This window comes from Streptomyces sp. NPDC058637 (assembly GCF_042717325.1).
Lineage (GTDB): Bacteria > Actinomycetota > Actinomycetes > Streptomycetales > Streptomycetaceae > Streptomyces.
Window position 1 is genome coordinate 1 of the sequence record NZ_JBHXRD010000030.1, and the last position, 55111, is coordinate 55111.

The following is a 55111-nucleotide window of genomic DNA, read 5'->3' on the forward strand; positions in this document are numbered from 1 at the left end:
TACTGCAGGGGGGACCCTGTGGGAGAGTAGGACGCCGCCGAACAATTATTCCGGGAAAGCCCCGTGCCCTTGTGGCACGGGGCTTTTCTGCGTTCTGAGCGTCTAGGGTCGGACCATGCGCTACGAACTGGTCATCTTCGACAACGATGGTGTGCTCGTCGACAGTGAGCCGATCTCCAACACCGTCCTCGCCGGCTACCTCACCGAGCTCGGCCACCCCACCTCGTACGAGGAGTCCCTCCGCGACTACATGGGGGCCGCCGTCCACCGCATCCACGACCTCGTCGAGGAGCGGACCGGCCAGAAACTCCCCGTGGACTTCGACGAGGAGCTCCACCGGCGGACCCTCACCGCGTTCCAGCGGGAGCGACTGGCCGCGGTGGAAGGCGTGGACGAGCTGCTGGGCGGGCTCGTCGCCGACGGGATCGCGTACTGCGTGGCCTCGTCCGGAAGCCACCAGAAGATCGCGGCCGGGCACCGGAACACCGGGCTCGACCAGTGGTTCGAGGAGGAGTGGATCTTCAGCTCCGAGGACGTCGGGCGGGGGAAGCCGGCACCGGACCTGTTCCTCCACGCCGCCGAACGGATGGGCGTCGCCCCCGAACGGTGTGTCGTCATCGAGGACAGCCCGCTCGGCGTCGAAGCGGCCCGCGCCGCCGGGATGGACGTGTACGGATTCACCTCGATGATGCCGGCGGACCGGCTCACCGGCGTCACCGGGCACTTCTCCGACATGTCGCAGCTCCCCAAACTGCTGGCCTGATCGATCTACCCAGGGGTAGCTCCTGGCTCTACGCTCGCGGCCATGACGGATGCGCGGTTGCGGTACGGCAGAGCCTCACTGGCCCTCAGCTTCCTGGTGCAAGGGGTGACCTTCGCCCTGCTCGTGACGCGCATCCCCGCCATTCAGGACCGGTACGGGATATCCGACGGGCTGCTGCCCGCCTTCCTGGCCGCCGTGCCTGTCCTGGCGGGGGTCGCCAGTGTGGCCACCGAGAAGGTGGTCGCACGGGTACGGCCCGCGACCGTGCTCCGGTGGGCGCAGCCCGTCGTGCTGCTGGCGCTGCTCGGCGTGGGCGCGGGCAACGAGGTGTGGCAGGTCGCCCTCGCGCTCGGCGCCTTCGGCCTGGGCGTCGGCGCGCTGGACGCCTCCATGAACATGATGGGCGTCAGCCTGCAGCGGGCGTACGGCCGCAGCATCATGCTCGGGTTCCACGCCGCGTTCAGCCTGGGCGGTATCGCCGGGGCGTCACTGGCCTGGGCGGGAGCGCACTGGGACCTGTCGCTGTTCGTGTCCTATCTGCCGGTCGTGGCCCTCCTGCTGCCCGTGGCTCTCCTCGGGAGCCGGTGGTACGCGGACGGGAGGGCCGGGGCAGCGGTCACGACGAAGACCGGTGGGGAGGGCGCGGTGCCGGGCACCGGCGCGTCCGTGCCGTTCAAGCTGCTGATGCCGCTCTGCCTGGTGATGGCGTTCGCCTATATCGGGGACTCGACGGTCTCGAACTGGAGTGCGAAGTACCTGCAGGACGTGCTGGGCGGTTCGGAGCAGCTGGCGACCGTTCCGTACAACGTCTACATGGTGACGACCCTGCTGGGGCGGGCCGTCGGGGACCTCGGGGTGCGGCGGTTCGGGGCGGTGGCCGTAGTGCGGGGCGGGAGCGTGCTGGCCGCGGCGGGCTTCGGGGTGGTGGCCATGGCGCCCGGGGCCTGGTGGGGGATGCTCGGGTTCACCCTGCTGGGGCTGGGGCTCTGCGTGATCGTGCCGCAGACGTTCGCCGCCGCCGGCCGGATGTTCCCCGGGGCGAGCGATGTGGCCGTGGCCCGGCTGAACGTCTTCAACTACGTGGGGTTCCTCGTCGGGTCGCCGCTCGTGGGGGCGCTCGGGGACGCCTGGAGCTACCGGGGCGCGATGCTCGTCCCCATGATGCTGGTTCTCGCGACGCTGGTGTACGCCCGGTCGTTCGACCCGGAGCCCGCCCGATACGGTGTCGGGCATGAGCGGGCGCGCGCGGCTGATGTGGGATGACGCAGTAACGGGATACGACTTCGGAGCCAGTCATCCCATGGACCCGGTCAGGCTTGCCCTGACGATGGGGCTGGTGCGGGCCTTCGGGCTCGACGGGGCGGTGGACGTACGGTCGGCGAAGGCCGCGGGGCAGTCCACGCTGCGGCTGGTGCACCGGGAGGACTACGTGGCCGCCGTACGGGCCGCGTCGGCGGATCCCCGGGCCGCCGACCAGGCGTACGGCATCGGGACCGTCGACGACCCCGCGTTCCCCGGCATGCACGAGGCGTCCGCGCTCATCGCGGGGCTGTCCGTGGGGGCCGCCGAGGCCGTGTGGCGCGGGGAGACCGCGCACGCCGTGAATTTCACTGGCGGGCTGCACCACGCGATGCCCGGAGGTGCCGCCGGCTTCTGCGTCTACAACGACCCGGCGCTCGCCATCGCCCGGCTGCTGGAACTGGGGGCCGAGCGCGTCGCGTACGTCGATGTGGACGTGCACCACGGGGACGGGGTGCAGACGGCGTTCTGGGAGGACCCACGGGTGCTGACCGTGTCGGTGCACGAGCATCCGCGCACCCTGTTCCCGCAGACCGGATGGCCCGAGGAGACCGGTTCCGGTGCGGGCGAGGGCAGTGCGGTGAACGTGGCACTGCCGGCCGGTACGGGTGACGCGGGTTGGCTGCGGGCGTTCCACGCCGTGGTCCCGGAGCTCCTGGCCGACTTCCGGCCGCAGGTGCTGGTCACGCAGCACGGGGCCGATACGCACTTCGAGGACCCGCTGGCCCATCTCGCCGTGTCCCTGGACGCGCAGCGGGCGGTCATGGCGTCGTGTCACGAGCTCGCCCACGAGTACGTGGAGGGCGGGCGCTGGGTGGCGCTGGGCGGCGGCGGTTACGCGGTGGTCGACGTGGTGCCGCGCTCCTGGACCCATCTGGTGGGGATCGCGGCCCACGCGCCGGTGGACCCGGAGTCGGTCGTCCCGTCGTCGTGGCGGGACGAGGTCTACGCCCGGACACGGCAGTTGGGGCCGGCCCGGATGACGGACGGTCGTACGCCGTCGTGGAAGTCGTGGGAGGACGGGTACGACCCGGCGGACCGGCTGGACCAGGCGGTGGTGGCGGCCAGGCGTGCGGCGTTCCCGTTGCGCGGGCTGCTGGCCTGAGCGAGGGTTACGCCAACGGTGGGGCGGTATGCGGGTTCCGGTCCCAGGACGGTCCCGGTGCGGGAGCATCGGGAGGGTGTTGAGCACCGGAGCGCTGCGCGCTCATCTGCTGGCGGCCCGGCTGGCCGGACCCGTGGCCACGGCGCGGGAGACCAGCCTGCGGAGTTACCGGCTCTTCGCCGCGAGAGACCCGCGCGTGCTGCTGGGCCTCGATCCCGAACAGAGCTGGGGCGAGCGTGATCTGCTGCGCCTGATGGCCGACAAATGCGGGGTCTCGGCCGATCCTGATTACGTGTCAGGTCAGGATGCGATCGATCCTGAGCGAACCCTGGCAGGTCTGTGCGCCTTCGCGGAACGGCTCGCGGGTGCCGCCGAGAGAAGGGCTCCGGTTCTGTTCGGGACCGGTCATCCGCATCGGCTGCTCGGGTTCTACGCCGGGCTGGCAGACGCCATGTCGGCGGCCGGGTGCGCGGTGCTCACCCCCGCGCGGGGCCGCTGTGTCGACATAACGACCCGGTTCGGCGTACGCACGTACCACCTCGACTACGTACAACGGGTCGCGCTGGTGCGCGAACCGGGCGTGCGGGGTTCCGGGAGTGAGCCCGGCGCGCACTGCCATTCGCCGCTGCCGGTCCGGGCTGTTCTGGAGGAGGCGGCGGAGGCCGGAGGGGTGCTGCCGGAGCTGGTGATCGGGGACCACGGATGGGTCTGCGGTGCAGGTCAGCTGGGCATCGAGGCCATCGGTCTGGCCGACACGGACGATCCCGCGCTGTTCGTGGGCGAGGCCGAGGGGCTGGTGTCCGTCGCCGTTCCGCTTGATGACGCCGTGCGGTCAGATCACTACCGGCCGCTCACTCGCTATGTACTCAATCGGGCGTGTCTGTCACAGTAGGCGGCCGATCGTCTCACCTCTTCCCCACTCGCATCACCCGCCCCTAATCTGGGGAGTGAGCGCACAACGACGAAGAGTCACCGGAGGGGAAGCCGGTGCGCGTCTCGTGCGGAAGGTACAGGTGGGTCATGGCTGCTGGCAGCGAGAGGCCTCTCAACGAGGTCAAGTTTCTGACCGTGGCGGAAGTCGCCTCGGTCATGAGGGTGTCGAAGATGACCGTGTACCGATTGGTGCACAGTGGTCATCTGCCGGCGATCCGGGTGGGAAGGTCCTTCCGGGTCCCGGAGCAAGCGGTTCACGAGTATCTCCGCGAGTCCTTCGTGGGGGTGGAGTCGGCCTGACGTTGCCCTCGGATTACGCCCCTCACCCAGTGGCGGGTAGGCTAGGCCGACGTAGGTCGTGTGGGCCCAGACGCCCCGCACCAGTGAAGAAGAAGTGAGCGAGGGTAGTCGTGGGCTCTGTCATTAAGAAGCGGCGCAAGCGGATGGCCAAGAAGAAGCACCGCAAGCTGCTCAAGCGCACGCGCGTTCAGCGTCGCAACAAGAAGTAGGCGAACGCGGTTCGTGCATCCGAAGCCCTCCCGCCAGACCTGGCGGGAGGGCTTCGGTGTGTCCGGCTTCGCCCTTTCCGGCCATCGGTTCGGTAAAGCACGCCATGGGGTCGTCACAGGGCGACGTCCAGGGACTACGGTGACGGCCAGGGGAAGACCCCGCTCGACGAACGACGGAAGGCGCTGATCTTGGGGAAGATCGTGCTCGTCACAGGCGCGGCCCGGCAGCTCGGCGGTCGCTTCGTGCGCCGCGTCCAGCGCGACCCCGGTGTCGACCGGGTCATCGCCGTCGACGCGGTCGCGCCCACCCATCAGCTGGGGGACGCCGTCTTCGTGCCGACGGACATCCGGCAGCCCGCGATCGCCAGGGTCCTCGCCGAGCACTCCGTCGACACGGTCGTCCATCTGGACGTCTCCGGCAAGGCGCTCGGCGCCGGCGGCCGGACGACGGTCAAGGAGACCAACGTCATCGGCACGCTGCAACTGCTCGGGGCCTGCCAGAAGTCCCCGACCGTCCAGCGGCTCGTGATCAAGTCCAGTACGAGCGTGTACGGCTCCGCGCCCCGCGACCCCGCGGTCTTCACCGAGACGACCCCGCCCAAGTCCCTGCCCAGCGGCGGCTTCGCCAAGGACGCGGTGGAGGTCGAGGGGTACGTACGCGGCTTCGCGCGCCGCAGGCCGGACGTGGCCGTGTGCGTGCTGCGGTTCGCGAACATCCTGGGCCCGGAGCCCGATTCGCCGCTCGCCGAATACCTGTCCCTGCCGGTCCTGCCGACGGTCTTCGGCTACGACCCCAGGCTGCAGTTCGTCCACGAGGACGACGTCGTCGACGTCCTGGAGATCGCCGCCGGGGAACCGCGGCGCGGCACGCTGAACAGCGGCACCTTCAACATCGCGGGAGACGGCGTCCTGCTGCTCTCGCAGTGCTCGCGGAGACTGGGCCGGCCGACCGTCCCGGTGCCGCTGCCCGCCGTCACCTGGGTGGGCTCGGCCCTCCGTACGATCGGCATGACCGACTTCTCCCCGGAGCAGGTCCGGCTCCTCACCCACGGCAGGGTCGTCTCGACCGTGCAGATGCGCGAGACGCTGGGCTTCCGGCCGCGGTTCACCACGGCCGAGACCTTCGAGGAGTTCGTGAAGGCGAGAGGGCCGGGCCTGCTGCCGCCGGAGACCGTGAGCCGGGCGATCGGCCGCGTGGCGGAACTGCCGCTCGCCGGGGGACCCGGCCGGGGCCGGACCGGTGCGACACATTCGACTGACGGCGCCAGGTAGAGGAGCGCGACCGACGATGGCGGACGCCAAGGTGATCCCGTTCGACGACGACCGTCCGCGCTCCGGCGCGGCGCGGCGCAGAGGCTTGCTGCCGGGCGGCGGCCGGGGCCAGGGGCCCGCAGCGGCCGGTACGGCGCCCGTGAGCGCCCTCCCGGGCGGGCAGGTGCCCCTGGAGGCGGCCCAGGGGGCCACGCAGCCCCAGGAGCCGCAGGAGGACTCCGGGGGCGGCGGCTGGGAGCGGCGGATCGCGGGCGGGCTGGCGTTCCTGCGGCGGCGGGTCACGGGCGACTACGAGGTCGACGAGTTCGGCTACGACAAGGAGCTGACCGACCAGGTCCTCATGACGCTGCTGCGCCCGCTCGCGGACACGTACTTCCGGGTCGAGGTGAAGGGCATCGAGAACATCCCGTCCGACGGCGGGGCGCTCATCGTCGCCAACCACTCCGGGACCCTCCCGCTGGACGGACTGATGCTCCAGGTCGCGGTGCACGACAACCACCCGGCCGAGCGCCACCTGCGGCTGCTCGCGGCCGATCTGGTCTTCATGCTCCCGGTGGTCAACGAGCTGGCCAGGAAGGCCGGACACACACTGGCGTGCGCCGAGGACGCCGAGCGGCTGCTGGAGCGCGGCGAGGTCGTCGGGGTGATGCCGGAGGGCTTCAAGGGCATCGGCAAGCCGTTCGGCGAGCGGTACAAGCTGCAGCGCTTCGGACGGGGCGGGTTCGTGTCGACGGCGCTGCGGGCCGGGGTGCCGATCGTGCCGTGCTCGATCGTGGGCGCCGAGGAGATCTACCCGATGATCGGCAACTCGAAGACATTGGCGCGGGTCCTGGGCATCCCGTACTTCCCGATCACGCCGACGTTCCCGTGGCTGGGCCCGCTGGGCGCGGTGCCGCTCCCGACGAAGTGGACCATCCAGTTCGGGGAGCCGATCCCGACGGACGGGTACCCGCCGGAGGCGGCGGAGGACCCGATGCTGATGTTCAACCTGACGGACCAGGTGCGGGAGCAGATCCAGCACACGCTGTACAAGCTGCTGGTGCAGCGGCGGTCGGTCTTCTTCTGAACCCTCCGATGAACCTTCCGATGACCCTCCGCGCCTGATCAGGCACGTGAGGGGCGCACGTGTGGAGGGTGCCGCCCGAACGCGACGGCCCCCCCACACGTGCTTCGGCTACGGCTCCACGTCCTCGCTGTCGATACCGAGGCCGGGAAGCAGCCCGGGAAGCAGCGGAGGCAGGGTCACGTCCGGCGCCGGGGACGCGCCCGGGGCACCGCCGCCCGGGGCGGACGGCGTGGTGCCGTCCGTCGGGAGGTCGTCCAGCAGACCGTCCGTACCGCCGCCGAGGAGGCCGTCGGCCGTGCTGCTGGAGGAAGACGGCTTCGGCGCGGTGCTGCCGTCCGCGCCGGAGCCCGGAGCCTGCGACGCCGAGGGCGCCGCCTCGTCCGTGCCGGAAGGGCCGTTGCCCTCGTGGGCGGAACCGGACCGCTTCGCGCCCCCGCCGGTGCCCGGGGTGCGGGGGAACAGGGACTGCAGCGGGGCGACTTCCTGGTCCATGGCGTCGAAGACGGAACTGACCTTGTCACCGATGTCGGTCAGCTGGACGGGCAGCCGGTCACGCAGGCTGCTCCAGCTCGCGCGGTGCGAGCGCGAGAAGGAGTCCAGGGTCTGGATCGGCGCCAGGGAGCCGTCCCGCTGATAGGCGGCGTGGAGCAGGCGGTGGCCCTCGGTGGCGTCGTGTGTCATGCCGTTGAGCGCGCGCCTGACCTCGCCGAGCGACTCGTGGTCGAGCTCGCCGGCGCGGTCCCGCTCCATCAGGCGACGGGCTTCGCTGAGCCGGGTCGACGCCTGGTCGAGGTAGACCTCGCCCCGGTCGGCGTCGCCGTTGGCCATGCCGAGGCTGATGTCCTCCATGCCGCGCTTGAGCCCGTACAGGGAATCACCCGGCAGGGCGTCGGAACTGGCAGCGGCCACTCCGCCGAAGGCTCCCGCGGCCACACCGACCGTGAGTCCGCCCGCGGTGAGGCCCTTCGCCCAGCGGGAGCGTGGGCGCAATTTCCGGAGCGGGGAAGCCCTGTGGGCCCCCTTGCTCCGTTGTTCGGGCACCGTAGGGCCCGTGGACACACCGCCTTCGGCGAACATGGTCTCCATGGCCGCGACGAGCTGCGCTCGTTGCACCACTTTGACCTCGGGATCCAATTGCGGCTTCGGTAGCTCACCGAGGCCGTTCGCCAAGGCCGACAGCGTTCCGTGGTCGGCCTGTTCGGCCTGTTCCTCGGGCTGTACGGCCGCCGCACCCTGGGGCGACTGCTCCTCCAGGGCCTGGGCGAAGGCGTTCGCCCGCCGGTGTGCCGAAACGTTTGCGATCACTGGCGGCACCTCCTCTCGTCATGACGGTCGACTCCCCTGAGGGTCCGGAAGGTTGCCCACCGGACGCGTTTCCACACGATCGAGCGAGTGTGAATGCGGTCAGGTGGGGCGACAGGGGGCCTGCATCCGGCACAACGAGTGGCGCGGCAGTTGGGTTACGGACGACCGATGATCCGACAGTGTGTCACGAACACGTCACGACCGGTGACGTCGGTGGGCGGTGCGGGTGGTGGCGGGCGTCAGCGGGCGTCGTCGGGCAGGAGCCGGGCGAGCGTCCGGACGGCGCGGTACTGCAAGGTCTTGATCGCGCCCTCGTTCTTGCCCATGACGCGGGCGGTCTCGGCTACCGAGAGGCCCTGCAGGAATCTCAGGGTGACGCACTCCTGCTGTTGTGGATTGAGCCGGCGCACGGCCTGGAGGAGCGCGGCGTTGGAGAGGGACTCCAGGACGGAGTCCTCGGGACTGCGCGCGACCTCGTTGGCGTCCAGCATCTCGCCGGTGGTCACTTCCAGCCGGAAGCGGCTGGACTTGAAGTGGTCGGCGACCAGATTCCGGGCGATGGTGACCAGCCAGGCGCCGAAGTCGCGGCCCTGCCAGGTGAAGGTGGAGATGCGGCGGAGCGCACGGAGGAAGGTCTCGCTGGTGAGGTCCTCCGCTGTCGCCTTCCCTCCCACGCGGTAGTAGATGTACCGGTACACGGTGTCGCTGTACTGGTCGTACAGGCGGCCGAAGGCCTCGGCCTCACCGGCTTGTGCGCGCTCGACGAGATCCATCATGCGCGCGCTGTCGCTGTCGGCTGTCGGCCGGCGAACGGCTGACGTGGTCGTGGCGCTGCGGCTGCTGCGTCTTCCGACCGCCGCGCTGCGTTCGGCCAGCGCATAACAAGGGCCGGCAGGTACAGGGGTGGCAAATGCGGGTACGGCGTACGCGGTGGGGACGAAGCCGCGCAAGTGGTCGAGGACCGTTGCGCGCAGCGTAGCCAGGCCCGAGGTGTCAACCCCGACGTGTGGGTACACGGGACTCCCAGAGGCAGAGCTTCCATCACGTGCAGTTCGAAAACCGTCACTCGTGGTAGCGGGTAACGGGTTCCTGATGCGTCTGAGGAGAATAACGCTTCGTACAGGCCGTGCTACACCCAGTTGCTCAAATCGCCGATTACGTCGCTTTCATAACCTCTAAGTGACGGTTCCAGTGGCACATCGTGACCGCTTATTGATCGAATTACTTCGGGATCTGTCTGCGGAGGCGACGGGTTGTGCTCGTCGGTACGTAACGCGACTGGCCGGAGCGCTGGGTGGCGGGGCGGCCGGGGCCGTCCCGATCGGCGGTACGTCCCCGGGCGTGGCCCGGGAGGTGTCCGGCTGCTCCGGGGCGGGGCGGGGCGTCCGGGCCGTAGCGGGTGGACGCGCGCGGGGCGGCGCGGCACACGGCTGCCCGGCGCGCCGGAACGGGCCGTTCGGGGGTGCCGCGGGGTCAGCGGCGGCGGCGGTGGAGGGCGACCGCAGCGGCGGTGCCGCCGGCCAGGGCGCCGACGCCCGCCGCGGCCGGGATGCCGACCTTGGCCGCCTTGCGGCCGGTGCGGTAGTCGCGCAGCCGCCAGTCCAGGGCGCGGGCGTGCTTGCGCAGCTTGGTGTCCGGGTTGACCGCGTACGGGTGGCCGACCAGCGACAGCATCGGGATGTCGTTGTGCGAGTCGCTGTACGCCGCGCAGCGCTCCAGGTCGAGGCCCTCCGCCGCCGCCAGCGCGCGTACCGCCTCGGCCTTCGCCGGGCCGTGCAGGGGTTCGCCGACCAGGCGGCCGGTGTAGACGCCGTCGACGGATTCGGCGACCGTGCCCAGCGCGCCGGTCAGCCCCAGGCGGCGGGCGATGATCGTGGCGGTCTCCACCGGTGCGGCGGTGACCAGCCAGACCTTCTGGCCCGCGTCGAGGTGGGCCTGCGCCAGGGCGCGGGTGCCGGGCCAGATGCGGTCGGCCATGTACTCGTCGTAGATCTCCTCGCCGATGGACATCAGCTCGGCGACACGGTGGCCCTTGACGATGGACAGCGCGCTGTCGCGGGCGTCCTGCATGTGTTCGGGATCCTCGACACCGGCCAGCCGGAACCACGCCTGCTGCCAGGCGAACCGGGTCAGCTCGCGGCGCTGGAAGAACTTCCGCTTGTACAGGCCCCGGCCGAAGTGGAAGATCGCGGCGCCCTGCATCACGGTGTTGTCGAGGTCGAAGAAGGCGGCGGCCCGGTCGTCCCCCGCCACGGGGAACGCGGGCTCACCCGCGCTCTCGGCGGCGGTGAGCAGCTCGACGGCGTCGGCGGGAAGAGAGGACTCGTCGGCGGGAAGCGCCGACTTCCGCGCGGCCTCGGCGGCGGCCTCGCCTGCCAGCACGCTCCGTGCTGTCGCGGGGCGCCTGCGGGGTGTGAGCCATCCAAGAGCGGCCATGCCGTAACCATAGCGATTCTGTTCGGCCGTTCCCGACCCGGCGGGATGCGTCGGTGTGAACTCTCCGGGGCCGGCGTGTTAATCGGGTGACGCCCTGAGGGGCGCAGAATGAGGGTATGAGTGCCTTGCTGCGTCGCGCGAAGAAGAAGCCCGCCGACCGGGTCGTGACCCTCGTGGGGAAGCCCGGCTGCCACCTGTGCGACGACGCCAGACTGGTGGTGCGCGCGGTCTGTGAGGAGACCGGCGCGTCCTGGGTGGAGAAGGACATCACGCGGGACGAGGAGCTGTACAAGGAGTACTGGGAGCAGATCCCGGTGGTCCTGATCGATGACGAACAGCACACGTTCTGGCGGGTGGACCCGGCGAGGCTGCGCACGGCCCTGGGTACGTGAGGGGGCTCACTCGGTGAAACCCGGTTAACATCGTGGGCGTTTTGAGTGGTCTCGGGGGCGTGGACATGAGGAGTGTGTACCGCTGTGCCCCTTTCGGGCCTGCAACGGGCCTATGCGGTCCCGGGTTCCGGGATCCCGCATGGAATATGCGTGACCCCGGTCACTTTGACCGGACAAAACGGACACTATCTTTGTGCACGCGTTCACAAAGACATAGCCTGCTGTCGACGGGGCGGTCCTTGGACATACGGCCGCCTGCAGCCCCGCTCATCCCGCAGGAGCACCGTGGCAACTGGCCGAACTCACCGACCGGCGACCCGTAGCCGAGGAATTCCCGAGGCCACCGTCGCCCGGCTTCCGCTGTATCTACGCGCACTGACGGCGCTCTCCGAGCGCTCGGTCCCCACGGTCTCCTCCGAGGAACTCGCCGCGGCGGCGGGGGTCAACTCCGCCAAGCTGCGCAAGGACTTCAGCTACCTGGGTTCCTACGGCACGCGTGGTGTCGGGTACGACGTCGAGTATCTCGTCTACCAGATCTCCCGCGAACTCGGCCTCACCCAGGACTGGCCGGTCGCCATCGTCGGCATCGGTAACCTCGGCGCCGCGCTCGCCAACTACGGCGGCTTCGCCTCCCGCGGTTTCCGGGTCGCGGCCCTGATCGACGCGGATCCCGCCATGGCGGGTACGCCCGTCGCCGGGATCGCCGTCCAGCACACCGACGACCTGGACCGGATCATCAGCGACAACGGTGTGTCCATCGGCGTCATCACCACCCCGCCCGGAGCGGCCCAGCAGGTCTGCGACCGACTCGTGGCCGCCGGTGTGACCTCCATCCTCAACTTCGCCCCGACGGTGCTCTCCGTGCCCGACGGTGTGGACGTGCGCAAGGTCGACCTCTCGATCGAGCTGCAGATCCTCGCCTTCCACGAGCAGCGCAAGGCCGGCGAGGAAGCCGCGGCCGACGGCACGGCGGTCGAGGACCCCGACGAGGACCAGGCGCCGCCCATGCGCGCCACCCCCGTGAACCGGAAGGGACCCGACGGGGACATGCCCGCCGTGATGCCGGCATGAGCCTCCTGGTCGTAGGACTGAGCCACCGCAGCGCCCCCGTCTCCGTGCTGGAGCGGGCGTCGCTGGCGCCCGAGGCCCAGACGAAGCTGCTGCAGGACACCCTCGCCGCGGAACCCGCGACCGAGGGCGCCGTGCTGGCCACCTGCAACCGCATCGAGCTGTACGCGGACGTGGACAAGTTCCACGCGGGTGTCGCCGAGCTCTCCACGCTGCTCGCGCAGCACAGCGGGGTCGGCCTGGACGAGCTCACCCCTTATCTCTACGTGCACTACGAGGACCGCGCGGTCCACCACCTCTTCTCGGTGGCCTGCGGACTGGACTCGATGGTTGTGGGCGAGGGCCAGATCCTCGGCCAGATCAAGGACGCGCTCGCGCTGGGGCAGGACCTGCACACCGCCGGACGCCTGCTGAACGACCTCTTCCAGCAGTCCCTGCGGGTCGGCAAGCGCGCCCACAGCGAGACCGGGATCGACCGGGCCGGGCAGTCGCTCGTCACCTTCGGTCTGGAGCAGCTCGCGGACGGCACCGAGGTCACCCGGTGGGCCGGGGGCAAGCGCGCGCTGGTGATCGGCGCGGGCTCGATGTCCTCGCTCGCCGCCGCCACCCTGGCCCGTGCCGGAGTCGCCGAGATCGTCGTCGCCAACCGGACCCGGGCCCGTGCCGACCGGCTCGCCGAGATCCTCGGCCAGGGCGGCCAGGTCACGGCCCGCGCGGTGGAGATGGCCGCCGTGGCGGACGAACTGACACGTGCAGACGTCGTCGTCTCCTGTACCGGCGCGACCGGGCTCGTCCTGACCGCTGAGGCGGTCGCCGAGGCGCTCGGCGTCGACTTCGACATCGCGGAGAAGCCGTCCACGGCTCCCGCCGCCGCGTCCGACCCGCTGGACCAGCACGCCGCGTGGGTGGAGAACGGTTCCGCCACCGCGGCCTCGCAGGCAGTGGTGCGCGTGCCCGCGCAGGCCCGCTCCGGTGGCCCCGCCCGGCTCCACCTGCTCGACCTCGCCATGCCCCGTGACATCGACGGAGCGGCCCACCGCATCGACGGTGTGCGCCTCGTCGACATCGAGTCGCTGGCCGAGGCGTCCGCGGACGCCCCGATGGCCGCCGATGTGGACCAGGTGCGCACCCTCGTCGCGGACGAGGTCGCCGCCTTCGGCGCCGCGCAGCGTGCCGCCCACATCACGCCGACCGTCGTCGCCCTGCGCACCATGGCCGCCGATGTGGTGGCCGGCGAGATCGCGCGGCTCGACGGACGCCTCCCCGACCTGGACGAGAAACAGCGCGCCGAGATCACGCAGACCGTGCGCCGCGTCGTCGACAAGCTCCTGCACGCGCCCACCGTGCGGGTCAAGCAGCTCGCCAGCGAGCCCGGCGGCGCCGGGTACGCGGACGCGCTGCGGGAACTCTTCGACCTCGACCCGCAGACGGTGGCCGCCGTCTCCCGGGCAGACCTGAACGACCCGAATAGAGGGCGGTCATGACCGACAACTCACCCCTGGGCGGGGAGACCACGAAGCCGCTCCGGCTCGGCACCCGGCGCAGCAAGCTGGCCATGGCGCAGTCCGGCATGGTCGCCGACGCGGTCCGCGAGGTGACCGGGCGCGCCGTCGAGCTCGTCGAGATCACCACGTACGGGGACGTATCCCGCGAGCAGCTCTCGCAGATCGGCGGGACCGGCGTGTTCGTCGCCGCGCTGCGCGAGGCGCTGCTGAGCGGCGAGGTGGACTTCGCGGTCCACTCGCTCAAGGACCTCCCGACCGCACAGCCCGAGGGCCTCGTCCTGGCCGCCGTACCGCAGCGCGAGGACCCGCGCGACGTACTGGTGGCCCGGGACGGGCTGACCTTCGAACAGCTTCCGTCCGGCGCCCGCATAGGCACCGGTTCGGCGCGCCGCATGGCGCAGCTCAACTCGTACGCCCGGTCGCACGGACTCGACACGGAGATCGTGCCGATCCGGGGCAACGTCGATACCCGTATCGGTTTCGTACGCAGCGGCGAGCTGGACGCGGTGGTACTCGCCGCCGCCGGGCTCAGCCGTCTCGGCCGGACCGGTGAAGTGACCGATTTCCTGTCGGTCGACACCGTCCTGCCCGCTCCCGGCCAGGGAGCACTGGCGATCGAGTGCGCTGCGACCAGCGCCGACCTCGCCGCAGCGCTCGCCGAGCTCGACGACCCGTACACCCGGGTCGCCGTGACCGCCGAGCGCGCCCTGCTCGCCGCCCTGGAGGCCGGCTGCTCCGCACCTGTGGGTGCGCTGGCCGACCTCCTGGCCGACGGTCAGACTGTCAACGAACTGCGCCTGCGCGGTGTCGTCGGTTCCACCGACGGTACTTCCCTGGTGCAGCTGTCCATCACCGGTCCCGTTCCCACGTCGCACGACGACGCGGTGGCCCTCGGACGCGAACTCGCGTCCGAGATGCTCGCCAAGGGTGCGGCCGGTCTTATGGGGGAGCGAGCACTTTGAGCCCCACCGGCCCCGTCGTATCCGACTTCCCTGTCCTGTCCTCAGGGCACGTCACCTTCCTCGGCGCCGGTCCCGGCGACCCGGGACTGCTGACTCTGCGCGCCGTCGAGGCGCTCGCGAGCGCGGACGTTCTTGTGGCCGAGCCCGACGTTCTCGACGTCGTCCGCTGCCATGCGCGGGCAGGGGTAAGCACGCCTGAGGTGACGGTTGTTGACATGTCGTCAACAGCCGCCGGAGTACCCGTTCTCAGGGACGCCGCCAATCTTGTCATGGAGGCGGTCAAGGGTGGCAGGCGGGTGGTCCGTGCCGTCACGGGGGACCCCGGCCTGGACGGCGACACGGGCGCGGAGATGCTCGCCTGCGCCGCCGCCGGTGTGCCCTTCGAGGTCATCCCCGGCATCGCGAACGCCGTCGGTGTACCGGCGTACGCCGGTGTGCCGCTGCGTGACGCCCAGGGCGCCGATGTGCGCTTCGTCGACGCGCGTACCGCCTCGGACCGCTGCTGGGCGGAGATCGGCGCGAGCGACGCGACGGCCGTCGTGTCCACGTCGCTCGACTCGGTGGCCGCGGCCGCCGGTGAGCTGGTCTCGGCGGGCCGCAAGCCCGACACCCCGCTGACGGTGACGATCGCGGGTACGACGACGCGCCAGCGCACCTGGACGGCGACGCTCGGGACGATCGCCCAGGTCCTGAAGCAGGCCAAGGTCCTCCCGTCGCCGGACGGGCACCGGTCCGTCATAGCCGTGGTCGGGGAGCGCAGCTCTGCCGCCCAGCGTGACCAGCTGTCGTGGTTCGAGTCCAAGCCGCTGTTCGGCTGGAAGGTGCTCGTGCCGCGTACGAAGGAGCAGTCGGCGTCGCTCTCCGACCAGCTGCGCTCCTACGGTGCGGTGCCGCACGAGGTCCCGACGATCGCCGTCGAGCCGCCGCGGACGCCCCAGCAGATGGAGCGGGCGGTCAAGGGTCTGGTCACGGGCCGGTACGAGTGGATCGCCTTCACCTCGGTGAACGCGGTCAAGGCCGTGCGGGAGAAGTTCGAGGAGTACGGGCTCGACGCCCGTGCCTTCGCCGGGATCAAGGTCGCGGCCGTCGGTGAGCAGACGGCCGCCGCGCTGATCGACTTCGGTGTGAAGCCGGACCTCGTGCCGTCCGGGGAGCAGTCCGCCGCCGGTCTGCTGGAGGACTGGCCGCCGTACGACCCGGTCTTCGACCCGATCGACCGGGTGTTCCTGCCGCGCGCGGACATCGCCACGGAGACCCTGGTGGCCGGGCTCATCGAGCTCGGCTGGGAGGTCGACGACGTCACCGCGTACCGCACGGTCCGTGCCTCGCCGCCGCCGGCCGACACCCGTGAGGCGATCAAGGGCGGCGGTTTCGACGCGGTGCTCTTCACCTCGTCCTCGACCGTCCGCAACCTGGTCGGTATCGCCGGCAAGCCGCACAACGTCACGGTGATCGCGTGTATCGGTCCCGCCACGGCGAAGACCGCCGAGGAGCACGGCCTGCGGGTCGACGTCCTGTCCCCCGAGCCGTCGGTGCACAAGCTGGCGCAGGCGCTGGCGGACTTCGGCGCGCAGCGCCGGGACGCGGCGAAGGAGGCCGGTGACCCGGTGACCCGGCCGAGTGAGCGGCGTCCGGGTGCGAGACGCCGCCGGTCGACGACCTGACGGTCGGTACGGATGTGTGGGGCCCGGTCGCTTCGTGGTGAAGCGGCCGGGCCCCGCTTCCTTTTTCCGGCCCGGGTGTCGGTAAATCGGTGATGTGTGCGGGTCTAGTCTCGAAGGATGACTGTGTACGGAAACTTCCCCGGCTCGCGGCCCCGGCGGCTGCGGACGACGCCCGTCATGCGGCGCATGGTCGCCGAGACCCGGCTCGACCCCGCGAATCTGGTCCTGCCCGCGTTCGTGCGTGAGGGCATCGACGCCCCGGTCGCCATCTCGTCGATGCCCGGCGTGCAGCAGCACACCCTGGACACCCTGCGGAAGGCCGCGGTCGACGCGGTCGCGGCCGGGGTCTCCGGGATCATGCTCTTCGGTGTCCCGCCGGACGAGAAGAAGGACGCCCGGGGCACGGCGGGCACCGACCCGGACGGCATCCTCCAGGCCGGCCTGCGGGCGGTACGGGAGGAGGTGGGCGACGACCTCGTGATCATGTCCGACCTGTGCCTGGACGAGTACACCGACCACGGCCACTGCGGGGTGCTGACCGAGGACGGCCGCGTCGACAACGACGCCACGCTGGAGCGGTACGCCGAGATGGCCCAGGTGCAGGCCGACGCGGGCGCCCATGTGGTGGGCCCCAGCGGCATGATGGACGGCCAGGTCGGGGTGATCCGCGACGCGCTGGACCAGACCGGGCACGAGGACGTGTCGATCCTCGCGTACACCGCGAAGTACTCCTCCGCGTTCTACGGTCCGTTCCGTGAGGCGGTGGGCTCCTCGCTCACGGGCGACCGCAAGACGTACCAGCAGGACCCGGCGAACATCCGCGAGTCGATGCGTGAACTGGCGCTCGACCTGGAGGAGGGCGCCGACATGGTCATGGTCAAGCCCGCCGGACCGTACCTGGACATCCTGGCCAAGGTCGCCGAGTCGGTGGACGTGCCGGTCGCGGCGTACCAGATCAGCGGTGAGTACGCGATGATCGAGGCCGCCGCGGAGAAGGGCTGGATCGACCGGGACGCGGCGATCCTGGAGAGCCTGACGGGCGTCCGGCGGGCCGGAGCGCAGATCATCCTGACGTACTGGGCGACGGAGGTCGCGCGGCGGCTGGGCCGCTGACGCCCTGCGCAGGGGTTCTGGAGCGGGTCACGACAGATCGTGGCCCGCTTTTCACCAATGAGGGACCCCGCTTCTCGCCGGCCTTCTACGTCGCTCTGGCTGCCGACCCCTCGGCGGTCGAGCAGATGGAGGACTCGGTCCTCGCGCGGATCGCCCACGAGCTGTACGAGCAGATCCGCAAGGGCGTCACCGTCGACCGGAAGCTGAAGGAGCGGGCCAGGGACCGGATCATGGCCCGGGTGCTTCGGCTCCTGGCGCAAGGACGGTTATCCGCCGGACAAGCAGCCGGAGGACCTTGCGGAGGCGGGCGAGGGCGTGAACCGGTGCTCGAAGCTCAGGCTTCGGGCGCCGGGGTTCGGGGGACGAGCTTCGGGCGGGGCGGGATCACTCTTCCGGGTGGTGCCGGGAGCCGTCGGGTCCGACGCTTGAGCTTCGGGACTCGGGCGACGAGACGCGGACTTCGGGATTCGAGCGCCTTCTTTACCCGGTAGGTGGAAGAGGGTTCGGGTAGACCTTTCCGACCTCCCGGCCCCGTCACGAGCAGCAAGTATGACTAATAGTGACCGACTTGCAGCGGAGTGTCGTGACTGCTTACGGTGCGGAAACCAGAACGACCCCGACGCGGTGCTGACAACACCAGGCCGGGGTCTCACCCCAAGATCGTTAGGAGACGATCTCGTGGCTGTCCAGCACCCTAGCCCTGCCCTGCGTGCCCCCGCATCCTCACGCCCGTGTCCGATGGCCAATCCCGGCTACGGCAAGCGATCCGCCCCGGACCAACAGGCCCGCTGCGGTGCCGACTTCATGCTGCTGCCTCTACGCGAGCGGAACATCGCCGGGTTCATCGACCAGCTGCCCGACGGTGCGGCCATGGACGTCAAGGGCCTGGCCAGGCAGTTGCCGCTCTACGGGCAGCAGGCGGTCGGCTCGGCCCTGAAAGCCCTGTCCGTCGCCGGGTACCTGCGACGTGTGCGGTGCCTGGTGACCGGTGAGGGTGGGCAAGTGCGCTGGGTCTTCCGCACGTTCTGGTCCCGAACCGCCCGCGACAACGAGTGGTGGGGCGCGCTCGTCGGTGCCGAGCGCGAACAGCCGAAGGTCGCCGAGCCCGTCACCGTCCGGCCGGTGGCTGACGTAGTACCGCAGCAGCGGACGCCGGAGCCGGTTCCGCCCGTGCTGGAGGGTGACTCGCCCGCGTACGCGGCCCTGGCGCGACTCGGCCGTGTCGATGCCCGTCTGGCGCTCTCCGCCGCCGACTGCGCGGTCCTGGAGCCGCTGGCCGCCGAGTGGTTCACCCGTGGTGTGGACGCCGACTACCTCGTGCAGGCACTCGTCGCCGGGCTCCCCGCCGGGGTCGACTCGCCGGTCGGGCTCGTCCGCCGCCGCCTCACGGACAAGATCCCGCCCCGGGTGTCCGCCGCCCCGGTGCCGCCCGCGCCCGGTGCGACCGTCCGGCGGGTGATGATGGAATGCACCAAGTGCGGTGTGCCCGGCCGCGCCGATGCGCTGCCCGATGGTCTCTGCCGCGCCTGTCGGCAGCCGGATCAGGGTGTGCCGGAGGCCCCCGCCGTACTGCCCGTGGAACGGGATGTGCGTACCTACGTCGCCGAGCTTCGCGATCTGCTCAAAGCCCCCTGAACACCTGCTCGCCCGGTCAGGTCAGCTCCGGGCTGCGAACGCGGCGAAGGCCGACCAGGTGGTGGGGGCGACGGTGAAGGCGGGGCCTTCGGGGTTCTTGGAGTCGCGGACGTGGACGGCGGAGGGGTGTGTGGCGACCTCGATGCAGGCGCCGCCCTCGTCGCTGCTGTAGCTCGACTTGCGCCAGTCGTAGGCGACTTCGAGGCACTCGCCGCCTTCGCTGCCGCTGTAGCTCGACTTGAACCACTCAAGTTGGGTGCTCATCGCTCTCCTAGCAGCCGGTCCAGCAGACTCTTCGTGTCCTCGGTGTCGAGAGCCTGCGTTCGCAGCATCGCATACTTCTGCGTGAGGATGCTGACCTCGTCAGGGTCGGCGATCAGCTGACTGCCGCGCTGGGTCTCCGTGTACGCGAGGTGCTGGTAGTCCGGTGTTTCGAGCAGGATGAATGGACCGTCGAGCGCGGCGTGCGACCGGCGGCTGAGTGGGATGACCTGCAGCGCGATGCCCGGCAGTTCAGCGCAACCACGGAGATGGCGCAGTGTCTCCTCATGTACCTCCGGCCCGCCGAGCCGGGCCACCACGACAGCTTCGGAAAGGATGAAGCTGACGGTGGGAGGCACATTGCGGCGGAGCAGCTCCTGCCGTTGCAGCCGGGCCGAGATCAAGCCGCTGATCTCGTCCTCGCTGAAGGCGGGCACCCTGCTCGTGAAGACGGCTCGGGCATAGCCCTCTGTTTGTAGCAGGCCAGGCAGGACCTGATTCGCGAAAAAGGACAGGACGAACGCCTCCCGCTCCAGGTCCATGTACTGCTCCGCCCACGCCGGGATCAGGTCCACCTCCGGCATGTTGTCCACCGCCGTCTCCAGCGCCCCCTTCGTGTCCAGCAGCGCGTCCAGGCGGCGGGCCAGGTCGGGGAGGAGGGCGCGGCGGCCCTGTTCGATGGAGGCGATCGTCTCCAGCTGTACGGCTGCCCGGTCCGCGAGCTGGGCCTGGGTCAGGTCCGCCGCGACGCGGAACAGGCCGACCAGTTTGCCGACGAGTTTCATGGCCGACGCGTTCCTGCGCTGCCGTTTCCTGGGGTGCATACGGTTGGGCCTCCCCGCCTGGGTGCGTACTTCACGCGTCGGCGGCCCGTACAAGAGATCTGTACGTGCTCACCTACTGCTGAACAATAGGCACAGAGAGTGACGCTCGTCTCATGAACGAGACGATGCAACTCCCGCTGCTCCGTGAGCGCTTCTGCCGGCGTGAACGCCGGTCGGTCGCTGCGGTGCGGGAGTTCGTGCGGGTGGCCGTGACCGACTGGGGGTTCGGGGTGCGGCTCGACGACGTGCTGGTGTGTGTGAGCGAGTTGGCGACCAACGCGCTGCTGCACGGGGTGCCGCCGGGGCGCGGGTATCTGGTCCGGCTGCGGCTGGAGGCGAAGGGGTGCGTGCTGTCCGTGGAGGTGCACGACAGTGGTGGCGGGGTGCCTGCGGTGCGGCGGCCCGACGGGGAGTCGGGTCGGGGACTGCTGCTCGTGGACGCGCTCGCCGACCGGTGGGGCGTGGGGGAGAGGGATCCCGGCAAGGTCGTGTGGTGCGCGTTCACACGGACTCAATCGGCCGGTCGTCGCGACCTGACGGTTCAGGACGCCAGGCCCTGGCGGTAGGCGTGGACGACCGCCAGGACGCGGTCGCGGAGTCCGGGCTCGGTGAGGATGCGGGGGACGAAGGTCTTGGCCGTCTCCCGGCTGATCACGAGGGTCGCGGCGAAATCCGTTGTTGGAGAGGCCGTCCGTGATGAGGCGCAGGACCTCCAGTTCGCGGGGGGTCAGCGGGATGTCCGGCGCCGTGTCCTTCGTGGGCCGGATCCGGGCGGCGAACCGGCCCACCAGCTGGCGTGTCACCTCGGGGTCTGGCAGGCCGGGGTGCCGCGGCACTCCGAACGCTACGGATCCCGCGCCCCGGAATCGTCACCTCACGGTGGACACCCGCGCGTAGCTCGCACGGGGGACACGTCCCCGATGGCGGATGTGAGGCAAGGGACAGGGAATTCGGGCACATCGCCCGCATTCCCGTCCTTTGCCTCACACTCAGCGGTGGCTCAGTACGCGAGGGCGTCGGCCATGTCCGTCTGCCAGTAGGTGACCTTGAGGGTGCTGTCCACGTAGACGGGCTTGCTGAGCGGGACGGTCGCCGACGGGCCGCTGGACCCGGAGCCCTCGCGGCCCTGGAAGCTGACGGTCAGGTCCTCGGCGGAGTAGCCGTCCGTGCCGCTGCCGTCGGCGGAGGAGGTCATGACGGCGGAGTAGGCGGACTGGCCGGGACTGAGGGTGACGACGGCCTGCGGCTTGCTCTCCTCGAAGGCCTGGGGGGCCGACTGCGCCTCGCCGAACTTCAGGAACGGGTAGGAGTAGGCGTTGCAGGCCTTGGAACCGGAGTTGGTCACCGTGAGCAGCATGTGGTTGACGGGCCGGGGCACGGCCGTGAGCGTCACCTTGGTGTTCCCGCCGTCGCACGCGAGGGTGACGGGGCCGTCGTCGCCGCCGTTGTCGGCGTCGGTGCCGGTCTCCTTCGGCTTCTGCGCGGCAGGCTCGGCGTCGGTCGAACCCGAGCCCGCGGCGGCGCCGTTGGTGCCCTTCCCCTGGTCCTCCGAGGGCGCCTTCGAGCTGTCCGCCGGCTGCTCGGGCGACGCCGCGGGTGCCGGGGTGGAGGTGCCGACAGCCGCCGAGCCGTCCTCCTGGCAGGCCGTCAGGGTGAGTGCGGTGAGCAGCGCGGCGGTGCCGAGGACGGAAGTGCGGGCGACGCGGCGGAAGTGACGGTTACGCATGAGGTGGTTCTCCCCGTTCGGAAAGGTGTTCAGAAGGTCTTCGGAAGGTGTTCGGAAGATCAGGCGTGCTCGGCGCCGCAGCACTGGCGCGCCGGATGGTGCTCGATGTACTGGACAATGAAGAGTGGTCAGAGGTGCCACAGGAGGGAGAGGAAGGTCGCGGTGGAAGCGATCAGTACTCCTGTGGCGACGGTGTCTGTGAGGCTCAGTCGGAAGCGGATACGCACTGCGTCTCCCGAGGTGGCGAAGGCTGCGTTCGGCGGTGTGTCCACATCTTGTGCGGCGCCGGATTCCGGTGGCAACGGCTGCTGGGGCACACGGGACGCCGGAACGCTTGTATGCCCCCTGACCTGGGGAAACAAGACCTCCCTGGAACGCCTTCCCGGGATGGATCAGAGGGAGGAACGGTCGGGGTGGGTACGGAGATCCAGGACTTCGCGGCAGAGCTCGGTGAGCTCAAGGAGCGTTCCGGGCTGAGTTACGGAGTGCTTGCCCGGAAGCTGCACATGAGTACGTCCACCGTCCACCGGTACTGCAACGGCGACGCCGTGCCGCACGACTACGCGCCCGTCGAGCGCTTCGCCCGGGTGTGCGGGGCGTCGGCGGACGAATTGGTCGGGCTGCACCGGAAGTGGATTCTGGCCGACGAGGCGAAGCGGCGGGGGGCGCGGAAGCCGGAGACGATCGTCGCCGCGGAGCCCGGGCGATCGGTTCCGGCGGGGGACGTGGCGCCGGAACCCCAGCAGGAGCCTCGACCGGAACCGGAACCGGAGTCGGAGTCGGAGTCGGAGTCGGTAGGCGGGGACATCACGCCGCTCGGGGGGGCCGGGCTTCCCGCCGGCGGGCCCGTCGCTGCGCGGCGGCCCTCCCGGCGGTTGCGCGTCCTGCTCGCCGCGGCGGCCGTCGTCGCGCTCACCGTGCCCGCCGCCCTGGCCGTCCGTGGCCTCACGGACGACGACGGGTCCGGCGGCGGACGTGCCGACGCGGCCGCGGGAACGACCGCGTCGAGCGTGAGCCCGAGCCCCCGCCCGAGCAGCGGCAGCCCGTCAGCGAAGCCGAGCCGGTCGGCCTCCCCGTCGGCCGGCGGCAGCGCCACCGCCGAGCCACCCGCCGCCGCGGGCGCACCGGCACGGCCGAACGGCGGGGCGGACGACCGGGGCACCCCGGTGAGTGCCGTCATCAGCTCGTACAACTGGGAGGCGCCGTGCGGGCAGTACTACCTGCTCGACGGCGAACCCGGCACCGTGCCGCCGCCGCCGACCGACCCGCAGGGAAGCCGCGGTTGGGCGAAGGCGCTCGGCGGTGTGGACGGGGGCGACATGATGCTCGAACTCACCCTCCAGGGGGAGTCACAGGAAGCGGTCGTGCTCAAGGGACTGCACGTGCGGGTCGTGTCGCGCGAACCGGCGCTCACCTGGGCCGCGTACTCGATGGGGGAGGGCTGCGGAAGCGGTATCACCCCGCAGTCCTTCGACATCGACCTGGACGACGGCCAGCCCCACACGCAGCCGGTCGCGGGGCAGGACGGCGGTTCCGTCGTCCCGGCGAAGGACTTCCCGTACCAGGTGAGCTCCACCGACGTGGAGGTGTTCAACCTCGACGCGCACGTGGAGGGACACGACGTGACCTGGTACCTGGAGCTGGAGTGGAGCAGCGGCGACCGCAGCGGGACCCTGCGCATCGACGACAACGGCGAGCCGTTCCGTACGAGCAGCATCTCCGGGAGGCCGCAGTACCTCTACTGGGCGGACAGGGCGGAGTGGGTGAAAGCCGAGTACTGACCGGACGGGACACGCGATCGTGCGGGCGGCGCGGTACGGCCGACGGGACGTACGGGCCCTGTTCCGGGTGTGGGCGGCCCGGCCGGGGGCATACGGCCCTTCACCTGCCGTCCGTCAGGTGAAGGGAGCACGCCATGAGCGAGTCCGTCCAGGCATCATTGGAGGCGCCCGCGGTCATCACGGAGCCGGTGCCCGATCTGCAGCTGCAGTTGCTGATCCAGCTGCTGGACAGAGAGCTGCGGTCGAGCCTGCCGATCACCCTCACCCTCACCGGCGGTGTGCTGCACGGGGACGTGATCGGTCACGAGGCGTGGAAGGCCGACTGGGCCAGGAGCCTGCGCCAGGTCGAGGGCGAGGGCGCCAACCTGATCGCGGAGTTCCCCGAGACGGTGGACCAGGGCATCCGGGAGCTGGTCGCGGGTGAGAGCGGGGGGCAGTTGCCGCGCTGGATCCACCTCAGGGACGTCACAGTCGTCCTCGGCGGTGCGGGCGCCCTGCACCTGCCGCTGTGGCGGGGCCGGCTGGCCGACGTGTCGGGATGGGCGCTGGGACGGCCGCAGTGAACCGGGGTGGTGCGTAGGTACGCGGAGGCCCGGCACCCCGTGAAGGGGTGCCGGGCCTTTCGTCCACCGCGACGCGGTCAGAGGCGCTCGGGCGTCCTGATGCCGAGGAGCGCCATGCCCTGGTGCAGGGTGCGGGCGGTGAGCTCGACGAGGAACAGCCGGTTCTCGACGACCTCCGCCGGGTTCTCGTCGCTGAGCACCTGGCACTGGTCGTAGAACGTGGTGAGGTGCGAGGCGAGCTGGTAGAGGTACGCGGCCAGTTTGTGCGGCTCGTACGCCGACGCCACCTCGGCCAGGACCTCGCCGAACTGGTCCAGGTGCAGGCCCAGCGCACGCTCGGCCGGAGCCAGCCCCAGCTCCGGGTGCGCGGCCGGCTTCGCGTCCCCGGCCTTGCGCAGGATGGAGCGGATACGGGCGTACGCGTACTGGAGGTACACCGACGTGTCGCCGTGCAGCGACACCATCTGGTCCAGGTCGAACTTGTAGTCCCGGACCGCCGAGGTCGACAGGTCCGCGTACTTCACGGCGCCCACGCCGACGTACCGGCCGTTCTCGACGATCTCGTCCTCGGACAGGCCCACCTTCGCGGCCTTCTCGCGGACGACCGCGGTGGCCCGCTCCACGGCCTCGTCCAGCAGGTCCTCCAGCCGGACCGTCACGCCCTCACGGGTCTTGAACGGCTTGCCGTCCTTGCCCAGGATCGTGCCGAACGCCAGCTGGTGCGCCTTGACGTCCTCGTTGAGCCAGCCCGCCCGGCGGGCCGTCTCGAAGACCATCTTGAAGTGCAGGGACTGCCGGACGTCGACCACGTAGACCAGCGAGTCGGCCTTGAGGTCCTGGACCCGGTCGCGGATCGCGGAGAGGTCCGTCGCCGCGTAGCCGTAGCCGCCGTTCGTCTTCTTGACGATCAGCGGGACCGGGTTGCCGTCCGGGCCCTTCACGTCGTCGAAGAACACGCACAGCGCACCCTCGGAGCGGACGGCCACACCCGTCTCCTCCAGGATCCGGCAGGTCTCCTCCAGCATGTCGTTGTAGCCCGACTCGCCGACGATGTCGGCGTCGCGGACCTCCACGTCGAGCTTGTCGAAGACCGAGTAGAAGTAGACCTTCGACTCGTCGACGAAGCCCTGCCAGAGCGCCAGCGTCTCCGGGTCACCGGCCTGGAGGGCCACCACCCGGTCCCGGGCACGGGCCTTGAACTCCTCGTCGGCGTCGAAGAGGACCCGCGAGGCCTTGTAGACGCGGTTCAGGGACGACATCGCGGCCTCGCCGTCGGCCGCCCCGCCCTCCTGATGGCCCAGGGCGCCCGGGTGCTCGATCAGGTACTGGATGAGCATGCCGAACTGCGTGCCCCAGTCGCCGATGTGGTGGCGCCGGATCACGTGCTCGCCGGTGAATTCCAGGATCTGCACCATGGCGTCGCCGATGACCGCCGACCGCAGGTGGCCGACGTGCATCTCCTTCGCCACGTTCGGCTGGGCGTAGTCGACGACCGTCGTGCCCGCGGCGGCGTTCACCGGGACGCCGAGCCGGTCGCCGTCCGCGGCGCGCGCGGCGAGGGTCTCGACGATCGCCCGGTCGGTGAGCGTCACGTTGAGGAAGCCGGGGCCGGAGACCTCGACGTCCTTGATCAGGCCACCCGTCGGAAGGGCGGCCGTGACCTGGGCCGCCAGCTCGCGCGGGTTGCCCTTGAGCTTCTTGGCGAGCGCGAGGATGCCGTTGGCCTGGAAGTCGGCCCGGTCACTTCGGCGCAGCAGCGGGTCCGCGGCGCCGGCATCCGGCAGAGCTGCCGTCAGGGCGTCCGCCAGCTGCTGCTGGAGCGTGGAAGCGAGGGAAGGGACCGAAGCCATGAGCCGGCTGCCGTTTCCGTAGGAGACAAGGGATCGCCCGAGTATCCCACGCGGCGCAAAGCCGTTTTCGCGCTGCGGTCGGTACCTGGGAGAATGGATCCCGCCCCTATGAGTCCTACACGAGAGAAGGACGTGCCGACCGTGGCTTCGAGTCAGAGCAGCACCGAGACCGACTGGGTCTCCCGCTTCGCGGACGATGTCATCGCCGAATCGGAGCGACGTGCGCCTGGCAAACCGGTCGTCGTCGCGTCCGGCCTTTCCCCGTCGGGCCCGATCCACCTGGGCAACCTCCGCGAGGTCATGACCCCGCACCTCGTCGCCGACGAGATCCGCCGCCGCGGGCACACCGTGCGCCACCTGATCTCCTGGGACGACTACGACCGCTACCGCAAGGTCCCCAACGGGGTCGCGGGCGTCGACGAGTCGTGGGCCGAGCACATCGGCAAGCCGCTGACCTCGGTGCCCGCCCCCGCCGGGTCGGCGTACCCGAACTGGGCGGAGCACTTCAAGGCCGCGATGACCCAGGCGCTGGACGAGCTCGGCGTGGAGTACGACGGGATCAGCCAGACCGAGCAGTACCTGGCGGGGACGTACCGCGCGCAGATCCTGCACGCGATGCGCCACCGCGCCGACATCGACGCCGTCCTGGACCGCTACCGCACCAAGAAGGACGGCGCCGCGGGCGTCAAGGGCGGCAAGAAGCCGCAGCAGAAGAAGGTCGAGGAGGCCGAGCTGGAGGCCGCCGAGGGCTCCGGCGCGGCGGACGAGGACGACGGCAGCGGCAACACCGCCGGCTACTTCCCGTACAAGCCCTACTGCGGCAACTGCGAGAAGGACCTCACCGTCGTCACGTCCTACGACGACGACTCGACCGAGCTGAACTACACCTGCTCGGCCTGCGGCTTCGCCGAGACGGTGCGCCTCAGCGAGTTCAACCGCGGCAAGCTCGTCTGGAAGGTCGACTGGCCGATGCGCTGGGCCTACGAGGGCGTGATCTTCGAGCCCAGCGGCGTGGACCACTCCTCGCCCGGCTCCTCCTTCGTGGTCGGCGGCCAGATCGTGCGCGAGGTCTTCGACGGCGTCCAGCCGATCGGACCGATGTACGCGTTCGTCGGGATCTCCGGCATGGCGAAGATGTCCTCCAGCAAGGGCGGTGTGCCGACCCCGGCCGACGCGCTGAAGATCATGGAGGCGCCGCTGCTGCGCTGGCTGTACGCGCGCCGCAAGCCCAACCAGTCCTTCAAGATCGCCTTCGACCAGGAGATCCAGCGGCTGTACGACGAGTGGGACTCGCTGGCCCGCAAGGTCGCCGACGGTTCGGTGCTGCCCGCCGACGCCGCCGCCTACGCGCGGGCCGTCGGCACGGCCGCGGGGGAGCTGCCCAGCACCCCGCGCCCGCTCCCGTACCGCACGCTCGCCTCGGTCGCCGACATCACGGCGGGCGCCGAGGACCAGACACTGCGCATCCTGACCGAGCTCGACCCTTCGAGCCCTCTGACCTCGCTCGACGAGGCACGGCCCCGGCTCGACCGCGCCGAGAACTGGATCACCAGCCAGGTCCCGGCCGAGGCCCGCACCATCGTCCGCGACGAGCCGGACAAGGAACTGCTCGGCTCCCTGGACGAGAAGGGCCGCGAGTCGCTGCGGCTGCTGCTGGAAGGGCTCGACTCGCACTGGTCGCTGGACGGGCTGACCACGCTCGTCTACGGCGTGCCGAAGGTGATGGAGGGGCTGGAGCCGGACGCCCGGCCGACACCGGAGCTGAAGGCTTCCCAGCGGTCCTTCTTCGCGCTGCTCTACCGGCTGCTGGTCAGCCGGGACACCGGGCCGCGGCTGCCCACGCTGCTGCTCGCCGTGGGCGCGGACCGGGTGCGCAGGCTCCTCGGCGCGTAGTCCCGACAGCGAAACGACCGGGCGGGCCGCTCAGCGGCCCGCCCGGTCGTCCGTGCGTGGGGGTCACGCGATGTGTTCGGCGGACATCTCGTTGTCGAAGCGCTGCCTGAAGCCCGGCAGCAGTCGCCGCAGGAGCGGACCGCTGCGGGGATGGCGGACGTTGTGGCCGTCGGCCAGGTGGATGTCGAGCACCGCGACGCTGGGGTAGTTCTGGTGCTCCTGCGTGTACTCGGCGAACACCTTGTACGCGATCTCACCGAACTCGGCCTCGGCCGCGGCCCACTCGGCCTCTTTCTGCGCGTCACGAGGCGGCTGCGGGTCCTGGTCCTGGTCCTGCGGGGTCTGCGGCGCCTGCGGGGTCTGCTCCTGCGGAATCCGCACGTCCGGCTGCTGCTGGGGGGCCTGCGGCTGCTGCTCCTGCTTACGCGACGGGTCCTGCTGCTCCGGGTGCGGGGCGGGCTGCGGTTCGCCGTTGCGGGGGTGCGGGAACGCGCCGATCGTGCCCACGTTCCCGAGCGGGCGGGTCCGGCCACCCGGGCCGGACGGGATCATCACCGGAGTGGGCTCCAGGCCCTCGACGTACGTCGGGTTGTACGCGCTCTCGTACGCGTCCTCAGGAACCTGCGGTGCGGCGAACCAGGGGCTGTCGTGGGAGCCGGGGCCGTCCTGCGGCCAGTCGTCCTGGTCCGCCGACGGGTGCTGCTGGTGCCCGTGTTGCTGCTGTGCCTGCTGTGCCTGCTGTGCCTGGTACTGGGACCCTGCGGGGTTCTGCACGTCCTGCTGCGGGGCGTACGGGAGTTGGGGGTGCTGCGGCTCTCCCTCGACGGCCGCGGGGGCGGGCGGCAGCAGTGCCGGTTCGATGCCCGCGGCGGCGAGGCCGGCCGGGGCGGTCTCGGCGAGCGGTACGCCGTACTTCGCCAGGCGCAGCGGCATCAGGGACTCGATGGGTGCTTTGCGGCGCCAGTTGCGGCCGAACCGGGCCTGCAGGCGGGCCTGGTAGATCAGCCGGTCCTGTTCGAGCTTGATGACCTGTTCGTAACTGCGCAGCTCCCACAGCTTCATCCGGCGCCACAGCTTGAACGTGGGGACGGGGGAGAGCAGCCAGCGGGTGAGGCGGACGCCCTCCATGTGCTTGTCGGCCGTGATGTCCGCGATCCGGCCGACGGCGTGCCGGGCGGCCTCGACGGAGACGACGAACAGGATCGGGATCACCGCGTGCATACCGGTGCCCAGCGGGTCGGGCCAGGCGGCGGCGCCGTTGAAGGCGATGGTGGCCGCGGTCAGCAGCCAGGCCGTCTGACGCAGCAGCGGGAACGGGATCCGCATCCAGGTCAGCAGCAGGTCCAGCGCGAGCAGGACACAGATCCCCGCGTCGATACCGATCGGGAAGACCAGGGAGAACCGGCCGAATCCCTTCTCCTCCGCGAGTTCGCGGACGGCTGCGTACGACCCCGCGAAGCCGATCGCGGCGATGAGCACCGCACCGGCGACGACGACCCCGATGAGTATTCGGTGCGTGCGTGTCAGCTGCATTGCGGCCACCCGCGTTCCCCTCCCTGCTCGGTCTGTTGCGAGCGACAGCCTGGCACACGTGTACGAGCGAGTGCGGGCCGGTACGGGCGGAGGCCGTCCGACGCCCAACGCGACACGGCGACCTCCGTCGCGCCGGTGCGGCTTTCCCGCACCGTTCGCGGGCCGTTTCCCGGATCCCCGGCACTCGTTTCGGTGCCGACGCGGACGAGCGCACCCGCCGGCCCGATTCCGGCCCGGCGGGTGCGCTCCTTCGCGTCGTGGGGTGCCGCTACGCCTTGCGGGAAGCCTTGGCGGTCGTCTTGGGGGACGTCGTCCTGCCGGAGGTCTTCGCGGACGGTGTGGCGGAAGCCTTGGCCGACGGCTTGGCCGAGGGCTTCTCCGTGGTGGCGGTATCGCCGTCGACGGAGGCGACGGCTTCCTTGGCGGCCTTCTCGGCGCCCTTGAGGATGTCGGCCGCGGAGGGGGTCTTGGCTCCCGCGTAGCCCGCGCCGTTGTAGGTGAGCGTGACGACGACGTTGCCCGTACGGGCGACGACCGTCGCGTACTTGAAGTCCTCGCTCGTCTTGGTGAGGTCGTAGGTGACGGTGGTGGCCTGCTCACCGATTCCGTCGGCAGGTGCGGCCGCGGCCTTCTTGGCACCCTCGGTCGCCTGCGCCTTGGCGACCTGCTTGGTGTACTCGTCCGTGGCCCGCTCGGCTCCGCTGCCCAGGGCCTGGTCGGAGTCGAAGCGGAGGAAGCCGACGTCGAGCCAGCGGTACTGGGAACCCTTGACGCCGTTGTCGTCCAGGCCGTTCCAGGAACAGCTGCTGCGGGTATCCGTGTTGCTGGACTTGCCCGCGGTGCCGGACTTGACCTTGCTCTTGGGGACCAGGGACTCGATCGTCTTCTTACCGATCGACTTGCAGGTGTCGGCGGGCAGCGCGTCGAACTTCGCGGGCTCGACGGTCGGCTCCGTCTTCTTCCCGCTCGGCGCGGCGGACGAGTCCGAGCCCTTCTTGTCGCCGGAGTCCGACGAGCAGCCGGCGACGACGAGCATCACCGGAACGGCGGCGCAGACGAGTATGCGGGACAGTCGCGGGGCTGATCGGTGCATGGTTCCTTCACTCGGACGGCACGGCGGTCTCGGTCGTGCGGGCGGTAGGGCTGTGCGGCGGGTGGTGCTGTACGTCGGGTCGGGCTGTGCGACGGGCGGTTGAACCGGCCGGCCCGCCGGGCGGCCCGGAGGGCCACGGTACGACGGACGGCGGCCGGATGCCGCCTCGGTCGCGGGCCCCGGGGTGCGGGGCGGCCCCGCGGCGGAGGCCCGCCGACGAGGGCTACTCGCTGAGGGTCTCGGCCAGCTTGCGGGCCAGGGCCTGCGCCTTCTCCTGCAGTTCCTGGCTGTCGGGCACCTCGGTGACGCGGGCGGGCTGCTCGGTGTACTGGACGGTCACGATGACGTTCGATGTGCGGAATACCACGCTCACGGTGCGGTGCTGGGCGGTGGATCCCGCCCGGGTGAGGGTGTCGTCCAGATACGCGGCGTCCCCCAGGCCCTCCAGCAGTCGGGGCCGGAGCTCCTCGGCGGTGTCGGCGGACGGGCTCGCCGAGGGGGAGCCGGACCCGGTCTTGCCCGGAGACCCGGAGGGGGAGCCGCTGGGCGTCGGACCGGGGGAGCCGGCGACGGTACTGCTGGGCGTCGCGCCGGTCCCCCCGGGGGCCAGACCGGCGGCGTCCTCCTTCTTCGCGTACACCTCGTCGGCGCGGTCGTCGTCGCTCACCGAGGTGTCGTACGACACGACGCGCTCGAAGTCGATGGAGAGGTTCCGGGACGCGTCCGGGGCGGTCGAGCTCCAGCGGCAGCCGACCTTGCGGTCGGTGTCGTAGGTGACGGTGGCCGTGCCCTCGTACACCTTCTCCTGCTGCCTCTCGGGCAGCTCGGTGGCTCCCGGCAGCAGGTCCTTGAGCGTGGAACGCGGCACGGCGCGGCAGGATTCGGGCAGCGTCCGGTACTTGCCGGGCGGTGCGGCCGTAACCATCGGGCTGCCGGGCTTGCTGTCGGCGGCGGGGTCGTCGGCGTCGGAGCCGGCGCTGCAGCCGGCGACGAGCGCTGCGAGGAGCGCGACGCCGGGTACGTACGCCATGTGTCGCACGGTCCCAGGCTCCCTTCGGTACGAAAACAGGTTGCCGCTCACGGGCGGCCGATGGACACAATGTGTATCGCACGCGCCGCTGTGAATGCCGGTCGGCAGACCTATATGCCGACCTCGGCACCGGTTTTGCGCTTTCGGTCTTTTCGGGGGAATAGAGGGGTTATGTCGTATGTGGAGGTGCCCGGCGCGCAGGTCCCGATCCGGATGTGGGCAGACCCGGCTGCGGTCGAGGACGGCGCGATGCAGCAGCTGCGGAACGTGTCGACGCTGCCCTGGATCAAGGGTCTGGCCGTCATGCCGGACGTCCATTTCGGCAAGGGCGCGACCGTCGGTTCGGTGATCGCGATGCACGGGGCGGTGTGCCCGGCCGCGGTGGGCGTGGACATCGGCTGCGGGATGTCGGCGGTGAAGACGTCGCTGACGGCCAACGACCTGCCGGGCGACCTGTCGCGTCTCCGGTCGAAGATCGAGCAGGCCATCCCGGTGGGCCGCGGGATGCACGACAGCATCGCGGACCCGGGAAAGCTGCACGGATTCCCCACGGCGGGCTGGGACGACTTCTGGTCCCGGTTCGACGGCATCGCCGATGCGGTCAAGTTCCGTCAGGAACGTGCCACAAAGCAGATGGGAACGCTCGGATCGGGTAATCATTTTATCGAGTTCTGTCTCGATGAAGCGGGCGTGGTGTGGCTGATGCTGCACTCCGGTTCCCGGAACATCGGCAAGGAACTCGCGGACTTCCACATCGGGCAGGCCCAGAAGCTCCCGCACAACCAGGGACTCGTCGACCGTGACCTCGCGGTCTTCATCGCGGACACCCCGCAGATGGCTGCGTACCGCAACGACCTGTTCTGGGCGCAGGAGTACGCGAAGTACAACCGCTCGATCATGATGGGTCTCTTCCAGGACGTGGTCCGGAAGGAGTTCAAGAAGGCCAGGATCACCTTCGAGCCGGTCATCTCCTGCCACCACAACTACGTGGCGGAGGAGCGGTACGAGGGCATGGACCTGCTGGTCACCCGCAAGGGCGCCATCCGGGCCGGTTCCGGTGAATTCGGGATCATCCCCGGATCGATGGGCACCGGTTCGTACGTCGTGAAGGGCCTGGGGAACGAGAAGTCGTTCAACTCGGCCTCGCACGGGGCGGGGCGGCGGATGAGCCGGAACGCCGCGAAGCGGAAGTTCTCGACGCGGGACCTGGAGGACCAGACGCGGGGCGTGGAGTGCCGTAAGGACTCCGGCGTCGTGGACGAGATCCCGGCCGCGTACAAGCCGATCGAGCAGGTCATCGAGCAGCAGCGGGACCTGGTCGAGGTCGTCGCGAAGCTCAAGCAGGTCGTGTGCGTGAAGGGCTGAGGCCCGGCACCCCGCGTGAGGAGGAGCCCCGGACCGGCCGCGGTCCGGGGCTCCTCCTCCGTCGCCGGTCACAGCGTGCGGTGCACCTTGGAGTTGGAGGCCTGGGCGCGGGGGCGGACCACCAGGAGGTCGATGTTGACGTGGCTGGGGCGGGTGACGGCCCAGGTGATGGTGTCGGCCACGTCGTCCGCCGTGAGCGGGGCGTCGACGCCCGCGTAGACCTTCGCGGCCTTCTCCGTGTCGCCCCGGAAGCGGGTCGTGGCGAACTCCTCGGTCTTGACCATGCCCGGCGCGACCTCGATGACCCGGACCGGGGTGCCGACGATCTCCAGGCGGAGGGTCTCGGCCAGGACGTGCTCGCCGTGCTTGGCCGCGACGTAACCGCCGCCCCCCTCGTACGAGGAGAGCGCCGCGGTCGAGGACAGGATCACGATCGTGCCGTCGCCGCTCGCGGTGAGGGCGGGCAGCAGGGCCTGGGTGACGTTGAGGGTGCCGATGACGTTCGTCTCGTACATCTGGCGCCAGTCGGCCGGGTCGCCCGTCGCGACGGGGTCGGCGCCCAGCGCCCCGCCCGCGTTGTTGACGAGGACGGCCAGGGAGCGGAACGCGGTGGCGAACTCGTCCACGGCCGCCCGGTCGGTGACGTCCAGGGCGTAGGCCGTCGCCTGGTGGCCCGCCTCGGTGAGCTCGGCCGCGAGGGCCTCGATGCGGTCCTTGCGGCGGGCGGTGAGCACCACACGGTGCCCGGCGGCGGCCAGCTGCCGGGCGGTCGCGGCACCGATGCCGCTGCTCGCACCGGTGATGACGGCGATGGGGGTGGCGGCCATGGCGAACTCCTCGGACAACTGGTCGGGTAGGGGCCAAGGATAGGCAGGCCCTCCGGGTGCGGGGCTCAGTGGCCGCGGGGCGCGTACATGATCACGGCCATGCCGGCCAGGCAGATCAGCGCCCCCGTCACGTCCCAGCGGTCCGGGCGGTAGCCGTCGGCGACCATGCCCCAGGCGATCGACCCGGCGACGAACACCCCGCCGTACGCGGCGAGGATCCGGCCGAAGTCGCCGTCCGGCTGGAGCGTGGCCACGAAGCCGTACGCGCCAAGGGCGATGACGCCCGCGCCGATCCAGATCCAGCCGCGGTGCTCACGCACGCCCTGCCAGACGAGCCAGGCGCCCCCGATCTCGAAGAGCGCGGCGACGACGAAGAGCGCGACGGAGCGGGCGACGACCATGGGTTCAGCGTTTCACGCCGTGCCCGCGCGCCGGTGCGTGGGCCGTGCGGGTGGACACGGTGTGGAGCGGCGGCGCGAGCGACCGCGACCGGCATGACGACACGCACGAGGTGCTGACCCTCTCCACCGGTGATCCGTACGTGTTCTGACGGGCCGACGTCCGCCGTGTCAGGCGGTCGGGGCCCCGCTGCCCGCCCCGCCGAACTCGCGCACCGCGTCCGCGACGACGGCCTCCAGCCCCGCGTGGTGGGCGCCCCGCCAGTACACCCGCTCGCAGGCCGTGCACCGGGCGAACACGTCGTACGACTGCTGGGTGCCCTTCTCCAGCCGGGCGCTCACGGAATCCTTGTCGGCCTCCACGAGCTCCCCGTTGCACGCGGTGCACCGGGTCCACGGCGCGAGCACCGGGGCGAACCGTCCCAGGACGTCGCGGAGCTGTTCCTCGGGCCGGTCGCTGTAGACGTACGCCCCCGCCCAGATCTCCCGGCGCCTGAGCAGCCCTCTGTCCCGGGAGAGCAGCACCCGTCGCTGCGCCGCGGACAGGGCCGCCAGCGCCGGGTCCCCGATGTCCTCGCTCTCGTACGCCGCGTCCACGCCCAGCAGCCGCAACCGGCGGGCGAGCGTGCCCAGGTGGACGTCGAGGAGGAAGCGCAGGGGTGCGCCGGGAACCTGCTGGGGGCGCCGCACGGCCCGCACCTCGACCAGCTCGCCCGCGCCGGGGATGTGCGACACGGGCACGGGCGTGCCGTCGACGAGCAGCTGTCCGGCCTCGGTGAGAGGGACGCCGAGGGACTCCACGACGTGTCCCAGGGTCGACGAGCCGTCGGTGGCGACGGCGGTCCGTCCCTGACGGCGCTCGTGGGCGACGAAGAGCCGGAGTTCCGGAGCTACTTCGAGGGTGATCTCAGGTCCGTTCACCTGGTCAGGATGCCATTGCGCGGGGTACGGCAGCGAGAGGTCTCCGGAGTGTGGCGGCACGGCCGGGGCGGTGCGCGGGCCGGCGGTGCGTCCGGTCGCCGTGTCCGGTCGCCGTGTCCGAGGTGGGCGGCCGGCCCGGCCGGCCGGGCTCCCGGAGGGCGAGCCCCCCGGCGTACGCGGAGAAGGGACCGGCGTGGTGGGCGCGTGGACCGCCCGCCGGTGCGGGCAGGCGACCCGCGCCGGCTCCCGGGTCCGTGCCTGCGGGGCCGCTGGGCGTCGTCGTACGCTCGGCCTGCGGGGCCGGGGCCTTCCCCCGCCGGTCACCCCCTGGTGGTCACCTCCGCCGGTCACCCCCCGGACGGGCCCGTCCGCTCCAGGCGGGCGCGGAGCGTCCCGGCGAACTCCTCGGCCCGCGACAGCTGGGTCCGCAGCTTGAGCACCTGCTCGGACGCGGCCCGTTCGTAGGCGCGCACCCGTTCCAGGAGCGCGTCGCGCTCCTCCGGCGTGGCTTCCCCGCCGTGGTCGAGATGGTCGATCGCTTCCAGCAGCTCCCGCATCTCCTCCAGGGTGAAGCCGAGCGGCTTCATCCGGCGGATGACCATCAGCCGGTCGACATCGGCCTCGGTGTAGAGGCGGAACCCGCCCCGGGACCTGGCCGAGGGGACCACCAGGCCCGACTCCTCGTAGTGCCGGATCGTGCGCAGCGACAGCTCGGTCCGTGTGGCGACCTCGCCGATCTGCATGTGCCCGCTGCTCACAGGGTGCCCTTCCCGCCTCTCGCCGTGGCCACGACGGACGGCGTTTCCATCTCTACCCTAACGTTAGGGTAGAGTTGTTCAGCGCCCGTGCACCATGGCCGGACCGACGATGTCTCCGGCGCCCTCCCGATTGCGGTGGGTGTGCGCCACGGCGGTGCCCGGCCGTGGCGGTACGCCGCCCCGGCGGCAGCCACCAGCGCTGCCTGCCCCCGAAGCTTCCGTCCGCCGTCGCGGACGATCCGCGGGACGCCGTCCGGCTCCCGCGGCCCCCGCACGCCCCACGGTGCCGCCGGGTGTGCCCGAGTCCGACAGGTCCTGCTCCCCTTGTCCACTTCCGTACTGTCCCCGGTCGGCCGGTTCGCCGGCCGGCGTCCGCCCTGGCTGTCCCCGAAGGTCTTCCGGACCGAGGCCCTGGCCGGACTCGTCGTGGGCCTGGCGCTGATTCCCGAGGCGATCTCGTTCTCGATCATCGCCGGGGTCGATCCGGCGGTCGGCCTGTTCGCGTCGTTCACCATGGCCGTCGTCATCTCCTTCGTCGGCGGCAGGCCCGCGATGATCTCCGCGGCGACCGGTGCGGTGGCCCTGGTCATCGCACCGCTCAACCGGGAGCACGGCTTCGGCTATCTGGTCGCGGGCGTCATCCTCGGAGGGATCTTCCAGATCGTCCTCGGGGCGCTCGGTGTCGCCAGGCTGATGCGGTTCGTGCCCCGCAGCGTGATGGTCGGCTTCGTCAACTCGCTGGCGATCCTGGTCTTCCTGGGCCAGGTCCCCGAGATCAGCGACGTGCCCTGGGCCGTGTATCCGCTGGTCGCCGGCGGGCTGGCGCTGATGGTGTTCTTCCCGAGGATCACCAAGGCGGTCCCGGCCCCGCTGGTCTCCATCGTCATCCTCACCGTGATCACCGTCGCCGCCGGCATCGCCGTACCGACGGTCGGTGACAAGGGCGAGCTGCCCTCGTCCCTCCCCGTGCCCGGACTGCCGGACGTGCCCTTCACCCTGGACACGCTGACGACCATCGCGCCCTACGCGCTCGCGATGGCGCTGGTCGGGCTGATGGAGTCGCTGATGACGGCCAAGCTGGTCGACGAGATCACCGACACCCACTCCAACAAGACCCGCGAGTCCATCGGCCAGGGCATCGCGAACATCGTGACCGGGTTCTTCGGCGGCATGGGCGGCTGCGCGATGATCGGCCAGACGATGATCAACGTGCGGGTCTCCGGCGCCCGTACCCGGCTGTCCACCTTCCTCGCCGGGACGTTCCTGATGGTGCTGTGCATCGTCTTCGGGCCGGTCGTCTCCGACATCCCGATGGCGGCCCTCGTCGCGGTCATGATCATGGTGTGCTTCGCGACCTTCGACTGGCACTCCATCGCGCCCAAGACCCTCAGGAGGATGCCCGCGGGCGAGATCACGGTCATGGTCGTCACCGTCGTCTGCGTGGTCGCCACCGAGAACCTCGCCGTCGGCGTGGTCGTCGGCTCGATCACCGCGATGGTCATCTTCGCCAGGCGGGTCGCGCACTTCGCGGACGTCACCTCGGTCACCGATCCGGACGGCAGCCGGGTCGTCTACTCCGTCACCGGCGAGCTGTTCTTCGCCTCGTCCAACGACCTCGTCGGCAGGTTCGCCTACGCGACCGACCCCGACCGGGTCGTCGTCGACCTGTCCGCCGCGCACATCTGGGACGCCTCCTCCGTCGCGACGCTGGACGCGATCACGACCCGCTACGAGCAGCGCGGGAAACAGGTGGAGATCGTCGGGCTGAACGAGCAGAGCGCCCGTATCCACGGCTCGCTCAGCGGCGAACTCACCGGCAGCCACTGAACTACGGCCACCGAATAGTGGCCGCTGAACGACCGTCACCGGACGGCAGCCACCCAACGGCACCCCCCGGCCGCACGGTCCGGCGGGACCGCGCGCCCAGGGGCCGCCGGAGCCGGTCCGGGCGGGACGCGCCGGGCATCACGGCCGGCGCGTCCCGCCACTCGCGCGCGCTCAGACGGCGGTGCGCTCCACCGGGATCCACAGCTCCGCGTCCGCGTGTGCCCCGTCCTGCGACAGCCGGGTCCGCAGGATCTCGGGGCCCGGCCGGCTCCGGTAGGGGTTGGACGGGAACCACTGCGTGAAGACGTCCCGCCACAGGTACTGGAGCGTCTGCGGGAACGGTCCCGAGCTCTCGAACACCGCCCAGGTCCCGGCCGGGACGCTGAGCGCGTCCATGTCCGCGGGCACCGCGGCGCCGGTCACCACACCGTAGTAGTAGTCGAGTTCGGTCCCCTCGGCGCGGCTCTCGTCCAGATCGTCACTGACCGAGATGATCCCCTCCGGCTCCTGGTCGGACAGGTCCTCGATACGCTGCCGGGTCTCCTGGCCGAGTCCCCGGATGAAGTCGACGATGGCCGGATTCATCCCTTCGTGCACGAGCGGGACACGCGCCTTCCTGCCGACGATCCGGAACGCGTCCTTCTCCACGACCCTGTACCGCATGCTGCTGCTCCCTTCGACAACGAGGCGGAAGGACATCCGGGACTGGGACCGCAGAGACGCACCTGACCGCCTGGCCTCACCGGGACCGACCCCGTGCACGGCGCGGAACGCGCGCGCGAAGGCCTCGCCCGAGCCGTAGCCGTACCGCACCGCGATCTCCAGCAGCGTCCGCTCCCCGGCCAGCACCTCGGCACCCGCGACCGTCAGCCGCCTGCGCCGGACGTACTCCGACAGCGGCATCCCCGCGAGCGCGGAGAACAGCCGGCGGAAGTGGTACTCCGAGGTCATCCCGATGCGCGCCAGGTCGGACACCTCGACCGTCCGGTCGAGGTGCCGCTCGATGTGTTCCATGGCCTGATTCAGCCGCTCCAGCACCCGGGCCTCCTTCCCTTTCGGTTCCCACGCTAGGAAGGCACGGCCCCGCGGCACCCGACATCCTGTGCCCGGTCCGGTCGGGTGCGACCCGGGTACGACAGGCGTGGTCGTCCCGCCGCGGAAGGGCGCGGATCAAGGGCGGGCGCACGTCGCAGGAGCGGCGGGCCGGACCGGCGGGCGTACGCCGGGCGGACGCACGGCACGACCGGGACGCGCGCGCGTGCCGCGCGTCCGCCCGCAGGGGCGCCCTCGCTGCCCCTGCCGAAACCGTCCCTGCCGAGGAAATCGCAGGTCAGGGCCATACCAGGCAGTACGCCTGGTGTCCGGCGTCGTGCAGCCGGTAGGAGAAGTCCTGCCACTCGTGGAGCAGCTGGTAGACGTTGAACGCGTCGCGCGGACCGCCGCGGTCCGGGACCGTGGACCAGATGAAGGCCGCCGCGCCGACCGACTCCTCGCCGACGTCCCGCAACGGGTCGACGACCGTCATCGGAAGCTTGACCACCGCGTAGTCGGGGTGGAGGACGACCAGCTCCAGCGGGGGGACCTTGTTCAGGGGTATGCCCTGTATGCCGGTGAGGACCATGGCCGCCACGGTCTCCGGCTTGATCTTGCTGAACATGCCGCCCATGCCCAGCTCGTCGCCGCCCAGCTCCTCGGGACGCATGGAAATGGGCACACGTGCGGCAGTGGCCCCGTCAGGGGCACCGAAATACTTGTAGGTCACCCCCACCCGTCCACTGCTCCTGCTCCCGGGACCCTCGGCGCCACCCGTCTGGGCCTTCCGTACGCGCTCGGCCTCGCGCCGATGCCGCCCTCGCCGGGCAGGCTCGGGCCCCAGGTCGTCGGTCCCTTCGCCCACTCCGCCACCGCGATGCATATCTCATCCACCCGACTACTTCTTAGGAGACACAGCCCCGCCGCGCAACCCGATCATCGTGTCAGTGACCTCCCCCACGAGCGTGCGGTGAAACACCTGTCCGCAAGACCGTCGGCGCCTCTGACACCATGGCATGTGTGAGCTTTCCCTATGACGCCCCAGTTTCGCAGACGCGAGGGGACTGACGCCCTTTCGTTGTACGAGCCTCATACGGGCAGCGTGCGCTCCCTGCTCACCGGTGGCCGAGAATTTCGGCCAGGCCCCCGAATCCCCCGAATCGCAGATCAGGACCAAAGTGGCGTATTCATACGAAGCCCCAGTTTCGCAGACGCTTTTCGACCGTGCGTCCCTCGTGACGCCCGGTGGCGTGAACTCCCCCGTGCGCGCCTTCCGGGCCGTGGGCGGTACGCCCCGGTTCATGGTGTCAGGTACGGGTCCGTACCTCACCGACGCCGATGGTCGTGAGTATGTCGACCTCGTGTGTTCGTGGGGGCCGATGATCCTCGGCCACGCGCACCCCGCGGTCATCTCGGCCGTCCAGGACGCGGTGGCCCGGGGGACCTCCTTCGGTACGCCGGGGGAGGGCGAGGTCGCGCTCGCCGAGGAGATCGTGGCCCGCGTCGAGCCCGTGGAGCAGGTGCGGCTGGTGTCGTCCGGCACCGAGGCGACCATGTCCGCGATCCGGCTCGCCCGTGGTTTCACCGGGCGTGCCAAGGTCGTGAAGTTCGCCGGGTGCTACCACGGGCACGTCGACGCGCTGCTGGCAGCCGCCGGCTCCGGTGTCGCCACCTTCGGCCTCCCCGACACGCCCGGCGTCACCGGCGCCCAGGCCGGCGACACGATCGTGCTGCCGTACAACGACCTGGAGGCCGTGCGCGCCGCGTTCGCCGCGCAGCCGGGCGAGATCGCGTGTGTGATCACCGAGGCTTCGCCGGGCAACATGGGCGTGGTCCCGCCGCTGGACGGCTTCAACGCCGGACTGAAGGAGATCTGCGCGGCCGAGGGCGCGCTGTACATCTCCGACGAGGTGATGACCGGTTTCCGTACGTCCAAGGCAGGCTGGTACGGCATCGACGGGGTGCGCCCCGACCTGATGACCTTCGGCAAGGTGATGGGCGGCGGCTTCCCGGCCGCGGCCTTCGGCGGCCGTGCCGATGTGATGGCGCACCTGGCCCCCGCCGGTCCCGTCTACCAGGCGGGCACCCTCTCCGGTAACCCGGTGGCCACCGCCGCCGGGCTCGCCCAGCTGCGGCTGCTCGACGACGCGGCGTACGCGAAGGTCGACGCGGTCTCCGCGGAGCTGCGGACCCTCGTGGGTGAGGCGTTCACCAAGGCGGGTGTCGCGCACACGGTGTCGGCGGCGAGCAACATGTTCTCCGTCTTCTTCACCGACGAGCCCGTCCGGAACTACGAGGACGCGAAGAAGCAGGAAGCTTTCCGCTTCACCGCGTTCTTCCACTCGATGCTGGAGCAGGGCGTCTACCTGCCGCCGTCCGCCTTCGAGTCCTGGTTCGTCTCGACGGCCCACGACGAGCGTGCGGTCGAGCGGATCGCCGCGGCGCTGCCCGCCGCGGCACGCGCGGCATCGGAGGCCACAGCGTGAGCGGGACGAACGGGGGCGGCGGCAAGGACATCACCGTCGTCCACCTGATGCGCCACGGCGAGGTCCACAACCCGGAGGGCGTGCTCTACGGGCGTCGCCCCGGCTACAGCCTCTCCGACCTCGGCCGGCGGATGGCCGACAAGGTCGCCGAGCACCTGGAGAAGCGCGACATCACCTATGTCGTGGCCTCGCCGCTGGAGCGCGCCCAGGAGACTGCTGTCCCGATCGCCACGTCGCACGGCCTGGACCTGGCCACCGACGCGCGTCTCATCGAGGCCGCCAACATCTTCGAGGGCAAGACCTTCGGGGTCGGTGACGGTGCGCTGCGCAAGCCGGACAACTGGAAGCACCTCACCAATCCGTTCAAGCCGTCGTGGGGCGAGCCGTACGTCGAGCAGGTCGTGCGGATGATGAGCGCCCTGGACGCGGCACGCGACGCGGCCCGCGGGCACGAGGCGGTCTGCGTCAGCCATCAGCTGCCGATCTGGATCGTGCGGAGCTTCGTGGAGCGGCGCCGGCTGTGGCACGACCCGCGCAAGCGGCAGTGCACGCTGGCCTCGCTGACCAGCTTCACGTACGAGGACGACAAGATCGTGTCGGTCGGGTACAGCGAGCCGGCCCGGGACCTCGTGCCCGCGCATCTGCTCGCGGGGGCGAAGCCGGTCAAGGGGAAGTCCAAGGCGTTCGGCGCGTAGTCGTACGCCGCCCGTCCGCCGTCCCCGGCACCCCGTCCGCCGTCCCCGGCACCCCGTCCGCCGTCCTCGGCACCCCGTACGGGCGTTCCGTGTGCGGCATCTGTAAGGGTCTTGTCGCGTAACAATTTTTGTGATTATCAGCGGAACCATCGTGTTGCTTTCCTCGTCTAAGCCATCGCCAGTTTGTATGGCAAAGAGGTAAAACGACCGCAGACGGGGATGCTATGCGCGATATCGACCGAAGGGGACTGCTCGGAGCGGGACTCGGGGTCACAGCCGCACTCACGATGACCGGCTGTGGCCCCTTCGGAACTTCGGGCGGCGGACCATCCGGTGCCGACAGGAGTTCCAAGGGCGACAAGGGTCACCAGGGTGACAAGGGACCGCACGGGAACACCGGGGGATCTCCCAGGAAGAACATCAGGCTCATCGGTGACGGTTCCACGGCGGACACCGGAAAGCAGCCGAATCAGCCCGCCGCCCCTGTTCCGCTCGAACCCGGCCAGACACCTCCGCAGTTCGTGATCTTTTCCTGGGACGGGGCGGGAGAGGTCGGCAACGGTCTCTTCCCGCGTTTCCTCGAACTCGCCCGGGAACACGACGCGGCGATGACCTTCTTCCTCTCCGGGCTGTATGTGCTGCCCGAGTCGAAGAAGTCCCTGTACCGCCCGCCGGGGAACCCCAGGGGCGCCTCCGACATCGGCTACCTCACCGACGACCACGTCAAGCAGACCCTGAAGTACGTCGGTGAGGCCTGGCTCGACGGGCACGAGATCGGCACGCACTTCAACGGGCATTTCTGCGGCGGTTCGGGATCCGTCGGCAACTGGACACCCGCACAATGGCAGAGCGAAATCGACCAGGCGATCTCCTTCGTCACCGAATGGCGGACGAACACCGGCTGGAACGACCTCGATCCACTGCCGTTCGACTACCGCAAGGAACTCGTCGGCGCCCGTACGCCCTGTCTGCTCGGCCAGGACAATCTCCTGCCGACCGCGAAACAGCTGGGCTGGCGCTACGACGCGAGCTCGCCGGGCGGCCTGCAGCAGTGGCCGGAGAAGCGCCAGGGAATCTGGGACCTCCCGCTGCAGGGTGTGCCGTTCCCCGGTCACACCTTCGAAGTCCTCTCCATGGACTACAACATCCTCGCCAACCAGTCGAAGAATTCGACCAACGGCATGCCCTCGCGCTATCCCGGCTGGCGCACCCAGGCCACCGGCGCCTATGTCGCCGGTTTCGAGCGCGCCTACGAGACGAATCGCGCGCCTTTCTACATCGGCAACCACTTCGAGGAGTGGAACGGCGGTATCTATATGGACGCCGTCGAGGAAACGATAAAAAAGATCGCGGGCAAGCCGGATGTGCGCCTCGTCTCCTTCCGGCAGTTCGTCGACTGGCTCGACGTACAGGATCCGGCGGTGCTCGCGAAGCTTCGTACCCTCCAGGTCGGGCAGTCGCCCGACGGCGGCTGGAACACCTTCCTCAAACAGGCCTGACAAGGGGCTTTACGGGCATCGAGGGGGGTGCGGAAGATCCCTGGAACTGCCATGCGAAACTTTTCACATGAGCTCTGGCAGCGCACCCCGACGCCGCTTCACCCTGCTCGCCGCAACAGCAGTGGCAGGTGCCCTGACCCTGTCCGCGTGCGGTGGTGACGGCAGCAAGGCCGGCGGCGGCGGCAACACGAACTTCGTCACCGGCGGCGGCGGGATCTCCACCGTGGCCAAGGCGGACCGCACGGACGCGCCCGGGCTCGACGGCACGACCCTGGACGGCAAGGCGCTCGACGTCACCGACTACAAGGGCAAGGTCGTCGTCCTCAACTTCTGGGGATCGTGGTGCGGCCCCTGCCGCGCCGAGGCCAAGCACTTCCAGAAGGTGTCGCAGGAGACCGCGGACCAGGGTGTCCAGTTCGTCGGTGTCAACACCCGGGACCCCCAGAAGAGCCTCGCGATCAACTTCGAGGAGGACTTCGGGGTGACCTACCCGAGCCTCTACGACCCGACCGGGAAGCTCCTCCTGCGCTTCCCGAAGGGCACGCTGAACCCGCAGGCCATCCCGTCGACCGTGGTCGTCGACCGGGACGGGAAGCTCGCCGCCCGCTCGCTGGCCGCCCTCGACGCGACGAAGCTCCGCGAGATGATCGACCCGCTGATCGCGGAGAAGTGATCCAGTGCTCCAGCTGGCCGCGGTATCCGGTTACAACGACACCGTGATGGGCGGCGCCCTGCTCGTGGCGCTGCCCATCGCGCTGCTCGGCGGACTCGTCTCCTTCTTCTCGCCGTGCGTCCTGCCGCTGGTGCCCGGCTACCTCAGCTACGTCACCGGTGTCAGCGGCGCCGATCTGGCCGAGGCCCGACGGGGCAGGACCGTCGCAGGAGCCTCGCTCTTCGTGCTCGGCTTCACCGTCGTGTTCGTCTCCGGCGGCGCGCTCTTCGGCTACTTCGGCCAGACCCTCCAGGGTTACAGCGGGACGCTCTCCAAGGTCCTCGGCGTGCTGATGATCCTCATGGGGATCTTCTTCATGGGCCTGATGCCCTGGATGACGCAACGAGAGTTCCGCATCCACAAGAGGCCGGTGACCGGGCTCGCGGGCGCACCGCTGCTCGGCGCGCTCTTCGGGATCGGCTGGACGCCGTGCCTCGGCCCGACGCTCGCCTCCGTCAACGCGCTCGCGTTCGAGCAGGCGACCGCGGGGCGCGGGGCGATCCTGTCCGTGGCGTACTGCCTCGGGCTCGGTGTCCCCTTCGTCCTGGCGGCACTCGCCTTCCGCCGGGCGCTCGGCGCGTTCGGCTGGGTCAAGCGCCACTACGCATGGGTCATGCGCATCGGCGGCGGCATGATGATCGCGACCGGGATACTCCTGCTGACGGGCATCTGGGACATGCTCATCCAGGAGATGCAGGTCTGGTCCAACGGCTTCACTGTGGGGATCTGAGTCCATGAGCAGCACGAACACCACGGACGAGCGTGACCTCGGCGAGGCCGGAGCCCAGCTCTCCACCGCCCCGCGTGAGGAGTCCGCGTCCTCGTCCTCCGCACCCGCGATGGGCGTCGTCGGATGGGCCCGCTGGTTCTGGCGGCAGCTCACCTCGATGCGGGTCGCGCTGATCCTGCTCTTCCTGCTGTCGCTCGGCGCCATCCCCGGCTCGCTGATCCCGCAGAACAGCGTGGACGAACTGAAGGTGCAGACCTTCAAGGAGGCCCACACCACCGTCACCCCGGTCTACGAGAAGCTGCAGCTCTTCGACGTCTACAGCTCGGTGTGGTTCTCCGCGATCTACATCCTGCTGTTCGTGTCCCTGATCGGCTGCATCGTCCCGCGCACCGGCCAGTTCGTCGGGCAGCTGCGCGGCCGGCCGCCAGGCGCCCCGAAGAAGCTGAACCGGCTTCCCGCGTACACCACCTGGCGCACCGACGCCGAGCCCGAGCAGGTCCGTGAGGCCGCCCTCGCCGTACTGCGCAAGCGGCGCTTCCGCTCGCACGTCGCGGGCGACGCGGTGGCCGCCGAGAAGGGCTATCTGCGCGAGACCGGGAACCTGATGTTCCACATCGCGCTGATCGTCATGCTGGTGTCCTTCGCCGGCGGGCAGCTCTTCAAGTCCGAGGGCGGCAAGCTGGTCGTCGAAGGTGACGGCTTCTCCAACACCCTCACCCAGTACGACGACTTCAAGTCCGGCTCGCTCTTCGACACCGACGACCTCGCCCCGTTCAGCTTCACCCTGGACGACTTCATCGGCACGTACGAGCGCAGCGGCCCCCAGCGCGGCACGCCCCGGACCTACGAGGCCCGGGTGACGTACTCCGCGGGCGCGCACGGCACACCGGAGAAGCGGATCATCAAGGTCAACGAGCCGCTCGTCGTCGACGGCACGAAGGTCTACCTCAACGCGCACGGCTACGCCCCCGTCATCTCCGTCAAGGACGGCAAGGGCAAGGAGATCTACCGGACGGCCGTACCCCTGCTGCCCATCGACAACAACGTCACCTCCACCGGTGCGATCAAGGTGATGGACGGCTACAAGGGGGCCGACGGCAAGAAGACCCAGCTCGGCTTCCAGGCGTTCTTCGTCCCGACCTTCGCCGGTGACGGCCAGGGCACGATGTTCTCGCAGTTCCCCGGCGCCGACTATCCGGTGCTCGCGCTCAACGGCTTCTACGGCAGCCTCGGCGTCGACTCCGGGCTGCCGCAGAACGTGTACCAGCTGGACACGTCCAAGATGAAGGAATTCAAGGACGCCAACGGGGACAAGCTCAAGCAGCGCATGCGCCCCGGCGAGACCATGAAGCTCCCGGACGGTGCGGGCTCGGTCACCTTCGAGGGTGTCGAGGAGTGGGCCAGCTTCCAGATCTCGCGCCAGCCCGCCAGCGGCTGGGCCCTCACCGGCGCCGTCGCCGCCATCTTCGGCCTCGCCGGATCGCTCTTCATCCAGCGCCGCCGGGTGTGGGTGCGGGCCGTACGGGGCGAGGACGGCGTCACCGTCGTCGAGATGGCCGGCCTCGGCCGCAACGAGTCCACGAAGCTCCCCGAGGAGCTGGCCGATCTCGCGGGCGCGCTCCACACCGTGACGCCAACCGCGTCCCCCACCGAATCCGCGCCCGGACAACCTTCCGAAGAACCTGCCGAAGGGGCTGAGAAGTGAATCTTGCCGCCGCAACCAACGAGAGTCTCGCGAACATCAGCAACACGCTGATCTACTCGTCGATGGCCGTCTACATGCTGGCCTTCTTCGCGCACATCGCGGAGTGGGTGTTCGGCAGCCGCAGCAAGGTCGGCCGGACCGCGGCCGCGCTGACCGGATCGGCCGCCACCGTTCCCGGGGTGAAGATCACGCGGCAGAGCGGCGGCACCGCTGTCCTGGACCGCCCGAAGGTCGTCACCCGTGCCGCGACCGGGACCCGGGACGTCCCGGACGGCCCCGGCGCGGCGGGCGGCACCGTCAAGGGCGACCTGTGGGGGCGGATCGCGGTCTCCCTGACCGTCGTCGCCTTCGCCGTCGAGGCCGGCGGCGTCGTCGCCCGCGCACTGTCGGTGCAGCGTGCCCCCTGGGGCAACATGTACGAGTTCTCGATCACCTTCTCCACGGTGGCCGTCGGCGCCTACCTCGTCCTCCTGGCGCTGAGGAAGAACGTCCGCTGGATCGGCCTGCTGCTGGTCACCACGGTCCTGCTGGACCTGGGCATCGCCACCACCTGGCTCTACACCGACAGCGCCCAGCTCGTACCCGCGCTGCACTCGTACTGGCTGTGGATCCACGTCTCCACCGCCATCTTCTGCGGTGCCGTCTTCTACCTCGGCGCGGTCGGGACCCTGCTCTACCTGTTCCGTGACAACTACGAGAACAAGCTCGCCAACGGCGGGAACCCGGGCGCCTTCGCCCGGTCGGTCCTGGAACGGCTGCCCGCCGCGTCGACCCTCGACAAGTTCTCGTACCGCATCAACGCCGCCGTCTTCCCGCTGTGGACGTTCACGATCATCGCGGGCGCGATCTGGGCGGGCGACGCCTGGGGCCGCTACTGGGGCTGGGACCCCAAGGAGGTCTGGTCCTTCATCACCTGGGTCGCGTACGCCTGCTACCTGCACGCCCGCGCCACGGCCGGCTGGAAGGGCCGCAAGGCCGCCTACCTGGCGCTGATCGCCTTCGGCTGCTGGCTCTTCAACTACTACGGCGTGAACATCTTCGTCACCGGCAAGCACTCCTACGCCGGGGTCTGAACACAGCACGAGGAGAAGGGCGCGGTCCGTGGAGGCGGACCGCGCCCTTCGTCATTCCCCGGCGGAAGCGCGGGAGCCGTCGGAGCTTGGGGAGCCGCCGGAAACCGCGCCGATGTCCTCGTTCCAAAGGTCCGGGCGGTCGCGGACGAAGGCGCGCATCAGCGCGGCACACTCCGGGTCGTCGAGCAGCACGATCTCCACCCCGTGCCCGGCCAGCCAGTCGTGGCCGCCGTGGAAGGTCTCCGCCTCACCGATCACCACCCGGGAGATCCCGAACTGGCGGACCAGCCCGCTGCAGTACCAGCAGGGCGAGAGGGTGGTCACCATCGTCGTGCCCCGGTACGAGCGTTGCCGGCCCGCCGCCCTGAACGCCGCCGTCTCCGCGTGCAGGGACGGATCACCGTCCTGGACGCGGCGGTTGCGGCCCCGGCCCAGCAGAGTGCCGTCCGCCCCGTACAGGGCGGCGCCGACCGGGACGCCGCCCTCGCCGAAGCCCTCCCTGGCCTCGGCGAGCGCGACCGCGAGCCACGTGGCGTACGGCGGGGTCACCGGGCCAGCGGGGTGTCCAGGACCGCCTTGCGGTGGCTGAACGTCTCCAGCGAGTACCGGCCGTGGTAACGGCCCATGCCGCTCTCGCCGACCCCGCCGAACGGCAGGTCGGACACGGTCAGATGCGCCAGCGGCAGGCCCATCCCCACCCCGCCCGACGAGGTCTCGGCCAGCAGCCGCTCCCGTACGGCGGGGGACCGCGTGAAGGCGTACAGCGCCAGCGGCTTGTCCCGGTCGTTGATGAAGCCGATGGCCTCGTCCAGGCCGTCGACCGTCACGATCGGCAGCACGGGGCCGAAGATCTCCTCGCGCATCACGGGGGCGTCCGGCGTCACATCGGCCAGCACGGTCGGCGCGATGTACTTGGCGGACCGGTCGTGGGCGCCGCCCGTGACCGTACGGCCGGAGTCCAGGAGCCCGACCAGCCGGTCGAAGTGGCGCTCGTTCACGATCCGCCCGTACTCCGGGTGCGCGGAGGCGTCCGGCCCGTACAGCCCCTCGACCGCCGTCGCGAGCGCGTCGGCGAGGGCGGGCGCGGTCTCCGGGTCGGTCAGGACGTAGTCGGGGGCGACGCACGTCTGGCCGGCGTTGAGGAACTTTCCCGCGGCGAGCCGGGCGGCCACCGTCGTCAGATCCGTGTCACGGTCGACGAACACCGGCGACTTGCCACCCAGTTCGAGGGTGACCGGGGTGAGGTGGCGGGCGGCGGCGGTCATGACGATCCGGCCGACCGTGCCGTTGCCGGTGTAGAAGATGTGGTCGAAGCGCTCGGCGAGCAGCGCGGTGGTCTCCGGGACCGCGCCCTCCACCACGGCGACCGCGTCCGTGTCCAGATAGCGCGGCAGCAGCCGGGCCACGGCGGCCGAGGTCGCGGGTGCCAGCTCGCTGGGCTTGACGACCACGGCGTTGCCCGCGGCCAGCGCACCGACGACGGGCGCCAGCAACAGCTGCACCGGGTAGTTCCACGGCGCGATGACGAGGACGACACCGAGAGGGTCCTGCACGGTGTGCGCGGACGCCCCGGCGAGAGCCGCCGGTACGGGGGCGGGCTCGGGGCGCAGCCAGTCCTCCAGCCGCTCCAGGGTGTGGTCGATCTCCCGGACGGTGAAGTCGATCTCCGTCCGGTAGGCCTCCTTGCGGCTCTTGCCCAGGTCGGCCCGCAGGGCGTCGGCCAGCTCGTCACCGCCCTCGGTCAGCAGCGCGCGCAGCCGCGTCAGCTGGGCGGTGCGCCAGTCGAGGCCCTTGGTGCGTCCGGTGCGGAAGGTGGCACGGAGGCGGGCGACGACCTCGGCCGCCGTCTCCGCCGTCCCGGCGGTCTCCGCGGTCCTGGCGGTGCTCATCACAGGGCCGCCAGGATCTCGCGGGCCAGCTGCTCGGAGGAGGCGGGGTTCTGACCGGTGTGCAGATTGCGGTCGTGCACGGTGTGGGGCCCCCAGGGGTCCCCGGCGGAGTAGTCGGCGCCGAGCTCCACGAGCCGGTTCTCCAGCAGCCAGGGGGCCTTGGCGGCCAGACCGGCCTGGGTCTCCTCCATGTTGCTGAATCCGGTCAGGCGGTAGCCGGCGAAGGGCCAGCTGCCGTCCTCGCGGCGGGAGGCCAGCAGCGCGGCGGGGGCGTGGCACAGGACGCCCAGGTGCGCGCCGGAGTCCAGGGCGGCGGTGAGGAGCCGGCCGGACGCCTCGTTGACGGCCAGGTCCTCCATGGGGCCGTGGCCGCCGGGGTAGAAGACCACGTCGTACGAGGTGGGGACGGTGTCCTCGAGCCGGGCGGGGATGCGGAGCGTCTCGTCGATCGACGCGAGGTAGGAGGCGACGGCGTCGGCCTGCTCCTGGCCCCCGTTGGCCTCTGCGGCGAGGCTCGCGGTGTCCACCGTGGGGGCCACGCCGCCCGGGGTGGCGACGGTGATGTCGAAGCCGGCCTGGGTGAAGACGCGGTGGGGAGCGGCGAGCTCCTCGGCCCAGAAGCCGGTGGGGTGGGTGGTGCCGTCGTTGAGGGTCCAGTGGTCGGCACCGGTGAGGACGAAGAGTACGGAGGGCATGGGGGGGTGCTCCCTACGAGACGCGAGATGCTGGCGGTGAGCAAAGCTTGATATGATCAAGCAATATCGTTCATGTAACTGCCAAAAGTTGAGCATGTCAAATTAATGCGGTATGTGGCGGATGCCCTTCCGGGCCTCCGGGCCACGCGTACCGATCGAAGGATGACCGAACCATGACGACGGAACCGGCACCCCGCGCCGTCCCTACTCCGGACGAACTCCTGGAACCCCTCGCGGTCGTCGTCCGCGGCCACCACGACGACCTCACCGCCGTCGCCACCCGCCACGGCCTCAGCACCTCGCAGGCGAGAGCGCTGATCGCCCTCAACGAGCCCATGCCCATGAGCGCGCTGGCCCATCACCTGGTGTGTGACGCGTCCAACGCCACCGGCCTCATCGGCCGCATGGAGGCCCGGGGTCTGGTCACCCGCACCCCGTCCGCCGAGGACCGCCGCTCCAAGGTCGCCGCCCGCACGGCGGACGGCACCGAGCTGGCCCGCCGCATCCGTGCCGAGATGCGCGTGGTGCACGGCGCCCTGGAGGCGCTCACCCCGCAGGAGCGCACGGCGCTGCTGCCCCTGCTCAACCGACTGGGGCGACTGCTTTCGTCATGAGCCGGCGGGTTCCCTCAGGAGAAGGAGCGCACAGGGGTACTTCACGAGAAGGAGCGCACGCGGGTCCGTCACCGGGAGGAGCGCACGCCGGGTCCCTCACGAGGAGGCGTCTTGGGATCCCGCCCCGCCCTCGCGGCGCTTGATCTCCTCCTCGCGGCGGCGCAGGTCCGCCTCCCGGGCCTTGAGTTCGGCCTCGTCCTTCTCGCCCTCGGCGGCTTCGGCCTTCTCGTCGGCCTTCTCGTCCTTCAACGACTTGAGGAAGTCCGGATTGTCGTCCGGCGCCACCCACGTGGTGCGGCGGTTGCGGTGCCACTCGGAGGGCGTACGGCCCGCGCCCCGGTCGGCCCGGGTCTTGCCCGCGGCGAGCCAGACGATCGGGCCGACGATCCAGAACAGCAGGATGATGAAGACCCAGGCCACCTTCGGCAGGTGCTTGACCTCGTCCTCCGGGGTGTTCAGGCAGTCGATGAACGCGTAGATCGTCAGCGCCAGCGGCAGCAGGTAGATCAAGGCCCTGAGCATCGTGAAAGGTCCCCCCGAGAAGAGGTGAGGGGGCGCACTGTCCCGCCCCGGTGACGGGCCCAGGGTAGCGGGTGGCCGATACTGGACGGCATGGCTTACGACGATCTTCGTTCCCTGCTCCGGGCTCTGGAGCGCGAGGGCGATCTCAAGCGCATCAAGGCCGAGGTCGACCCGTATCTGGAGGTCGGCGAGATCGTCGACCGGGTGAACAAGGCGGGCGGGCCCGCCCTGCTCTTCGAGAACGTCAAGGGGGCGTCCATGCCCCTGGCCATGAACGTCTTCGGGACGGACAGACGGCTGCTCAAGGCGCTCGGGCTGAAGTCCTACGCCGAGATCAGCGACAAGATCGGCGGGCTCCTCAAGCCGGAGCTCCCGCAGGGCTTCGTCGGGATCCGCGAGGCGTTCGCGAAGCTCGGCGCGGTGACGCACCTGCCGCCGAAGAAGGTGAAGAGCGAGAGCGCCGCCGTCCAGGAGGTCGTCCTGACCGGCGACGACGTGGACCTGGAGAAGCTTCCCGCGCTCTTCACCTGGCCCGAGGACGGCGGTTCCTTCTTCAACCTGGGCCTCACGCACACCAAGGACCCCGAGACCGGCATCCGCAATCTGGGGCTCTACCGCCTCCAGCGCCACGACAAGCGCACCATCGGGATGCACTGGCAGATCCACAAGGACAGCCGGAACCACTACCAGGTCGCGGCCCGGCGCGGTGAGCGGCTGCCCGTCGCCATCGCGTTCGGCGCGCCGCCCGCGGTGACGTACGCCTCCACGGCGCCGCTGCCCGGGGACATCGACGAGTACCTCTTCGCCGGTTTCATCCAGGGCAAGCGGATCGAGATGGTCGACTGCAAGACCGTCCCGCTGCAGGTACCGGCGCAGGCCGAGGTCGTCATCGAGGGCTGGCTGGAGCCGGGCGAGATGCTGCCCGAGGGCCCGTTCGGCGACCACACCGGTTTCTACACTCCGCAGGAACCGTTCCCCGCGCTGACGATCGACTGCGTGACCATGCGCAAGCGGCCGCTGCTGCAGTCCATCGTGGTGGGCCGGCCGCCGACCGAGGACGGTCCGCTGGGGCGGGCCACCGAGCGGTTCTTCCTGCCACTGCTCAAGATCATCATCCCGGACATCGTGGACTACCACCTGCCCGAGGCGGGCGGCTTCCACAACTGCGCGATCATCTCGATCGACAAGAAGTACCCGAAGCACGCCCAGAAGGTGATGAGTGCCGTCTGGGGCGCGCACATGATGTCGCTGACCAAGCTGATCGTGGTCGTGGACGGCGACTGTGACGTCCACGACCTGCACGAGGTCGCCTGGCGGGCGCTCGGCAACACCGACTACGCCCGGGACCTGCTGCTCACCGAAGGGCCGGTCGACCATCTCGACCACGCCTCGTACCAGCAGTTCTGGGGCGGCAAGGCCGGCATCGACGCGACGCGGAAGCTGCCCGAGGAGGGCTACACCCGGGACGGGGGCTGGCCCGAGATGGTCGAGTCCGACCCGGACACGGCGGCGAAGGTCGACCGCCGCTGGAAGGAGTACGGCCTGTGAGCGCCTCAGCCTCCGCCGCCGCCGTACCGCAGCCGCGCAGCAAGCCCCGCGCGTTCCTGCGGCTGGTGATGATCGAGCACTCGGTCTTCGCGCTGCCCTTCGCGTACATCGCCGCGCTGACCGCGATGTTCCAGCTGGACAAGGACATCCACTGGGGCACGCTGCTGCTCGTCACCGTCGCCATGGTCGGGCTGCGTACGTTCGCGATGGCCGCCAACCGGATCATCGACCGGGAGATCGACGCCCGTAACCCGCGTACGGCGGGTCGTGAGCTGGTCACCGGGGCGGTCTCGGTGAAGTCGGCCTGGACGGGCGCGATCGTCGCCGTCGTCGTGTTCCTCGGGGCCGCCGCCCTGCTGAACCCGCTCTGTCTGATCCTGGCGCCGGTCGCCGTCGTACCGATGGTCGTCTACCCGTACGGCAAGCGGTTCACGGACTTCCCGCACGCGATCCTGGGCGTCGCCCAGGCCATCGGGCCGATCGGCGCCTGGCTGGCGGTGACCGGCAGCTGGTCCTGGGACGCGGTCGTCCTGGGGCTCGCCGTCGGGATCTGGATCGGCGGCTTCGACCTGATCTTCGCCTGCCAGGACGTGCAGGCCGACCGGGCCCACGGGGTGCTCTCCTTCCCGGCGCGCTTCGGTATCCCCGCGGCGCTGTGGGGCGCGCGGGTCTGCCACGTCGTGACGACCGGACTGCTCGTCTGGTTCGGCCTGGCGACGGACGCGGGTCTCTTCTACTGGATCGGCATGGTGATCGTCGCCGTGGCCTTCGTCTACGAGCACAGGGTCGTGCGACCGCACGACCTGTCCCGGCTGAACCGGGCGTTCTTCTCGGTCAACGGCTTCATCGGGATCGCGCTGTTCGCCTGTGCGCTGCTCGACCTGCTGGTGCGCGGCCTCACGCCGTGATCCTCACGCCGTGACCTGCGGGCCTGGCCCTCACACGGTGACGGCACCGGCCGGTCGGCGGGGGCGGCGGAGGACGAAGGCCGCCGCCACCCCGCCTATGAGGCCGAAGAGATGGCCCTGCCAGCTGATGCCCGAGTCGGTGGGCAGGACCCCCCAGAGCAGCGAGCCGTAGACCGCGGCGACGACCACGCCGACCACGATGTCCAGCGGGCGCCGGTCCACGAACCCGCGGACCAGCAGATAGCCGAAGAGGCCGAAGACCACCCCGGACGCGCCGAGCGTGACCGTGTCCGGCGGCGCGGTGAGCCAGACGCCGAGGCCGCCCGTCACGATCACCACGAGGACCACGGCGGCGAACCTGCGTATCCCGGCGAGCGCGGCGATGAACCCGAGGACCAGCAGCGGGACACTGTTGGAGGCCACGTGCTCCCAGCCGCTGTGCAGGAACGCGGCGGGCACCACGTCGAGGAGCTCGGAGGGCTCGCGCGGGCTGATGCCGTAGGTGTCCAGGGAGTGGCCGGTCATCGTGTCGATGCCTTCCAGCAGCCACAGCAGCGCGATCCACGCCGACATGACCGCACCGGCCGTGACGGCTCGTGCGGTGGCGGTCGTGGCGGTGTGTGTGCGCACGGATGCCCCCTGTCCATGGCTGTTCCCTCATCTGTCGCAACGTACGGAGCCCCTGGCTCGGTTCCTGGAGACCGGTGCCGGATAGGCTCGGTGGTGTGGAATCCGGGACTTCAGTGAGTCAGCAGCAGCGCAGGCCTTGGATTGTCGGGGTGTCGGGCGCATCGGGTACCCCGTTCGCGGCCTCGGTCCTGCGGGGGCTGCTGGCCGCGGGGGAGAGCGTCGACCTGGTGGTGAGCCGAGCCTCGCGGCTGACGCTGCTGGACGAGACGGGGATCGCCTTCCGTGACGCGCACTGGCGCGAGGATCTGCGCACGTGGCTCGCGCGGGGGGCGGACGGCGAGCCGGACACCTTCGCGGTGGGCGACGACGGGCTCGGCCGGGTGCGGCACTGGGCGGCCGGGGACCTGGCGGCGGGGCCTTCCTCGGGTTCGTACCCGGCGCGGGGAATGCTGATCGTCCCGGCGTCGACGGCCTGTGTGGCCGGGGTGGCGCTCGGCCTCTCGAAGGACCTGCTGCAACGGGCCGCGAGCGTGACGCTCAAGGAGCGGCGGAGGCTGGTCGTCGCCGTGCGCGAGACGCCGCTCGGCGGCCAGACGCTGAAGCAGATGGTGGCGCTCGACGAGGCGGGCGCCGTGGTGCTGCCCGCCTCTCCGGCGTTCTACGCGGGGGCGACGCACATCCAGGATCTGGTGGACT

54 protein-coding genes and 1 pseudogene (1 of these 55 cut by a window edge) are annotated in these 55111 nt (G+C 70.5%); 33 read left to right on the forward strand and 22 right to left on the reverse strand.

From position 1 onward, the window contains the following. Positions 1–115 precede the first annotated feature (115 nt). The 8 genes from ACFWVP_RS26195 (at position 116) to ACFWVP_RS26230 (ending at position 6947) form a co-directional block, all read left to right on the forward strand. Positions 116–763 carry an HAD family hydrolase gene (locus ACFWVP_RS26195; RefSeq protein WP_384500233.1) on the forward strand — a complete coding sequence of 216 codons (648 nt, stop codon included), beginning with the start codon at positions 116–118 and terminating at the stop codon, positions 761–763. Positions 764–805: 42 nt separating this feature from the next. Continuing rightward, a complete protein-coding gene (locus ACFWVP_RS26200; RefSeq protein WP_384500234.1) occupies positions 806–2026 on the forward strand; it encodes an MFS transporter in 1221 nt (406 codons plus the stop codon). Then, positions 1995–3167 carry an acetoin utilization protein AcuC gene (locus ACFWVP_RS26205; protein ID WP_384500235.1) on the forward strand — a complete coding sequence of 391 codons (1173 nt, stop codon included), beginning with the start codon at positions 1995–1997 and terminating at the stop codon, positions 3165–3167. Before ACFWVP_RS26200 ends, ACFWVP_RS26205 begins: the two co-directional genes overlap by 32 nt. Positions 3168–3243: 76 nt before the next feature. Continuing rightward, positions 3244–4059, forward strand: coding sequence for a phosphatase (locus ACFWVP_RS26210; RefSeq protein ID WP_384500236.1), 816 nt, complete (start codon positions 3244–3246; stop codon positions 4057–4059). A gap of 128 nt (positions 4060–4187) precedes the next feature. Further along, positions 4188–4400 carry a helix-turn-helix domain-containing protein gene (locus ACFWVP_RS26215; protein ID WP_014046653.1) on the forward strand — a complete coding sequence of 71 codons (213 nt, stop codon included), beginning with the start codon at positions 4188–4190 and terminating at the stop codon, positions 4398–4400. Between the two features lie 110 nt (positions 4401–4510). Then, entirely contained in the window at positions 4511–4609 is a 99-nt protein-coding gene (locus ACFWVP_RS26220; protein WP_003948845.1) for a 30S ribosomal protein bS22, read from the forward strand. Between the two features lie 189 nt (positions 4610–4798). After that, complete coding sequence (locus ACFWVP_RS26225) at positions 4799–5881, forward strand: NAD-dependent epimerase/dehydratase family protein (protein ID WP_384500237.1); 1083 nt, start codon at positions 4799–4801, stop codon at positions 5879–5881. A gap of 16 nt (positions 5882–5897) precedes the next feature. Then, positions 5898–6947, forward strand: coding sequence for a lysophospholipid acyltransferase family protein (locus tag ACFWVP_RS26230; protein ID WP_384500239.1), 1050 nt, complete (start codon positions 5898–5900; stop codon positions 6945–6947). A 108-nt stretch (positions 6948–7055) separates the two neighbouring features. Here ACFWVP_RS26230 and ACFWVP_RS26235 read toward each other — a convergent pair whose 3' ends face one another. The 3 genes from ACFWVP_RS26235 to ACFWVP_RS26245 all read right to left on the reverse strand — a co-directional run bounded on the left by ACFWVP_RS26235 (position 7056) and on the right by ACFWVP_RS26245 (position 10688). Further along, the gene (locus ACFWVP_RS26235) at positions 7056–8252 is read right to left on the reverse strand and encodes a DUF5667 domain-containing protein (RefSeq protein ID WP_384500240.1); all 1197 of its coding nucleotides are present in this window, start codon (positions 8250–8252) and stop codon (positions 7056–7058) included. Positions 8253–8491: 239 nt separating this feature from the next. Further along, positions 8492–9268: an ECF subfamily RNA polymerase sigma factor, BldN family gene (locus tag ACFWVP_RS26240; protein WP_384500242.1), complete on the reverse strand. Its 777-nt coding sequence runs from the start codon at positions 9266–9268 to the stop codon at positions 8492–8494. A 457-nt stretch (positions 9269–9725) separates the two neighbouring features. Further along, positions 9726–10688, reverse strand: a complete 963-nt coding sequence (locus ACFWVP_RS26245) for an HAD family hydrolase (RefSeq protein WP_384500244.1) — start codon at positions 10686–10688, stop codon at positions 9726–9728. A 116-nt stretch (positions 10689–10804) separates the two neighbouring features. Here ACFWVP_RS26245 and ACFWVP_RS26250 point away from each other — a divergent pair, with 116 nt between their 5' ends. The 8 genes from ACFWVP_RS26250 (at position 10805) to ACFWVP_RS26285 (ending at position 19027) form a co-directional block, all read left to right on the forward strand. Then, positions 10805–11080: a glutaredoxin family protein gene (locus ACFWVP_RS26250; protein ID WP_384500245.1), complete on the forward strand. Its 276-nt coding sequence runs from the start codon at positions 10805–10807 to the stop codon at positions 11078–11080. Between the two features lie 285 nt (positions 11081–11365). Then, positions 11366–12151: a redox-sensing transcriptional repressor Rex gene (locus ACFWVP_RS26255; RefSeq protein ID WP_384500246.1), complete on the forward strand. Its 786-nt coding sequence runs from the start codon at positions 11366–11368 to the stop codon at positions 12149–12151. Continuing rightward, positions 12148–13632 (forward strand): glutamyl-tRNA reductase, encoded by a 1485-nt coding sequence (locus ACFWVP_RS26260; RefSeq protein WP_384500247.1) that lies wholly within the window; start codon positions 12148–12150, stop codon positions 13630–13632. The genes ACFWVP_RS26255 and ACFWVP_RS26260 overlap by 4 nt, the downstream gene beginning before the upstream one ends. Continuing rightward, positions 13629–14615 (forward strand): hydroxymethylbilane synthase, encoded by a 987-nt coding sequence (gene hemC / locus ACFWVP_RS26265; protein ID WP_384500249.1) that lies wholly within the window; start codon positions 13629–13631, stop codon positions 14613–14615. Before ACFWVP_RS26260 ends, hemC begins: the two co-directional genes overlap by 4 nt. Continuing rightward, complete coding sequence (locus ACFWVP_RS26270; RefSeq protein ID WP_384500251.1) at positions 14612–16279, forward strand: uroporphyrinogen-III synthase; 1668 nt, start codon at positions 14612–14614, stop codon at positions 16277–16279. Before hemC ends, ACFWVP_RS26270 begins: the two co-directional genes overlap by 4 nt. Positions 16280–16396: 117 nt before the next feature. After that, the gene (gene hemB / locus ACFWVP_RS26275; RefSeq protein WP_384500253.1) at positions 16397–17392 is read left to right on the forward strand and encodes a porphobilinogen synthase; all 996 of its coding nucleotides are present in this window, start codon (positions 16397–16399) and stop codon (positions 17390–17392) included. A 125-nt stretch (positions 17393–17517) separates the two neighbouring features. Continuing rightward, a complete protein-coding gene (locus tag ACFWVP_RS26280) occupies positions 17518–17883 on the forward strand; it encodes a hypothetical protein (RefSeq protein ID WP_384500255.1) in 366 nt (121 codons plus the stop codon). 247 nt (positions 17884–18130) lie between these two features. Beyond that, a complete protein-coding gene (locus ACFWVP_RS26285) occupies positions 18131–19027 on the forward strand; it encodes a MarR family transcriptional regulator (protein ID WP_384500256.1) in 897 nt (298 codons plus the stop codon). A 21-nt stretch (positions 19028–19048) separates the two neighbouring features. Here the strand turns inward: ACFWVP_RS26285 and ACFWVP_RS26290 are convergent, their stop codons facing one another. Both ACFWVP_RS26290 and ACFWVP_RS26295 read right to left on the reverse strand, forming a co-directional pair. After that, positions 19049–19291 carry a DUF397 domain-containing protein gene (locus ACFWVP_RS26290; protein ID WP_384500257.1) on the reverse strand — a complete coding sequence of 81 codons (243 nt, stop codon included), beginning with the start codon at positions 19289–19291 and terminating at the stop codon, positions 19049–19051. Continuing rightward, positions 19288–20112, reverse strand: a complete 825-nt coding sequence (locus tag ACFWVP_RS26295) for a Scr1 family TA system antitoxin-like transcriptional regulator (RefSeq protein ID WP_384500259.1) — start codon at positions 20110–20112, stop codon at positions 19288–19290. Before ACFWVP_RS26295 ends, ACFWVP_RS26290 begins: the two co-directional genes overlap by 4 nt. Before the next feature lie 113 nt (positions 20113–20225). Here ACFWVP_RS26295 and ACFWVP_RS26300 point away from each other — a divergent pair, with 113 nt between their 5' ends. Then, the gene (locus tag ACFWVP_RS26300; protein ID WP_384500261.1) at positions 20226–20678 is read left to right on the forward strand and encodes an ATP-binding protein; all 453 of its coding nucleotides are present in this window, start codon (positions 20226–20228) and stop codon (positions 20676–20678) included. On the opposite strand, the pseudogene ACFWVP_RS26305 reads toward ACFWVP_RS26300, so the two are convergent. After that, positions 20654–20972: pseudogene (locus ACFWVP_RS26305) on the reverse strand (LuxR C-terminal-related transcriptional regulator); the annotation flags it as partial. The gene ACFWVP_RS26300 and the pseudogene ACFWVP_RS26305 sit on opposite strands and share 25 nt — an antisense overlap. A 140-nt stretch (positions 20973–21112) precedes the next feature. Next, complete coding sequence (locus ACFWVP_RS26310; protein WP_384500263.1) at positions 21113–21838, reverse strand: DUF4232 domain-containing protein; 726 nt, start codon at positions 21836–21838, stop codon at positions 21113–21115. 413 nt (positions 21839–22251) lie between these two features. On the opposite strand from ACFWVP_RS26310, the gene ACFWVP_RS26315 reads away from it, so the two are divergent. Beyond that, the gene (locus tag ACFWVP_RS26315) at positions 22252–23619 is read left to right on the forward strand and encodes a helix-turn-helix domain-containing protein (RefSeq protein WP_384500265.1); all 1368 of its coding nucleotides are present in this window, start codon (positions 22252–22254) and stop codon (positions 23617–23619) included. Between the two features lie 134 nt (positions 23620–23753). Then, positions 23754–24182, forward strand: coding sequence for a hypothetical protein (locus ACFWVP_RS26320; protein ID WP_384500267.1), 429 nt, complete (start codon positions 23754–23756; stop codon positions 24180–24182). A 77-nt stretch (positions 24183–24259) separates the two neighbouring features. Here the strand turns inward: ACFWVP_RS26320 and argS are convergent, their stop codons facing one another. Further along, positions 24260–26032, reverse strand: a complete 1773-nt coding sequence (gene argS / locus ACFWVP_RS26325) for an arginine--tRNA ligase (protein ID WP_384500269.1) — start codon at positions 26030–26032, stop codon at positions 24260–24262. A 132-nt stretch (positions 26033–26164) separates the two neighbouring features. Here argS and lysS point away from each other — a divergent pair, with 132 nt between their 5' ends. Continuing rightward, positions 26165–27925, forward strand: coding sequence for a lysine--tRNA ligase (gene lysS / locus ACFWVP_RS26330; protein WP_384500369.1), 1761 nt, complete (start codon positions 26165–26167; stop codon positions 27923–27925). 63 nt (positions 27926–27988) lie between these two features. Here lysS and ACFWVP_RS26335 read toward each other — a convergent pair whose 3' ends face one another. The 3 genes from ACFWVP_RS26335 to ACFWVP_RS26345 form a co-directional block, all read right to left on the reverse strand. Continuing rightward, a complete protein-coding gene (locus ACFWVP_RS26335; RefSeq protein WP_384500271.1) occupies positions 27989–29467 on the reverse strand; it encodes a DUF2637 domain-containing protein in 1479 nt (492 codons plus the stop codon). A 259-nt stretch (positions 29468–29726) separates the two neighbouring features. Next, positions 29727–30551 (reverse strand): DUF3558 domain-containing protein, encoded by an 825-nt coding sequence (locus ACFWVP_RS26340; protein ID WP_384500272.1) that lies wholly within the window; start codon positions 30549–30551, stop codon positions 29727–29729. Positions 30552–30774: 223 nt separating this feature from the next. After that, positions 30775–31581, reverse strand: a complete 807-nt coding sequence (locus ACFWVP_RS26345; RefSeq protein ID WP_384500274.1) for a DUF3558 domain-containing protein — start codon at positions 31579–31581, stop codon at positions 30775–30777. A gap of 171 nt (positions 31582–31752) precedes the next feature. Here ACFWVP_RS26345 and ACFWVP_RS26350 point away from each other — a divergent pair, with 171 nt between their 5' ends. Further along, positions 31753–32946, forward strand: a complete 1194-nt coding sequence (locus ACFWVP_RS26350) for an RtcB family protein (protein ID WP_384500276.1) — start codon at positions 31753–31755, stop codon at positions 32944–32946. Positions 32947–33014: 68 nt separating this feature from the next. Here ACFWVP_RS26350 and ACFWVP_RS26355 read toward each other — a convergent pair whose 3' ends face one another. From ACFWVP_RS26355 to ACFWVP_RS26370, 4 genes are all read right to left on the reverse strand, one after another. Beyond that, positions 33015–33773, reverse strand: a complete 759-nt coding sequence (locus ACFWVP_RS26355) for an SDR family NAD(P)-dependent oxidoreductase (RefSeq protein WP_384500278.1) — start codon at positions 33771–33773, stop codon at positions 33015–33017. 65 nt (positions 33774–33838) lie between these two features. Then, positions 33839–34174: a YnfA family protein gene (locus ACFWVP_RS26360; protein WP_384500280.1), complete on the reverse strand. Its 336-nt coding sequence runs from the start codon at positions 34172–34174 to the stop codon at positions 33839–33841. Between the two features lie 168 nt (positions 34175–34342). Beyond that, positions 34343–35092, reverse strand: a complete 750-nt coding sequence (locus tag ACFWVP_RS26365; protein WP_384500282.1) for a Mut7-C RNAse domain-containing protein — start codon at positions 35090–35092, stop codon at positions 34343–34345. 347 nt (positions 35093–35439) lie between these two features. Next, complete coding sequence (locus ACFWVP_RS26370) at positions 35440–35835, reverse strand: MerR family transcriptional regulator (protein WP_384500371.1); 396 nt, start codon at positions 35833–35835, stop codon at positions 35440–35442. Positions 35836–36174: 339 nt separating this feature from the next. On the opposite strand from ACFWVP_RS26370, the gene ACFWVP_RS26375 reads away from it, so the two are divergent. Further along, positions 36175–37677: a SulP family inorganic anion transporter gene (locus ACFWVP_RS26375; protein WP_384500283.1), complete on the forward strand. Its 1503-nt coding sequence runs from the start codon at positions 36175–36177 to the stop codon at positions 37675–37677. Positions 37678–37848: 171 nt separating this feature from the next. Here the strand turns inward: ACFWVP_RS26375 and ACFWVP_RS26380 are convergent, their stop codons facing one another. Both ACFWVP_RS26380 and ACFWVP_RS26385 read right to left on the reverse strand, forming a co-directional pair. After that, positions 37849–38715, reverse strand: coding sequence for a GyrI-like domain-containing protein (locus ACFWVP_RS26380; protein ID WP_384500285.1), 867 nt, complete (start codon positions 38713–38715; stop codon positions 37849–37851). A 292-nt stretch (positions 38716–39007) separates the two neighbouring features. Then, positions 39008–39592 (reverse strand): hypothetical protein, encoded by a 585-nt coding sequence (locus ACFWVP_RS26385; protein ID WP_384500287.1) that lies wholly within the window; start codon positions 39590–39592, stop codon positions 39008–39010. A 295-nt stretch (positions 39593–39887) separates the two neighbouring features. On the opposite strand from ACFWVP_RS26385, the gene hemL reads away from it, so the two are divergent. The 7 genes from hemL (at position 39888) to ccsB (ending at position 47609) form a co-directional block, all read left to right on the forward strand. Further along, entirely contained in the window at positions 39888–41195 is a 1308-nt protein-coding gene (gene hemL, locus ACFWVP_RS26390; RefSeq protein ID WP_384500289.1) for a glutamate-1-semialdehyde 2,1-aminomutase, read from the forward strand. A gap of 47 nt (positions 41196–41242) precedes the next feature. Next, the gene (locus tag ACFWVP_RS26395) at positions 41243–41890 is read left to right on the forward strand and encodes a histidine phosphatase family protein (protein ID WP_384500373.1); all 648 of its coding nucleotides are present in this window, start codon (positions 41243–41245) and stop codon (positions 41888–41890) included. A 224-nt stretch (positions 41891–42114) separates the two neighbouring features. Then, complete coding sequence (locus tag ACFWVP_RS26400; protein ID WP_384500291.1) at positions 42115–43389, forward strand: hypothetical protein; 1275 nt, start codon at positions 42115–42117, stop codon at positions 43387–43389. Between the two features lie 67 nt (positions 43390–43456). Then, entirely contained in the window at positions 43457–44062 is a 606-nt protein-coding gene (locus ACFWVP_RS26405) for a TlpA family protein disulfide reductase (protein ID WP_384500293.1), read from the forward strand. A 46-nt stretch (positions 44063–44108) separates the two neighbouring features. After that, on the forward strand, positions 44109–44831 hold the full coding sequence (locus ACFWVP_RS26410) for a cytochrome c biogenesis CcdA family protein (RefSeq protein WP_384500375.1): 723 nt from the start codon (positions 44109–44111) through the stop codon (positions 44829–44831). Positions 44832–44835: 4 nt separating this feature from the next. Further along, entirely contained in the window at positions 44836–46536 is a 1701-nt protein-coding gene (locus tag ACFWVP_RS26415) for a cytochrome c biogenesis protein ResB (RefSeq protein ID WP_384500295.1), read from the forward strand. Further along, positions 46533–47609: a c-type cytochrome biogenesis protein CcsB gene (gene ccsB, locus ACFWVP_RS26420; RefSeq protein WP_384500297.1), complete on the forward strand. Its 1077-nt coding sequence runs from the start codon at positions 46533–46535 to the stop codon at positions 47607–47609. The genes ACFWVP_RS26415 and ccsB overlap by 4 nt, the downstream gene beginning before the upstream one ends. A gap of 51 nt (positions 47610–47660) precedes the next feature. Here the strand turns inward: ccsB and ACFWVP_RS26425 are convergent, their stop codons facing one another. From ACFWVP_RS26425 to ACFWVP_RS26435, 3 genes are read right to left on the reverse strand one after another with little or no spacing between them, the layout of a single operon-like run. Then, a complete protein-coding gene (locus ACFWVP_RS26425; RefSeq protein WP_384500299.1) occupies positions 47661–48158 on the reverse strand; it encodes a nucleoside deaminase in 498 nt (165 codons plus the stop codon). After that, positions 48155–49498 carry an aldehyde dehydrogenase family protein gene (locus tag ACFWVP_RS26430; RefSeq protein WP_384500301.1) on the reverse strand — a complete coding sequence of 448 codons (1344 nt, stop codon included), beginning with the start codon at positions 49496–49498 and terminating at the stop codon, positions 48155–48157. Before ACFWVP_RS26430 ends, ACFWVP_RS26425 begins: the two co-directional genes overlap by 4 nt. After that, the gene (locus ACFWVP_RS26435; protein WP_384500303.1) at positions 49498–50193 is read right to left on the reverse strand and encodes a type 1 glutamine amidotransferase domain-containing protein; all 696 of its coding nucleotides are present in this window, start codon (positions 50191–50193) and stop codon (positions 49498–49500) included. Before ACFWVP_RS26435 ends, ACFWVP_RS26430 begins: the two co-directional genes overlap by 1 nt. Positions 50194–50366: 173 nt before the next feature. Here ACFWVP_RS26435 and ACFWVP_RS26440 point away from each other — a divergent pair, with 173 nt between their 5' ends. Next, the gene (locus tag ACFWVP_RS26440; protein WP_384500305.1) at positions 50367–50807 is read left to right on the forward strand and encodes a MarR family winged helix-turn-helix transcriptional regulator; all 441 of its coding nucleotides are present in this window, start codon (positions 50367–50369) and stop codon (positions 50805–50807) included. 96 nt (positions 50808–50903) lie between these two features. Here the strand turns inward: ACFWVP_RS26440 and ACFWVP_RS26445 are convergent, their stop codons facing one another. Further along, entirely contained in the window at positions 50904–51329 is a 426-nt protein-coding gene (locus ACFWVP_RS26445) for a PLD nuclease N-terminal domain-containing protein (RefSeq protein ID WP_384500307.1), read from the reverse strand. Positions 51330–51419: 90 nt separating this feature from the next. Here ACFWVP_RS26445 and ACFWVP_RS26450 point away from each other — a divergent pair, with 90 nt between their 5' ends. Continuing rightward, positions 51420–52877: a menaquinone biosynthesis decarboxylase gene (locus ACFWVP_RS26450; protein WP_384500309.1), complete on the forward strand. Its 1458-nt coding sequence runs from the start codon at positions 51420–51422 to the stop codon at positions 52875–52877. After that, positions 52874–53785 (forward strand): menaquinone biosynthesis prenyltransferase MqnP, encoded by a 912-nt coding sequence (gene mqnP / locus ACFWVP_RS26455; RefSeq protein WP_384500311.1) that lies wholly within the window; start codon positions 52874–52876, stop codon positions 53783–53785. The genes ACFWVP_RS26450 and mqnP overlap by 4 nt, the downstream gene beginning before the upstream one ends. Before the next feature lie 30 nt (positions 53786–53815). Here the strand turns inward: mqnP and ACFWVP_RS26460 are convergent, their stop codons facing one another. Then, positions 53816–54358 (reverse strand): rhomboid family intramembrane serine protease, encoded by a 543-nt coding sequence (locus ACFWVP_RS26460; protein ID WP_384500376.1) that lies wholly within the window; start codon positions 54356–54358, stop codon positions 53816–53818. 170 nt (positions 54359–54528) lie between these two features. On the opposite strand from ACFWVP_RS26460, the gene ACFWVP_RS26465 reads away from it, so the two are divergent. Beyond that, positions 54529–55111, forward strand: partial view of a UbiX family flavin prenyltransferase gene (locus ACFWVP_RS26465; RefSeq protein ID WP_384500313.1) — the 5' portion only. 92 nt of this gene lie beyond the right edge of the window; 583 of the gene's 675 nt are visible here — the first part of the coding sequence; the start codon lies at positions 54529–54531; the stop codon falls past the right edge of the window.

Excerpts from the sequence above, each read along its gene's own strand:
- ACFWVP_RS26435 (WP_384500303.1), bottom strand. The coding sequence starts at position 50,193 with ATGCCCTCCGTACTCTTCGTCCTCACCGGTGCCGACCACTGGACCCTC.
- ACFWVP_RS26360 (WP_384500280.1), bottom strand. The coding sequence starts at position 34,174 with ATGGTCGTCGCCCGCTCCGTCGCGCTCTTCGTCGTCGCCGCGCTCTTC.
- ACFWVP_RS26260 (WP_384500247.1), top strand. The coding sequence starts at position 12,148 with ATGAGCCTCCTGGTCGTAGGACTGAGCCACCGCAGCGCCCCCGTCTCC.
- ACFWVP_RS26385 (WP_384500287.1), bottom strand. The coding sequence starts at position 39,592 with ATGCATCGCGGTGGCGGAGTGGGCGAAGGGACCGACGACCTGGGGCCC.
- ACFWVP_RS26340 (WP_384500272.1), bottom strand. The coding sequence starts at position 30,551 with ATGCACCGATCAGCCCCGCGACTGTCCCGCATACTCGTCTGCGCCGCC.
- ACFWVP_RS26355 (WP_384500278.1), bottom strand. The coding sequence starts at position 33,773 with ATGGCCGCCACCCCCATCGCCGTCATCACCGGTGCGAGCAGCGGCATC.
- ACFWVP_RS26205 (WP_384500235.1), top strand. The coding sequence starts at position 1,995 with ATGAGCGGGCGCGCGCGGCTGATGTGGGATGACGCAGTAACGGGATAC.
- ACFWVP_RS26200 (WP_384500234.1), top strand. The coding sequence starts at position 806 with ATGACGGATGCGCGGTTGCGGTACGGCAGAGCCTCACTGGCCCTCAGC.
- ACFWVP_RS26300 (WP_384500261.1), top strand. The coding sequence starts at position 20,226 with ATGAACGAGACGATGCAACTCCCGCTGCTCCGTGAGCGCTTCTGCCGG.
- ACFWVP_RS26395 (WP_384500373.1), top strand. The coding sequence starts at position 41,243 with ATGCGCCACGGCGAGGTCCACAACCCGGAGGGCGTGCTCTACGGGCGT.
- ACFWVP_RS26215 (WP_014046653.1), top strand. The coding sequence starts at position 4,188 with ATGGCTGCTGGCAGCGAGAGGCCTCTCAACGAGGTCAAGTTTCTGACC.
- ACFWVP_RS26445 (WP_384500307.1), bottom strand. The coding sequence starts at position 51,329 with ATGCTCAGGGCCTTGATCTACCTGCTGCCGCTGGCGCTGACGATCTAC.
- ACFWVP_RS26440 (WP_384500305.1), top strand. The coding sequence starts at position 50,367 with ATGACGACGGAACCGGCACCCCGCGCCGTCCCTACTCCGGACGAACTC.
- ACFWVP_RS26295 (WP_384500259.1), bottom strand. The coding sequence starts at position 20,112 with ATGCACCCCAGGAAACGGCAGCGCAGGAACGCGTCGGCCATGAAACTC.
- ACFWVP_RS26430 (WP_384500301.1), bottom strand. The coding sequence starts at position 49,498 with ATGAGCACCGCCAGGACCGCGGAGACCGCCGGGACGGCGGAGACGGCG.
- ACFWVP_RS26405 (WP_384500293.1), top strand. The coding sequence starts at position 43,457 with ATGAGCTCTGGCAGCGCACCCCGACGCCGCTTCACCCTGCTCGCCGCA.
- ACFWVP_RS26310 (WP_384500263.1), bottom strand. The coding sequence starts at position 21,838 with ATGCGTAACCGTCACTTCCGCCGCGTCGCCCGCACTTCCGTCCTCGGC.
- hemB (WP_384500253.1), top strand. The coding sequence starts at position 16,397 with ATGACTGTGTACGGAAACTTCCCCGGCTCGCGGCCCCGGCGGCTGCGG.
- hemC (WP_384500249.1), top strand. The coding sequence starts at position 13,629 with ATGACCGACAACTCACCCCTGGGCGGGGAGACCACGAAGCCGCTCCGG.
- ACFWVP_RS26410 (WP_384500375.1), top strand. The coding sequence starts at position 44,109 with ATGGGCGGCGCCCTGCTCGTGGCGCTGCCCATCGCGCTGCTCGGCGGA.
- ACFWVP_RS26345 (WP_384500274.1), bottom strand. The coding sequence starts at position 31,581 with ATGGCGTACGTACCCGGCGTCGCGCTCCTCGCAGCGCTCGTCGCCGGC.
- ACFWVP_RS26250 (WP_384500245.1), top strand. The coding sequence starts at position 10,805 with ATGAGTGCCTTGCTGCGTCGCGCGAAGAAGAAGCCCGCCGACCGGGTC.
- ACFWVP_RS26285 (WP_384500256.1), top strand. The coding sequence starts at position 18,131 with ATGGCCAATCCCGGCTACGGCAAGCGATCCGCCCCGGACCAACAGGCC.
- ACFWVP_RS26195 (WP_384500233.1), top strand. The coding sequence starts at position 116 with ATGCGCTACGAACTGGTCATCTTCGACAACGATGGTGTGCTCGTCGAC.
- ACFWVP_RS26350 (WP_384500276.1), top strand. The coding sequence starts at position 31,753 with ATGTCGTATGTGGAGGTGCCCGGCGCGCAGGTCCCGATCCGGATGTGG.
- ACFWVP_RS26280 (WP_384500255.1), top strand. The coding sequence starts at position 17,518 with ATGGAGGACTCGGTCCTCGCGCGGATCGCCCACGAGCTGTACGAGCAG.
- ACFWVP_RS26245 (WP_384500244.1), bottom strand. The coding sequence starts at position 10,688 with ATGGCCGCTCTTGGATGGCTCACACCCCGCAGGCGCCCCGCGACAGCA.
- ACFWVP_RS26460 (WP_384500376.1), bottom strand. The coding sequence starts at position 54,358 with ATGTCGGCGTGGATCGCGCTGCTGTGGCTGCTGGAAGGCATCGACACG.
- ACFWVP_RS26415 (WP_384500295.1), top strand. The coding sequence starts at position 44,836 with ATGAGCAGCACGAACACCACGGACGAGCGTGACCTCGGCGAGGCCGGA.
- ACFWVP_RS26230 (WP_384500239.1), top strand. The coding sequence starts at position 5,898 with ATGGCGGACGCCAAGGTGATCCCGTTCGACGACGACCGTCCGCGCTCC.
- ACFWVP_RS26450 (WP_384500309.1), top strand. The coding sequence starts at position 51,420 with ATGGCTTACGACGATCTTCGTTCCCTGCTCCGGGCTCTGGAGCGCGAG.
- ACFWVP_RS26370 (WP_384500371.1), bottom strand. The coding sequence starts at position 35,835 with ATGCAGATCGGCGAGGTCGCCACACGGACCGAGCTGTCGCTGCGCACG.
- ACFWVP_RS26400 (WP_384500291.1), top strand. The coding sequence starts at position 42,115 with ATGCGCGATATCGACCGAAGGGGACTGCTCGGAGCGGGACTCGGGGTC.
- ACFWVP_RS26320 (WP_384500267.1), top strand. The coding sequence starts at position 23,754 with ATGAGCGAGTCCGTCCAGGCATCATTGGAGGCGCCCGCGGTCATCACG.
- ACFWVP_RS26290 (WP_384500257.1), bottom strand. The coding sequence starts at position 19,291 with ATGAGCACCCAACTTGAGTGGTTCAAGTCGAGCTACAGCGGCAGCGAA.
- argS (WP_384500269.1), bottom strand. The coding sequence starts at position 26,032 with ATGGCTTCGGTCCCTTCCCTCGCTTCCACGCTCCAGCAGCAGCTGGCG.